The sequence below is a fragment of the Brevibacterium sp. HMSC24B04 genome (assembly GCF_001806835.1).
Taxonomy (GTDB): Bacteria; Actinomycetota; Actinomycetes; order Actinomycetales; family Brevibacteriaceae; genus Brevibacterium; species Brevibacterium ravenspurgense.
Map to the genome: position 1 here is coordinate 1 of NZ_KV786090.1, position 57,671 is coordinate 57,671.

The 57,671-nt window shown below is 62.6% G+C and carries 50 protein-coding genes and 1 tRNA gene (1 of these 51 running past the window's edge); 39 read left to right on the forward strand and 12 right to left on the reverse strand.

Going from position 1 to position 57,671, the window contains the following annotated elements:
- The 4 genes from HMPREF3092_RS11385 to HMPREF3092_RS05910 all read left to right on the forward strand — a co-directional run.
- Window positions 1-249 (forward strand): hypothetical protein (locus HMPREF3092_RS11385; protein ID WP_218079010.1); only part of this gene is annotated, 249 nt, incomplete at its 5' end.
- An 826-nt stretch (window positions 250-1,075) separates the two neighbouring features.
- Window positions 1,076-2,353, forward strand: a complete 1,278-nt coding sequence (locus HMPREF3092_RS05900) for a sensor histidine kinase (protein WP_141737974.1) — start codon at window positions 1,076-1,078, stop codon at window positions 2,351-2,353.
- A gap of 52 nt (window positions 2,354-2,405) precedes the next feature.
- A complete protein-coding gene (locus HMPREF3092_RS05905) occupies window positions 2,406-2,609 on the forward strand; it encodes a hypothetical protein (RefSeq protein WP_019175294.1) in 204 nt (67 codons plus the stop codon).
- A gap of 65 nt (window positions 2,610-2,674) precedes the next feature.
- Window positions 2,675-3,301, forward strand: coding sequence for a response regulator transcription factor (locus HMPREF3092_RS05910; RefSeq protein ID WP_162131031.1), 627 nt, complete (start codon window positions 2,675-2,677; stop codon window positions 3,299-3,301).
- 416 nt (window positions 3,302-3,717) lie between these two features.
- Here HMPREF3092_RS05910 and HMPREF3092_RS05915 read toward each other — a convergent pair.
- Window positions 3,718-3,791, reverse strand: a tRNA-Pro gene (locus tag HMPREF3092_RS05915).
- Between the two features lie 288 nt (window positions 3,792-4,079).
- Between HMPREF3092_RS05915 and gcvH the strand changes: the two genes are divergently transcribed.
- The 4 genes from gcvH (at window position 4,080) to HMPREF3092_RS05935 (ending at window position 6,907) form a co-directional block, all read left to right on the forward strand.
- Entirely contained in the window at window positions 4,080-4,484 is a 405-nt protein-coding gene (gcvH, locus tag HMPREF3092_RS05920; RefSeq protein ID WP_070424187.1) for a glycine cleavage system protein GcvH, read from the forward strand.
- Window positions 4,484-4,951, forward strand: coding sequence for an FHA domain-containing protein (locus tag HMPREF3092_RS05925; RefSeq protein WP_083274278.1), 468 nt, complete (start codon window positions 4,484-4,486; stop codon window positions 4,949-4,951). The genes gcvH and HMPREF3092_RS05925 overlap by 1 nt, the downstream gene beginning before the upstream one ends.
- Window positions 4,948-5,424 carry a bifunctional nuclease family protein gene (locus tag HMPREF3092_RS05930; protein ID WP_083274279.1) on the forward strand — a complete coding sequence of 159 codons (477 nt, stop codon included), beginning with the start codon at window positions 4,948-4,950 and terminating at the stop codon, window positions 5,422-5,424. Before HMPREF3092_RS05925 ends, HMPREF3092_RS05930 begins: the two co-directional genes overlap by 4 nt.
- A gap of 106 nt (window positions 5,425-5,530) precedes the next feature.
- A complete protein-coding gene (locus HMPREF3092_RS05935) occupies window positions 5,531-6,907 on the forward strand; it encodes a class II 3-deoxy-7-phosphoheptulonate synthase (protein ID WP_070424188.1) in 1,377 nt (458 codons plus the stop codon).
- Between the two features lie 108 nt (window positions 6,908-7,015).
- On the opposite strand, the gene pknB is transcribed toward HMPREF3092_RS05935, so the two are convergent.
- Both pknB and HMPREF3092_RS05945 read right to left on the reverse strand, forming a co-directional pair.
- Entirely contained in the window at window positions 7,016-8,965 is a 1,950-nt protein-coding gene (pknB, locus tag HMPREF3092_RS05940; RefSeq protein ID WP_070424189.1) for a Stk1 family PASTA domain-containing Ser/Thr kinase, read from the reverse strand.
- Window positions 8,949-9,917 (reverse strand): lytic transglycosylase, encoded by a 969-nt coding sequence (locus HMPREF3092_RS05945; protein ID WP_019175284.1) that lies wholly within the window; start codon window positions 9,915-9,917, stop codon window positions 8,949-8,951. The genes pknB and HMPREF3092_RS05945 overlap by 17 nt, the downstream gene beginning before the upstream one ends.
- 142 nt (window positions 9,918-10,059) lie before the next feature.
- On the opposite strand from HMPREF3092_RS05945, the gene HMPREF3092_RS05950 reads away from it, so the two are divergent.
- Window positions 10,060-10,413, forward strand: coding sequence for an Rv2175c family DNA-binding protein (locus tag HMPREF3092_RS05950; RefSeq protein WP_019175283.1), 354 nt, complete (start codon window positions 10,060-10,062; stop codon window positions 10,411-10,413).
- Window positions 10,414-10,435: 22 nt separating this feature from the next.
- Here HMPREF3092_RS05950 and HMPREF3092_RS05955 read toward each other — a convergent pair whose 3' ends face one another.
- Entirely contained in the window at window positions 10,436-11,521 is a 1,086-nt protein-coding gene (locus HMPREF3092_RS05955) for a polyprenyl synthetase family protein (RefSeq protein ID WP_019175282.1), read from the reverse strand.
- A gap of 97 nt (window positions 11,522-11,618) precedes the next feature.
- On the opposite strand from HMPREF3092_RS05955, the gene dinB reads away from it, so the two are divergent.
- Both dinB and HMPREF3092_RS05965 read left to right on the forward strand, forming a co-directional pair.
- Window positions 11,619-12,842 carry a DNA polymerase IV gene (dinB, locus tag HMPREF3092_RS05960; protein ID WP_070424190.1) on the forward strand — a complete coding sequence of 408 codons (1,224 nt, stop codon included), beginning with the start codon at window positions 11,619-11,621 and terminating at the stop codon, window positions 12,840-12,842.
- A gap of 94 nt (window positions 12,843-12,936) precedes the next feature.
- Complete coding sequence (locus HMPREF3092_RS05965; protein WP_070424191.1) at window positions 12,937-13,341, forward strand: DUF3040 domain-containing protein; 405 nt, start codon at window positions 12,937-12,939, stop codon at window positions 13,339-13,341.
- Window positions 13,342-13,406: 65 nt separating this feature from the next.
- On the opposite strand, the gene HMPREF3092_RS05970 is transcribed toward HMPREF3092_RS05965, so the two are convergent.
- Genes HMPREF3092_RS05970 through HMPREF3092_RS05980 form a run of 3 tightly spaced genes read right to left on the reverse strand, consistent with a single transcriptional unit; the run spans window position 13,407 to window position 17,769 of the window.
- Window positions 13,407-15,692 carry a transglutaminase TgpA family protein gene (locus HMPREF3092_RS05970; protein WP_141737975.1) on the reverse strand — a complete coding sequence of 762 codons (2,286 nt, stop codon included), beginning with the start codon at window positions 15,690-15,692 and terminating at the stop codon, window positions 13,407-13,409.
- The gene (locus HMPREF3092_RS05975) at window positions 15,692-16,819 is read right to left on the reverse strand and encodes a DUF58 domain-containing protein (RefSeq protein ID WP_061941303.1); all 1,128 of its coding nucleotides are present in this window, start codon (window positions 16,817-16,819) and stop codon (window positions 15,692-15,694) included. The genes HMPREF3092_RS05970 and HMPREF3092_RS05975 overlap by 1 nt, the downstream gene beginning before the upstream one ends.
- Window positions 16,816-17,769 carry an AAA family ATPase gene (locus tag HMPREF3092_RS05980; protein ID WP_061941301.1) on the reverse strand — a complete coding sequence of 318 codons (954 nt, stop codon included), beginning with the start codon at window positions 17,767-17,769 and terminating at the stop codon, window positions 16,816-16,818. Before HMPREF3092_RS05980 ends, HMPREF3092_RS05975 begins: the two co-directional genes overlap by 4 nt.
- 341 nt (window positions 17,770-18,110) lie before the next feature.
- On the opposite strand from HMPREF3092_RS05980, the gene mraZ reads away from it, so the two are divergent.
- The 22 genes from mraZ (at window position 18,111) to nrdR (ending at window position 43,059) form a co-directional block, all read left to right on the forward strand.
- On the forward strand, window positions 18,111-18,542 hold the full coding sequence (mraZ, locus tag HMPREF3092_RS05985; protein ID WP_019175277.1) for a division/cell wall cluster transcriptional repressor MraZ: 432 nt from the start codon (window positions 18,111-18,113) through the stop codon (window positions 18,540-18,542).
- A gap of 156 nt (window positions 18,543-18,698) precedes the next feature.
- Window positions 18,699-19,670, forward strand: a complete 972-nt coding sequence (rsmH, locus tag HMPREF3092_RS05990) for a 16S rRNA (cytosine(1402)-N(4))-methyltransferase RsmH (protein WP_061941299.1) — start codon at window positions 18,699-18,701, stop codon at window positions 19,668-19,670.
- Entirely contained in the window at window positions 19,667-20,215 is a 549-nt protein-coding gene (locus tag HMPREF3092_RS05995; protein ID WP_019175275.1) for a cell division protein FtsL, read from the forward strand. Before rsmH ends, HMPREF3092_RS05995 begins: the two co-directional genes overlap by 4 nt.
- An 8-nt stretch (window positions 20,216-20,223) precedes the next feature.
- Window positions 20,224-21,999 (forward strand): peptidoglycan D,D-transpeptidase FtsI family protein, encoded by a 1,776-nt coding sequence (locus HMPREF3092_RS06000; RefSeq protein ID WP_070424193.1) that lies wholly within the window; start codon window positions 20,224-20,226, stop codon window positions 21,997-21,999.
- Entirely contained in the window at window positions 21,996-23,489 is a 1,494-nt protein-coding gene (locus HMPREF3092_RS06005; protein WP_070424194.1) for a UDP-N-acetylmuramoyl-L-alanyl-D-glutamate--2,6-diaminopimelate ligase, read from the forward strand. The genes HMPREF3092_RS06000 and HMPREF3092_RS06005 overlap by 4 nt, the downstream gene beginning before the upstream one ends.
- A 13-nt stretch (window positions 23,490-23,502) precedes the next feature.
- On the forward strand, window positions 23,503-24,945 hold the full coding sequence (murF, locus tag HMPREF3092_RS06010; protein WP_019175272.1) for a UDP-N-acetylmuramoyl-tripeptide--D-alanyl-D-alanine ligase: 1,443 nt from the start codon (window positions 23,503-23,505) through the stop codon (window positions 24,943-24,945).
- Complete coding sequence (gene mraY / locus HMPREF3092_RS06015; protein WP_019175271.1) at window positions 24,942-26,030, forward strand: phospho-N-acetylmuramoyl-pentapeptide-transferase; 1,089 nt, start codon at window positions 24,942-24,944, stop codon at window positions 26,028-26,030. Before murF ends, mraY begins: the two co-directional genes overlap by 4 nt.
- A gap of 43 nt (window positions 26,031-26,073) precedes the next feature.
- Window positions 26,074-27,633 carry a UDP-N-acetylmuramoyl-L-alanine--D-glutamate ligase gene (murD, locus tag HMPREF3092_RS06020; RefSeq protein WP_070424211.1) on the forward strand — a complete coding sequence of 520 codons (1,560 nt, stop codon included), beginning with the start codon at window positions 26,074-26,076 and terminating at the stop codon, window positions 27,631-27,633.
- Window positions 27,630-28,883: an FtsW/RodA/SpoVE family cell cycle protein gene (locus HMPREF3092_RS06025; RefSeq protein WP_070424195.1), complete on the forward strand. Its 1,254-nt coding sequence runs from the start codon at window positions 27,630-27,632 to the stop codon at window positions 28,881-28,883. The genes murD and HMPREF3092_RS06025 overlap by 4 nt, the downstream gene beginning before the upstream one ends.
- Before the next feature lie 2 nt (window positions 28,884-28,885).
- Complete coding sequence (murG, locus tag HMPREF3092_RS06030) at window positions 28,886-30,043, forward strand: undecaprenyldiphospho-muramoylpentapeptide beta-N-acetylglucosaminyltransferase (protein ID WP_070424196.1); 1,158 nt, start codon at window positions 28,886-28,888, stop codon at window positions 30,041-30,043.
- A complete protein-coding gene (gene murC / locus HMPREF3092_RS06035) occupies window positions 30,044-31,435 on the forward strand; it encodes a UDP-N-acetylmuramate--L-alanine ligase (protein WP_070424197.1) in 1,392 nt (463 codons plus the stop codon).
- On the forward strand, window positions 31,432-32,196 hold the full coding sequence (locus tag HMPREF3092_RS06040; protein ID WP_070424198.1) for a cell division protein FtsQ/DivIB: 765 nt from the start codon (window positions 31,432-31,434) through the stop codon (window positions 32,194-32,196). The genes murC and HMPREF3092_RS06040 overlap by 4 nt, the downstream gene beginning before the upstream one ends.
- Before the next feature lie 102 nt (window positions 32,197-32,298).
- On the forward strand, window positions 32,299-33,447 hold the full coding sequence (gene ftsZ, locus HMPREF3092_RS06045) for a cell division protein FtsZ (protein ID WP_061941281.1): 1,149 nt from the start codon (window positions 32,299-32,301) through the stop codon (window positions 33,445-33,447).
- Window positions 33,448-33,499: 52 nt separating this feature from the next.
- Window positions 33,500-34,204: a peptidoglycan editing factor PgeF gene (gene pgeF, locus HMPREF3092_RS06050; protein ID WP_231863254.1), complete on the forward strand. Its 705-nt coding sequence runs from the start codon at window positions 33,500-33,502 to the stop codon at window positions 34,202-34,204.
- 75 nt (window positions 34,205-34,279) lie between these two features.
- Window positions 34,280-34,780 (forward strand): cell division protein SepF, encoded by a 501-nt coding sequence (locus HMPREF3092_RS06055; protein WP_019175263.1) that lies wholly within the window; start codon window positions 34,280-34,282, stop codon window positions 34,778-34,780.
- A gap of 79 nt (window positions 34,781-34,859) precedes the next feature.
- A complete protein-coding gene (locus tag HMPREF3092_RS06060; protein ID WP_019175262.1) occupies window positions 34,860-35,159 on the forward strand; it encodes a YggT family protein in 300 nt (99 codons plus the stop codon).
- Window positions 35,160-35,312: 153 nt separating this feature from the next.
- A complete protein-coding gene (locus tag HMPREF3092_RS06065; protein ID WP_019175261.1) occupies window positions 35,313-36,113 on the forward strand; it encodes a DivIVA domain-containing protein in 801 nt (266 codons plus the stop codon).
- 84 nt (window positions 36,114-36,197) lie between these two features.
- Window positions 36,198-36,701: a signal peptidase II gene (locus tag HMPREF3092_RS06070; RefSeq protein WP_070424199.1), complete on the forward strand. Its 504-nt coding sequence runs from the start codon at window positions 36,198-36,200 to the stop codon at window positions 36,699-36,701.
- A complete protein-coding gene (locus tag HMPREF3092_RS06075) occupies window positions 36,694-37,626 on the forward strand; it encodes an RluA family pseudouridine synthase (RefSeq protein ID WP_070424200.1) in 933 nt (310 codons plus the stop codon). The genes HMPREF3092_RS06070 and HMPREF3092_RS06075 overlap by 8 nt, the downstream gene beginning before the upstream one ends.
- A 59-nt stretch (window positions 37,627-37,685) precedes the next feature.
- Window positions 37,686-41,192: a DNA polymerase III subunit alpha gene (gene dnaE / locus HMPREF3092_RS06080; protein WP_070424212.1), complete on the forward strand. Its 3,507-nt coding sequence runs from the start codon at window positions 37,686-37,688 to the stop codon at window positions 41,190-41,192.
- An 80-nt stretch (window positions 41,193-41,272) separates the two neighbouring features.
- Entirely contained in the window at window positions 41,273-42,586 is a 1,314-nt protein-coding gene (gene hisD / locus HMPREF3092_RS06085) for a histidinol dehydrogenase (protein WP_083274282.1), read from the forward strand.
- Window positions 42,586-43,059: a transcriptional regulator NrdR gene (nrdR, locus tag HMPREF3092_RS06090; protein ID WP_061941272.1), complete on the forward strand. Its 474-nt coding sequence runs from the start codon at window positions 42,586-42,588 to the stop codon at window positions 43,057-43,059. Before hisD ends, nrdR begins: the two co-directional genes overlap by 1 nt.
- Before the next feature lie 143 nt (window positions 43,060-43,202).
- Here nrdR and HMPREF3092_RS06095 read toward each other — a convergent pair whose 3' ends face one another.
- From HMPREF3092_RS06095 to HMPREF3092_RS06105, 3 genes are all read right to left on the reverse strand, one after another.
- Entirely contained in the window at window positions 43,203-43,898 is a 696-nt protein-coding gene (locus HMPREF3092_RS06095; protein ID WP_070424201.1) for an 8-oxoguanine DNA glycosylase OGG fold protein, read from the reverse strand.
- A gap of 94 nt (window positions 43,899-43,992) precedes the next feature.
- Window positions 43,993-46,191, reverse strand: coding sequence for a HelD family protein (locus HMPREF3092_RS06100; RefSeq protein WP_083274283.1), 2,199 nt, complete (start codon window positions 46,189-46,191; stop codon window positions 43,993-43,995).
- Window positions 46,192-46,263: 72 nt separating this feature from the next.
- A complete protein-coding gene (locus HMPREF3092_RS06105; protein WP_070424203.1) occupies window positions 46,264-47,061 on the reverse strand; it encodes a spermidine synthase in 798 nt (265 codons plus the stop codon).
- A gap of 117 nt (window positions 47,062-47,178) precedes the next feature.
- On the opposite strand from HMPREF3092_RS06105, the gene HMPREF3092_RS06110 reads away from it, so the two are divergent.
- Together HMPREF3092_RS06110 and HMPREF3092_RS06115 are read left to right on the forward strand one after the other, a co-directional pair.
- Complete coding sequence (locus HMPREF3092_RS06110; RefSeq protein WP_070424204.1) at window positions 47,179-48,288, forward strand: DUF4192 family protein; 1,110 nt, start codon at window positions 47,179-47,181, stop codon at window positions 48,286-48,288.
- Window positions 48,289-48,453: 165 nt separating this feature from the next.
- Complete coding sequence (locus HMPREF3092_RS06115; protein WP_070424205.1) at window positions 48,454-50,196, forward strand: RNA polymerase sigma factor; 1,743 nt, start codon at window positions 48,454-48,456, stop codon at window positions 50,194-50,196.
- Window positions 50,197-50,317: 121 nt separating this feature from the next.
- Here HMPREF3092_RS06115 and HMPREF3092_RS06120 read toward each other — a convergent pair whose 3' ends face one another.
- Both HMPREF3092_RS06120 and HMPREF3092_RS06125 read right to left on the reverse strand, forming a co-directional pair.
- The gene (locus HMPREF3092_RS06120) at window positions 50,318-51,088 is read right to left on the reverse strand and encodes a VOC family protein (protein WP_141737976.1); all 771 of its coding nucleotides are present in this window, start codon (window positions 51,086-51,088) and stop codon (window positions 50,318-50,320) included.
- A gap of 31 nt (window positions 51,089-51,119) precedes the next feature.
- The gene (locus HMPREF3092_RS06125) at window positions 51,120-51,926 is read right to left on the reverse strand and encodes an N-acetylmuramoyl-L-alanine amidase (RefSeq protein ID WP_019175249.1); all 807 of its coding nucleotides are present in this window, start codon (window positions 51,924-51,926) and stop codon (window positions 51,120-51,122) included.
- Window positions 51,927-52,025: 99 nt separating this feature from the next.
- On the opposite strand from HMPREF3092_RS06125, the gene HMPREF3092_RS06130 reads away from it, so the two are divergent.
- From HMPREF3092_RS06130 to cydC, 4 genes are all read left to right on the forward strand, one after another.
- The gene (locus tag HMPREF3092_RS06130; protein WP_019175248.1) at window positions 52,026-54,137 is read left to right on the forward strand and encodes a DNA gyrase/topoisomerase IV subunit B; all 2,112 of its coding nucleotides are present in this window, start codon (window positions 52,026-52,028) and stop codon (window positions 54,135-54,137) included.
- 167 nt (window positions 54,138-54,304) lie between these two features.
- The gene (locus HMPREF3092_RS06135) at window positions 54,305-55,876 is read left to right on the forward strand and encodes a cytochrome ubiquinol oxidase subunit I (protein ID WP_026022774.1); all 1,572 of its coding nucleotides are present in this window, start codon (window positions 54,305-54,307) and stop codon (window positions 55,874-55,876) included.
- Between the two features lie 9 nt (window positions 55,877-55,885).
- Entirely contained in the window at window positions 55,886-56,923 is a 1,038-nt protein-coding gene (cydB, locus tag HMPREF3092_RS06140) for a cytochrome d ubiquinol oxidase subunit II (protein ID WP_070424207.1), read from the forward strand.
- Window positions 56,920-57,671, forward strand: the 5' end (the start) of a protein-coding gene (gene cydC / locus HMPREF3092_RS06145; RefSeq protein ID WP_256174390.1) for a thiol reductant ABC exporter subunit CydC. It continues 2,539 nt past the right edge of the window; only the first 752 of its 3,291 coding nucleotides appear in the window; its start codon is at window positions 56,920-56,922; its stop codon lies off the right edge, out of view. Before cydB ends, cydC begins: the two co-directional genes overlap by 4 nt.

Here is a 57,671-nt window from a genome sequence, read left to right on the forward strand (position 1 = left end):
ACCGGGTCAACGCACTCTAAAACCGGAAGAGCCGATTATGGGTGCCAGGTCGTCAAGAACCTCGTGCCGGGCAAGAACGTGACCGTAAGCAAGCAGAGCAAGGCTTTCACGTCCTCGACGGCAACCTTCAAATGCAAGGTCCGCATTGAACGTGGGGCCATCAAGGGGATGAATTGGTCGACCCGCGAGGGCTATCAGACTCTTAAGGCCAACGCCGGCGGCAAAGTAACCTTCAATGGGTGGAACTGAAAGGAATCGTGATCTAGATGAATCCTCTAGTACCAGACGCATACGACATACTCGGGGTTGTCCTGGTGATAGCTATCATCTTGGTCATCATCGGAACCGTAATTTGGATGGTTAGGCGAGCTCGACGTAAGGAACACACATCGGTGTGTGAATCAGAGCCGCGAGACGAAGCAGACGGTCAGAACTAGCGGTTTTCAGGTAGCTCCGCTCCTTGAGTCGGCGTGCAAGGGCCGGACGATAGACGTCACGTTTACCGTCCGGCCCTTGCACGCCGTTGCTCCACGTCTCTGGAATGTGATCATCAGACTTGATTCAGCCTTTATCCGGGCGAGGCGATTTCGGTATTGGAAGTTGACTGGGCGATCTCGGCGACTGGCGACGCAGCAGACACAGTCTGCGCACATGTGTCCTCACCCTCAGACGCCCCGAAGACGACTGGCGGCACAACCCTAGTCGGCCAGACTTGGTGGACACGGACACTTCGGGAATGAACAGTCCATCAGACTGCCCTGTTGCGGCCAGGCCGCGGTGCCTCGAGACAGGGCCCACCGTTGCCCCTGCGCAGACTGCCGTTGGGTATGGCTGTGGGACACCGTCGAGCCCCGGCGCCGGAAGCAGGCTCACGGCGGCGATCATTGGTCGTATCGAGCACCCCCGCGGCACCGTGCTCGAATTACGCAACCTCACGCACAACGTCCTCCCCTCCGGCCCCTGGTAGAGACCGGGCAGTACACACCTACTGCAGCCTCGAACGCGATGAGCCCAATAGCCGTTGCATCCGTCGTCGGGAACAGCGTCGTGGGTTGAGTCGCAGGTGTATCGAACTGTGACCTCCATGACGCTGGTCCGAGCCTCGTTCACCGCTACCGTAAAGACATCGATGATTCTCCCGGAGGAGAAAGAAGGACAATATTCGGTGGTGACGAGACAATTCGTCGTGAGACCCTCACGCGCGGCGACGCCGAAATGGATCAGTTTCATGATAGGTCCGAGGTTCGTGGACCTGCCCTTCCGAGTGCTATTGCTCCTTATCAGCGTTGCAGGACTCATGCCGGCGGCAATGGAATCGTCGAATCCTCAGTATGTTGCGTTCCAGGTACTCGGGGCGATCCTGATTGTCAGCGTCTGTTTCGTCCCGCTCACCGCTGGCTTGATGGGGTTAGTGCTATTCGTTGTCTTTGGGATCACCTTCCCCGAGTTCGTCAATCCATTTCCGACCGTTGCTGAAGCCGCGATTGCGCTTGTCCTGAGTCAGCTGCGGATCCGTTCGTTTTCCTTACTGACGCTGCTGCTATTCGGGATCGTGGTTGCCCATACGGCAGTGGGAATCTGGGAGGGGGATGGTGAGTCGCTCTTTACGATGGCTTTCGGGTGGCTACTTGCCGTGATCCTCGGACTTGCAGCAGCAGCATTCGAGCGGCGTATCCAGTCTGAGATCTTGATGAGAACAGCACAGGCACGCTCACACGAGAGAAACGTAGAAAGGATGCGGTTGGAATTCGCGCTCGATACGCACGACACTGTCTCTCACGGTCTGGCCGCGGAGGCAGCGATCATTCGGATGCTCGGTGTTGAGGCCCGTATGGAGGATCGCTCTGATTCGAGAGTCACGGAGTTGGCGCTGGTCAATGTATACACACAGCAGCAGCTTCGTGTGCTGCTGGCCCGACTCACCGGCGATCCTGATGGACGACGGACCATGAGGGCATTCGACGTTGAGATGCTCAAGGCTGCGGAGATGATCGGTTCAGCTACAGAGGCAGGCGGGTTCGATATTGGGATCCGCGTTGAAGCTCTGCCGAGTGACGTGCCTGCAGAGACGCTTGAGACGGCTCAGTTCATTCTCAAGGAGCTCGCTACGAACATGGTCAAACACTCCTCAGCAACGTCCTCATGCGCGATATCTGTCGAGCAGGTTGAGAGGCAGATGGAGATATGGATCGAGTTCGAAGCGTCCAATCCAGCTCTGCAAGCACCTACGCGTACGCCCCGAAGTCTCAGCGCGCGGGTGGAACGTGCAGGAGGGCGTTTGAGCACGTCTCATGACGAGGGGATGTTCGCGATTAAGGTCGCGATTCCCGTAGGGAACGGGGTCGCAATGTAGATACCTCGTATGAGGGATGTCCGAGGAGGTGGAATTGGCGTGCTCTTAGAGCATGAAACTCATCGTCGCCCTCTCGACCGCTGCTGCTCTTCAACTCTCCCTCCTGACCGCCCCAGTCGAACGCGCCCCCGCCACCGTGTCCATCCACTCGGTATCGGCAACTGATGAAATCGACGTCAGCACAACGCGAAATCCCTACAGGTGCGTTATCTGGCACGTCATCGACAAGAAGAAGTTTCAGAAGTACTGCAAATGAACCCTTCAAGCCGCCACATCCCGGTGCAAGCGCCGAGCGCTCACGGACGCCTTTCGGTGCTCATCGTGGACGACGACCAATGGACCACACGAGCGCTCTCCTACGCGCTTGTCACTGAGCCCGACATGAGTGTGCTCCCGCCAGTTCATAGCGGTGAAGAAGCCGTTGAAAGCTACCGGCAGCACCGTCCAGATGTGGTCCTCATGGACGTCAATATGCCCGACGGGATCAGCGGCGTGGATGCGACCCTTCGCATTCGTAAGCTCGACCCAGACGCGACTGTGATCATCCTCAGCACCGTCTCCCCGGGGCCAGGGCTCGCACGTGCTCTCGAAGCGGGTGCTGCCGCTGCGGTGAATAAGACTTGCTCCGAATCAACTCTGCGCGAAACGGTCCGCGCTGCTGCACGTGGAGACGACCCCAGCATGTTGAAGTTCCTCGCGCGAGACATCGTCATCGCCGGCGACGCCCTACCTGACGCCCCTGCAGTGAGCCCTCAAATTACTGAACGCGAGCATGAAGTGCTCACTCTGATCTGCGAGGGGCGCGGATACGAGGAGATAGCCGAGACCCAGGGCATCTCCGTTTGGACGGCGAAGACACAGGCGAAGCATCTGCGAGAAAAACTTCAGGCGGAGAATCTGGCTCAACTCATCGTCCGCGCCCTTCAGCACCGCTTCTACTCGACCTAAGAGGCATGGAGGCACCTCAGGGGCGGTCTCAACCAAGGGCATAGGGTGATCGCGAGAAGTGTCGGTCATGTTCGCAGGCTCACCCCGGTATCCGTGTCCTGTGACATCTGAGGGCAATCGATATCTCGGCATAGGTGAAGCCGGCCGGGCTCCATATACCTCGAATGAGGGGGGAGAGCGGTCTTGCGAGGCACCTATGCTCCTATCACCGGACATTTCGGTGCGAAACACACTTCAGAAGGAGCACTAATGCTTCGCAAAAGAAAGTGCCTGGCAGGGTTCTTGCTGGCTGGGTGCCCGGCTCTGGCCGGAGGCCCATTCCGGCCGGAGGAGCGGGAGGCGCCGGGGGTAGTCGCGAACGACTCCGGACATGACGAAGCCCAGGTCAGAAACAGTGTCTGACCTGGGTTTTTCCGTCGGGCTAGCGGGATTTGAACCCACGACCTCTTGACCCCCAGTCAAGCGCGCTACCAAGCTGCGCCATAGCCCGTGGCGTTGAGCCTTGTAAATAGTAGCGAGTTGTTTCATGGAAGGCAAAACGGGATGTGTGCTCATGGTTCGGTCGGCACGGTCAGTTGCGCACAGGGGATGAGGCGGACGTGCAGGAATCGCTGATCGGGCAATAATTACGGGCCGGTGTGTGAGACGCAGGACTCAAAGTTGATACGATGAACTTGCCGTATCATTTCAGCTTCGCAATATACGGCGTCTGCTGTTGCGCAGATGTTATCTTCGGAGCTGAAAGGTAGGTTTGAGTAAGCCTGAGCAAGGAGAAGACATGTCTGACGCTGCAGCACCGCAGAATCTCAAATACTCGCGGGACCACGAATGGGTCGACGCCACCGCTGATGCTGCCACCGTGCGCATCGGCATCACCGACTTTGCTCAGGACCAGCTCGGCGACGTTGTCTTCGTGGACCTGCCCGAAGTCGGCGACACCCTGGAGGCCGGAGAAGACTTCGGCGAGGTCGAATCGACCAAGAGCGTCTCTGACCTCAAGGCTCCCGTCTCCGGTGAAGTGCTGCGTGTCAACGACGCTCTGGAAGACGCGCCCGAGATCATCAACAGCGACCCCTACGGTGACGGCTGGATGCTGGAAGTCGCGCTTTCCGACCCTTCGGAAGTCGAAGCGCTCCTTGACGCCGACGCCTACAGCGCACACGTCGAAAGTGAAGGTGCTTGATGACTCAGCAGCCTCAGCCCGGCAACCCGGAAGGAACCGGCGAACAGCAGCCGGAAACCACGGCACACCAGACACAAGCGGCCCAGCCGGCGCCCATCAGCGGCATTCTTGACCCGCGCACCGGCGAAATCCGTCCCGTTCCCGACGTCGGCCACCTGCAGGAAACCGACGCGCTGCTCGTCGTTGTCTCCGGACCCGACGCCGGTGCGCAGATCCTGCTTGACACCGACGTTGTCACCGTCGGCCGCAGCCCCAACGCGGACATCTTCCTGGACGATGTGACGGTTTCGCGCAAGCACGCTGAATTCGTCCGCACTCCCTCGGGCTTCACCCTGCGCGACACGGGATCGCTCAACGGCACCTACGTGGGCCGTGAGCTCATTGACGAAGTGGAACTGCAGAACGGTGCCGACGTGCAGATCGGCAAGTTCCGCATGATCTTCCAGCAGCGCCCGAGGACTGCGTGACCGAAATTCAGCTCGAAGTCGTCGGCGTTCGCATCGAACTTCCGGCGAATCAGCCGATCCTGCTTCTGAAGGAAGCCTCCCAGGCGCGCTTCCTGCCCATCTGGATCGGATCTTCGGAGGCAAACGCCATCGGCATTGCACTGCGCGGGGTGACCCCGCCTCGGCCGCTGTCACACAACCTCATGGTCAACCTCATCGAGGAGTACGGCGACACCCTCGAGTCCGTGCGCATCACGGAAGCTGACTCCCACACCTACTATGCGGAACTTCGCACCAGCGGCGGGCACACGGTGTCAGCGCGCCCCTCGGACGCCGTTGCCATGGCACTCGTGGCAGGATGCCCCGTCTATACCACCGCGGAGCTGATGGGACAGGCCGGAATCGAAGGTCCGGAGCCTGACGAAGAAGAAGTCGCCCAGTTCCGCGAGTTCCTTGACCACGTGTCACCCGAAGACTTCGAAGGCGAATCCTGACCCGCCTATACTGAGGAATTCCGAATGCTCCGGAACTCTGCGGACCGGAGTGCAGATCGCCCATGCTGACAGCAGAGAGTGGATGATTGTGAAAAGCGTTAACCCGATGTTCGAGCTGGCCGGCGATGCCCGCGCCACCGAGGAAACCCTCAAAGGTCTCGACGCCTGGCGCGATCTCGACCCCAAACAGCAGCCGCAGTACACCGACCCGGCAGAGCTTGGGGGCGCGCTTGAAAAGCTGCGCGGGGTTCCGCCGCTGGTGTTCGCCGGCGAAGCCGACCAGCTGAAAGCCCAGATTGCGGCTGCCTCCCGCGGTGAAGCGTTCCTGCTTGCCGGCGGAGACTGCGCCGAATCTTTCGAAGACTCCACCGCCGACAGCATTCGCCGTCGCGTTCAGACGATCCTCCAGATGGCCGCTGTGCTCACCTACGGCGCTGCCGTTCCCGTCGTCAAAATGGGTCGCATGGCCGGCCAGTACGCCAAGCCGCGCTCATCCGATGTCGAAACCCGGGACGGCGTGACGCTGCCCAGCTACCGCGGGGACATCGTCAACTCCCACGAATTCACAGAAGAGGCTCGACGACCCGACCCGGTCCGTCTGCTCGACGCCTACCACGCATCAGCCTCGACCCTGAACCTCATGCGCGCCTTTACCAAGGGCGGTTTCGCGGACCTGCGCCAGGTGCACCAGTGGAACCGCGGATTCCTCGGGGCGAACGAAAACTACGTCCGCTACGAAAAAATGGCCGGCGACATCGACCGAGCACTGCGCTTCATGGACGCCTGCGGTGTCGACTTCGACGCTATGCGGACCGTCGAGTTCTACTCGGCCCACGAAGCTCTGCTCCTGGAATACGAGCAGGCACTCACGCGCATTGACTCGCGCACGGGTGACCCCTACGACGTTTCCGGCCACTTCCTGTGGATCGGCGAACGCACACGCGACATCGACGGTGCTCACGTCGACTTCCTGTCGCGCGTGAAGAACCCCATCGGCGTGAAGCTCGGCCCCAACGCAACGGCAGACGACGCTCTGCGCTTGGCCGAAAAGCTTGACCCGGAAGGCGAACCCGGGCGTCTGACCTTCATCACCCGGATGGGCGCGCAGACAATCGGCGAGGCACTTCCCAAGCTGCTTGCAGCCGTCAAGGACTACCTCCCGCAAGTCACCTGGATGTGCGACCCGATGCACGGCAACACCATTACGGCCTCCAACGGCTACAAGACCCGCCGCTTTGAGGACGTCATGGGCGAAGTCACCGGGTTCTTCCGCGCCCACCAGGAAGTCGGCACGGTGCCTGGCGGCATCCATGTTGAGCTCACAGGCAACGACGTCACGGAAGTCATGGGCGGCGGAGCCAACATCGATGAAGAGGGTCTGCAGCGCCGCTACGAAACTCTTGTGGACCCGCGCCTGAACCACGACCAGTCACTCGAAATGGCATTCCAGGTGGCCGAGTACCTCACGGAGGGAACGGACTGAAGCACCTGACATAGAAGAGCCGCCGGGAGAAGGTTCTCCCGGCGGTTTCGCTTATGCCGTACGATCCTGATGGAAGCTGGCTGAGCCGCGCAGAGCAGCAGGCCGCCGTCAGCCCTTTGGCTTGTCGTCCTTTTTCTTGTCGTCTTTCTTCTTTTCGTCCTTCGGCTTGTCGTCCTTCGGTGGCTCCTTGCCCTTGGAGACTTTGAGGATCACCAGGGTATCCGCAGTCCTCTTCTTGCCGGGGCCGGGGTACATGGCCACAACCTTGCCCTTGGGCGTGTATTCGCTGTAGACGTCATCGCGCGCAACCCGGAAGCCCATGCCCAGCAGACGCTTATACGAGGCTTCGTAGTCCTGCCCTCGCAAGTCCGGGATGGCGATCGTCTTGGGTCCGCTGGACACCGTTATGTCGACCGCGCTGCCCTTCTCGGCTTGGGCTTCGGCCTGGGTGCTTTGGGAGACGACGCGGCCCTTCTTGCCCTGCCCTTCGACGGTCGAGACCTTGCCCTTTTTCAGGCCGGCGTCTTCCAGAGCCTTTGTCGCTTCGTCCTCTGTTTTTCCGACGAGTGTGGGAACTGCGACCATTTCAGGACCATCCGAGGTGACAAGAGTGACCGATGATCCTTCCTGCAGCTGTTCACCCGCGGCGGGGCGCGTCTCAATGACGGTGCCCTTGGCGATGTCGGCGTGCTTGCGGGTCTCGGTGCTGACAGCGAAGCCGGCCTGCTCCAGAATCTGCCGAGCCTCAGCCTCGGCAGTGCCTGCCTCGATCTGGGGAACCGCAGCCATGACGACTTCCTGCTCGGTTTCGCCCCCGATCACACCGGAGGCTTTTGCAATGCCGAACGTGCCCGCCAGGCCAAGAGCAGCGACAGCCGCAACCAGCCCAACGAAGACAGGACGGCGGCGGCGTGAGTCGCGCGGCTCATCGTCAGATTCGAGTTCTCCCACGGCAGTCGGTTCGTCCTGTATGGGTGGAAGGTCGACCGGGGGAGTGCCGTCAGCCGAAACCGCGGCGGCGGTCAGCGTGCCGGGGATCTCGCTGGTCGAATCGACTTCGGCAGGCGTTTCGTCAGTGGAGAGCTTGGGAATCTCACCCGTGCCGGGGACCGGTTCGGGTGCTTCGAGACCGATCTGCTCGTCAATGTCGGCGGTTGCTGTGAGCGCCGGTTCGGTGGGATCCGCCGCATCCGATGTGCCGCCGAAGTCCAGCTGCTCATCCGTCATTGCCAACCGCGCCTCGCCAAGAGCCTGGCGCATTGCAGTGGCGCTTTCCGGGCGGTCGTCCGGCTTGGGGCTCGTCGCCCACAGGACAAGAGCATCCAGCTGGGGGCTGAGTCCGGGAACTGCCTTCGACGGTGCTGTCACACGGTCGTGCACGTGACGGTAGGCCACCTGAATCGGGACGTCGTCCGTGTACGGCTGGGATCCGGTGAGCATCTCGTAGAACATGATGCCCAGCGTGTAGAGGTCTGTGCGCTCATCAGCGCCGCTGCGCGTGACGAGTTCCGGTGCGACATAGCCGACAGTGCCGATGAGCGTTTTCGTCGTGGTTTCGCTCGTCACAGCGCGGGCGAGTCCGAAGTCAGCGAGCTTGATCTGCCCGTCGGTGCCCAGAAGCACGTTGTCGGGTTTGAGATCCCGGTGGATCATCCCGGCTTCGTGAACAGCTTCGAGTGCGGCGAGGATCGCGTCGACGACGCTGATGGCCTGGCGGGGTGTGAAACGGCCGCGGAACTTCAGTTCCTTGCGCAGAGTGACCGACTCGAGGTACTCCATGACCAGATACACGACGTCCCCATCGCGGGACTGATCGTTTACCGCGATGAGGTTGGGGTGGGACAGCCGGGCGGCGTTCATCGCCTCGCGCTCAAAGCGCTCAACAAACGAGGGGTCGCTCGCCAGGTGCGCGTGCATGACCTTGACCGCGATCTCACGGTCAAGCCGCAGGTCGGTTCCGTGGTACACCATGGCCATGCCGCCGCGGGCGACAACGGATTCGATGCGGTAGCGGCCGTCGAGGACGACGCCGATCAGCTGATCACGGATCTGTGCCATGCGGCACCTCCGAATTGTGGCTGTAGCGTTCGGTGAGGATGTCGACGGTGCGCACGAAAGAACGCGTGTCCGGCGCTATTCCCGTCTGCTCAATGCTGGCGGCACCCTGGTAGTAGGCGGCGACGGCGGCCGAGCGGTTGTCGGTTGTCGCCAAGAGCCTGCGCAGGATCGCAAGCCCTGCGACGATGTTGTTTTCAGGGTCGAGGATGTCCAGACGACGGCCGATAAGCGATGAGGCCCACTGGCCTGCCCGCGGTGTCAGCTGCATGATGCCGATGCCGTTGACCGGGGAGACAAGCCGGTGGTTCAGCCCGGATTCTTGGGTCGCAACGGCCAGTGCCAGTGGTCCGTCAACACCGATTTCACCGGCCAGGCGAAGGATCGTTTTGCGCACCCAGGCGCGTGACGGTGCGGGACGGCCCATGAGCTGAGCCTTGTTCAGCCGGGCCGCCATCAGCACGTCCTCCGGGTATTCCCGTCCATCGACGGAGTGGGGAATGTTCGGCAGTTTCTCCGGCAGGGCGGGTTTGACGCGGGCGCTCGTGGCACCGGAACCGGATAGTGCGAGCACCTCTCCGACGGTGATGAGAACGGAAGTTCCCATTGCGTTGGCGCGCTGCAGTGCCGCGGTCGAGGTGCCGTGTTGGCGGGCGATGGATTCGAGGGTGTCGCCGGGTTTGACGGTGTGGCCGGCAGGCGGCGGTGGGACGTTCTTTTCGGGCAGGGAGAGGATCTGGCCGGCTGTCAGGGAGGTGCGTCCGCGCAGTTCGTTCAGTTCGATGAGAGCGGGAGCCGAAACGCCGTGCTTTTTGGCCACACTGATGACGGTGTCGCCTGTGCGCACACGATAGGTGCGGCCGCCGTGGGTGACGGGTACGGCCTCAGTGATGGTTCCCGAGGTGAAACCCGGCGCGGGCGCACCTGTAGGGTCGCGCCTGGTGTCTCGCTGCATGGGACGCTTTCTGTGGGGAAGTTGGTATGCCCCCAGGTTAGGTGCACCGGTTGGCGGGCACAGCCAGGCCCGGCGGCGTGTCGGATCATCCGACCGTTCGGCCGTCACGCCTCAGACAGTGGTCGTGCCGTAGGCTTGAAGTGTGAAAAAAGCTGAAGAGATCGTTGACGAATGGGTGACCGCAGCAGAAGCTGCTGAGCTTCTCGACGTGCCGGTGACAAAAGTCCACCGCAAGATCGAGGACCGTATTCTTCTGGGCCTGAAATCCGGAACTCCGCCCACCATGCGGATTCCGGCGCTCTTCATAAAAGACGGCCAGCCCGTGCCTGCTCTGCGCGGAACTCTTGTTCTGCTGTCCGACGCCGGATTCTCGGACGACGAGGCGATCGCCTGGCTGTACGAAGAAGACGACACCCTGCCCGGGCGGGCCATTGACTTCCTGCGCCGCGGCGAAAAATCTGAGATCCGCCGGCGCGCTCAGGCGCTGGCCATCTGAGTCGGCCCGGGATTCCGGACCCTCAGCTTGAGCGAACGGTGAGGGACTGCGCGTAGCCGCGCAGCACCTTGTGTCCTTCGGCGTCCAGACCGAGTTCACTGAGCCTGTCGAGTGCCGCCTCGGAATCGGCAACTTCCCGCGCAATGAGCTGCTCCATGCGCTCAAGCGCACCGGAAGAGCGGATCAGGTCGGTCATGCGCGCGATGTCCTCAGCGGTTTTGCGCTCAGCCGCCAGGGTGCTGACAAACCAATCGCGCTCACCCTCCGGCAGAGCCTCGAGGGTGTAGCCCACCAACACGGTCTTCTTGCCCTGACGCAGGTCATCGCCCGCGGGCTTGCCGGTGACCTCCGGGTCGCCGAAAACGCCGAGTTCGTCATCGCGCAGCTGAAAGGCCCGACCCAGGGGCAGGGCGAAAGCACGCAGCGCGTCAATGACCGCCTCATCGGCTCCGGCAATCGATGCGCCGACGGCAAAGGGCTGTTCGACGGAATACTTTGCGGTTTTGTAGGTGAGGACTTCCCAGGCGCGGTCCGTGACGTCGGCGGCCGGAACGGGGGCGTCCTGTACGTAGATGTCGAGGAACTGTCCGAACATGACATCCCGGCGCAGGTCGTTGCGCGCCTCCAGTGCAGCCGGTGACGTCGCATCCGGCAGGCCGGTCATCGACCAGAACTCTTCTGACAGGGCCAAGCAGAGGTCGCCGGCGACAATTGCCGTGGCGATTCCGAAGTGTTCGCTGTCGCCGGCAAAGCCGTCGTTCCTGTGCAGGGCTTCGAACTGCCGGTGCACCGACGGAGCACCCCGGCGGGTGTCGGATGCATCAATCACGTCGTCGTGAATGAGAGCTGCGGCGTGCAGAAGTTCGACAGCCGCGGCGGCATTTGCGATGCCGGGGTAGGTCTCAGCGCTGCCGCCGGCAATCTCAAAGCCCCACCAGGCGGCCAGAGCGCGGATGCGCTTGCCGGAGGCCGTGAAGTCCAGAATCGGCCGCATCAGGTGTTCAGCGGTCGGCGACAGCGCTGTGAAGCGGCTGGCGGTGCTGTTCAGGCCCTCGCGCAGAGCGGCATCGACCTGGCGGCGGACATCAGACGGTTCTGTAAGGCTCATGCCCTAAGCCTAAACGGGCCGCGGCCTGGGTTGGACGCGGGATGAAACGGGCCTCTCCCCGGGTTTCTGTCCGTGTACGATGCGCAGAGGGGGACGCATGAGCAGAAAGCAGCTGGACCGCACGGGCGGTGATCTGACGGGCCTGGGTGATGACGACACCGGCTGCACAATTCTCCACCTGGACATGGACGCGTTCTTCGTGTCCGTTGAACGCCTCCTCGACCCTTCGCTCATCGACCGTCCCGTCATAGTCGGCGGTCGCAGCGGGAGGGGAGTGGTGGCCTCAGCCAGCTATGAGGCCCGGGCCTACGGAGTGCACTCGGCCATGCCGATCGGCCGTGCCCTGGCGCTGTGCCCGAACGCGGTTGTCGTGCCACCGACGAAGGGCGTCTACTCCGAGTATTCAGACCGTGTTTTTGCTGTTGTCAGCGACGTCACCCCGGACTTCAGCCGTGTCAGCGTCGATGAGGGCTACATCGATGTGTCCGGTGCGGTGCGCAGGCTCGGCAGTCCCGCGCGCATCGCCCTGCACCTGCGGCAGACGATTGCCGAAAGGATGGGTCTGCCGTCCTCCATTGGGCTGTCCAAAGCGATGGTCGTTGCCAAGATCGCGTCAGCCAGGGCCAAACCCAACGGCCAGCTGGTGGTGCCGGTGGGGAAAGAAGCTCAGTTCATGGAGTCGATGCCCGTCACAGCGCTGCCGGGGGTTGGCCGAGCCACGCACGAAACCCTGTCGCGCTACGGCATCCGCACAATCGGCGATCTGGCCCGCCAAACACCGGCCTGGGCAGCGAAGACCCTCGGCTCGGCCGGTCCAGCACTTGTCGGCTACGCGCAGGGGCGTGACAGCCGGACTGTGCACGACAGGGCAAAAGACCATTCGATCAGTGCGGAGAGCACATTCGACGACGACATCTACCAGCTGGAACGGCTGCGCACCGAGCTTCTCCGTCTGGCTGACAAAGTGACCGCCCGAGTGCGGGCCGAGGGGCTCGCCGCCGGCACTGTCACTCTGAAGTTCCGGTCACCCGACTTCACCACCATCACCCGGTCGGTCACCCTGCCGGCTCCGACAGATGTCACGGGCGAGGTGTACGAGGCTCTCCTCGGGCCTCTCGAGGTGGCCGCCGCTAAGCGTACGGGCGCCAGACTTCTGGGTGTGGCGGCATCGAACCTCCAGCCCGTCGGGGTTGTCGGCAGGCAGGAGACTCTGGAAAGCAGCGGCAGGTCAACACGCGAATCGGACATCGCGGTCGACGAAATCCGCAAGAAGTTCGGCAAGGGAGCTATCTCTCCCGCCTCACTCCTGCGCCCGGAGTAGGGACTTTTTCTCCCGCCCATGGAGTTCAAAGACTCATGTGGCACTATCATTAGTCGTATCGACTTCAGAAAGTTTTGGGCAGGAAGTTCACACCATGGCTCTTTCAGATCACGAACAGCAGCTTCTCGACCAGCTTGAACAGCAGCTGCGGAGCGAAGACCCCAGCTTCGCCCAGAACATTTCGCGCCCTGCGGAGGACGCTCCCGGCCTGCGCCTTTCGCCGCGCCGCTTGGTTTTGGGCATCGTCATTCTCGTTGTGGGCCTGGCAGTCGCAATGGCCTCGCTTTTCTTCTTCAACATGCCCCTGGCGGCTGTCGGCGGCGTGGTCGGCTTCGCAGCCATGGTCTTCGGCGGCTACTACGCCGTGACCCCGGATGAAAACGCCGTGGCTTCTTCGTCCAGCACAGGATCAGCGCCCCGCAAATCAGGTGCGCCCAAGCGCCGCTCGTCCTTCATGGAGCGTATGGAAGATCGCTGGGACAAACGCCAAGAACGCTGAAACGAACATAAACGCGTAAACGGCGGTGGAGTTTTCCACCGCCGCTTACACGTTTATTGCCTTCTTCATCGGCGTCGGTCGAACACACTTGCCGGCAGCAGCGTCTTCAGCACTCGCTGCGGACCGGACAGACGGCCGAACAGCTCGTCGTGAACATCCGCGACCAGGCCGCGGCTGTCGTCCGCACTCAGCTGAACATCCGCGTTGCCGTAGCGCTGAGCGTCCGACGCCCGTGCAGCACTCGCCAGTTCAGCCGCGCTATCAGGCGCGTACTCAGCCAGCGCGGCGGCAGCAGCCGGCGCCGTCATTGACGAGCGCAAGCCGAGCCCCGCATCGGCGGCGGTCGCTGTGATTTCGTCCCACAGGCCTGCCGCACCCGCCCGCAGGCGGCGACGGCGCTGAACGGCACGAACAATCATCGGCAGAAGCAGCAGCGCAATGATGATCGCTGCGGCCAGAAGCAGCCAGACCCACGCCGGGATTGGGGCAGCGGCCTCAGCGGACCCTTCCGCTGTGTCATCGGATTCGTCGTCCTCTTCGCTGCCGGCGTCTTCGGTTTCTTCCGGAGTCGGTTCGGGGCTTGCAGAAGTCGGGTCTTCCGTCGGCTCATCGTCAGGTTCTTCTGACTGTCCGCCAGCAGTCGTCCAGGCGGGAATATCGCCGACCGGACCGCCGGGGGTCGGTTCGAAGCGCACCCAGCCGATGCCGTCGAAGTACAGCTCCGGCCACGCGTGAGCCTCGGCCAGAGTCACCTGATATTCGCCGTCGCCGATCTCAGAGCCTGCGGTGAAGCCCACGCCGATTCGCGTGGGAATGCCCAGGGAGCGGGTCATCGACGCCATTGCAGCTGAGAACTGCACGCAGTAGCCCTTCTTCTGCTTCATGAAGTCCGCCAGCGCCGAACTCGATGCCGTAGTCGGCGCTTCGAGTGAATAGGTGAAATCTCCGCCGCGGAAATACGCCTGAATGGCAGCGGCCTTCGCCCACTGCGAATCCGCGTCCTCCGTGAGTTCGCGTGCCGTGTCGGTGATGACCGCTGGGACATCGTCAGGCAGCTGGGTGTACTTCTGGTCAGCTGAACGTCCCGCATTCTCTCCGGCGTTGTCGAGCTCTTTCGCCGTCGGCTGCAGGGACAGGTAGTCGACCGAATAGTTCAGCCCGCGCGAAGTCACTCCGCTGCCCACAATCGTGAGCGTCTCCGGGTCGTACAGCCACTGCGGACCCGCATCATGAGTCTGCGTGGGAGCAAACGGAGCCGGCAGATACGCCTGATCAAGTGCGCCGATCGAAAACTCAGTGCTCTGCTGAACACCCGCGGGAGCCTGCGAGCGCGCATTGGACAGACCGCCGTCAGCGGTGCGCGACCGGCTGAGGGGGAACTCCGCGGGTTTCCACACTTCGCCGTCGAACTCGCTGACCGAGGTCAGGCGGATGGGCTCTCCGGCACCCGGATCGGTCGTCGTGTAGGTGAAGACGGGGTCAGTGGAGGGGTTCTGCAGGTCGTTGCGGATGGTGAGGAACGGGTTGATGATCGTGAGATCCTCAGCGCGCTCACTGGAGTAGTGGGGTGTTGCCGTGATTGCCGGCAGGACGGTCGGGAGGCCCATGCCCAGCAGGAGCGCCAAAGCGCCCGCCAGCAGCGCGGTTCCGGGGAACCTGCGCAGGCCGTTCTTCGCCCGACCGACCACGGTGCCGCGCTGGCGCAGGGCTTCTGCGCCGGGCCGGCTTGCGGCCGTGTGCTTCTCATGGCCGGCAGTCGAGCCCACTCCGGTGTGCGCTGTGAGAACAGCGCTGGCGTACTCGGTGAGCAGCACGATGATGAAGGCCGCACTGATGGCTGCCATGTGGACCGGCTGCGTGTGCACCGAGGCGAAGTACACGGGGAAAGCCCACACCGTCAGCAGCAGGAAGGCGGGGACCTTTGATATGCGCAGGTCTGACACCAGGCCGTCGATGATGAGCGCTAGGAACCCGAAGCCCAGAGTGAAGATGGTGATGAGGCCGCCGGTGGCCTCCAGCGGAATCTGCTTGGTCGCGACATCCTCAAAGCCGGCGCTGACAGACGACACGAGAGCCGAAATCGACGACGGGCCCGGTATGAAGCCCGCGATGAGCGAATCGGGCACGCAGATGAAGAGCACTGCAAAGCTCGCCGCGAGGAACTGCACGAGAACCGCGAGTCCGGATTCGGCCACCTTGCGGACCATGCGCGCCAGCCATCCCACAAGCAGGGTGATGCCGATGATCGAAACGACCGGCACAAGCAGTTCGAGCCCGGAGAACATGGCGGTCGTGGCATATGCGGCCAGCGACAGCGCGGCAAACAGGAGGAGAGAGCGGATCATCTGCATCAGCGACCCCTCCCTGCTGTCAGCGTCCACCGTTTGGGGACAGCGGGCTCGGTTCCAGCGGCGGGGATCTCAAGCGAGTCGGCGGCCCACACGTGGGCGCGGGCCGGAACGTTCACGCTCAGGCTGCCTCGGTCGGCACACACGATGACTGTTTCGACGTTCTGCGGCAGATGCACGCCCGCGGGCACGCTGCGGCCATCAGCCTGGGAAATCGCCAGTTCTGCGTGCGGAAGATCGAGCGAACGGGCCTCGACCCGGACGTCGTCTTCCCCGCACAGCAGGCGGATGTCATAGCCGGCGGCGAAGTAGGCGCGCACGGCAGCCGCCGCGGCGGCTGCAAGCGTTTCAAACTGCGGGCTGGGCTCCGAGGCTTCGCCTTCCGCAGGTGCGGGCAGCCCGCCGTCGAGGACGACAATCGCGGTGGCGTGTTCCTCTTCTGCTTCCTGGCGGACCGCCAGTTCGCCCAGCCGGGCCGTGGTCTTCCAGTGAATATGGCGCAGATCGTCGCCGGGAGCGTATTCGCGTGTGAAGTAGTCACGTGTTCCGCGACCGCGTGACACGCGGTCACTCGAGATGCGCGACAGGTGAGCCGACAGGGACTGCGGATAGCCGACAGGCACCTCGGCGGGTGCTGCCGCAACATCCAGTGAACCGGGAACCGACCGCATTGAGGAGGCCAGACCAAACGGCCCGGCGACAGCGGCCGACAGCTTCTCAATCCCGGTCATCCCACGGTGAGTGGGCACGAAAACAGCCTGCACGTCCGCGTACCCTCGCGCGGGCAGGGAGCCCAAGTGCGCATCCTGATCAGGTCCGAAGCCCGGCTTCGCGTGCAGAGTGAGATCAAAGGGAAGCAGGGGAGTGGGCAGACGGTTCGCCGCGCGCACCGTGACGACCAGTTCATCGCCCACCTTGGTGATGGCGGTTCCGTCCAGGGCCGGCGCATCAGCCACCAGCTTGGCACTCAGCTGCGAACTGGTGAGCAGTGCTGCCAGCAGACTGAACACGACAAGCCCGATGAACACGATGCCCACGGGAAGCAGCCCCGGAAAGCCGAAGCGGTAGGCGGCGATGATGAGCGCCGCCCCGAGGATGACGAAAACCCAGCCGGAGGTGTTGATCCTCATGCCGAAACAGGCACCCTCCTGATGATGTCGGCGATCAGCTGCTCGGCAACATCGGGAGCGTCGGTGTCCTGGGCGATGATGCGGTGAGAAAGGACCGGCACGGCCATTGTCTGCACGTCGTGCGGTGTGACATAGCCGCGGCCCTCGAGCACCGCGTTGGCCTGTGCTGCGCGCAGCAGAGCCACCGAACCACGCGGAGAAACACCCATGCGGATCGAGGCATCGCTGCGGGTTTCGGTGACCAGGCCCACGATGTAGGTGCGCAGCTCATCGGTCGCGGGGAGAGCCGCAACTGCCTGGCGCAGTGCCGTGAGCTCTTCTGTTGTGGTCACGGCTCCAAGCTGGTCGAGTGGATCGGGGCCCACGTGTGAGCCGAGCATCGAGACTTCGTCCGCCAGCGAGGGGTAGCCCACCGAGGTGCGCATGAGAAAACGGTCGCGTTGAGCTTCCGGCAGGGCGTAGGTGCCTTCCATTTCAATGGGGTTCTGGGTTGCCACGACCATGAACGGGTCGGGCATGAGGTACGTGGTCCCGTCGATTGTCGCCTGGGATTCGGCCATGGCCTCCAGCAGCGCTGACTGGGTTTTGGGGGAGGCGCGGTTGATTTCATCGGCGATGACGATGTTGGAGAAGATCGGGCCGGCGCGGAACTCGAACTGGCGGGTCTCCTGGTTGAACAGGTTGACGCCCAGAACATCCGAGGGCAGCAGGTCAGGGGTGAACTGGATGCGGCGCACGCTGCCGCCGACCGAGCGGCTGAGAGCTTTGGCCAGCAGGGTTTTGCCGACGCCGGGAACGTCTTCCAGCAGCAGGTGGCCGCCCGCGAACAGCGATGTGATGGCCAGGCGAACAGTGTCGGCCTTGCCGTCCAGGACTGAGCTGACCGCGGTTGTCAGCCGCGAGGCGATTTCTCCGTAGTGCTGAATGTCTTCGGGCGCTGGTGTCGTCATGCGCTCCATTCTGCCCCACAGCCGAAGGCCGCTCCACTTTTCACCCCACTTCCCTCCACCGGGTCACTCCACTTTCCTCCCCACGCGCCCCCACTTTCCTCCCTGCGGCCCTCCATGGGGGTGTTTTGGCGTGTTTTTCGCGGGTTTTCTTCTCCCGAGGTGCCTGTTGGGTGGTCCTTTTCGCGCCTTTTGGTCTGGTCACCCCACTTTCCACCACCTCTGTGACCAGGGGAAATGCAGATTCTAGGCGGGTATTTCTTCCCGGGGGAGGACATGGTGGGGGAAAGTGGAGTATAGTGGGGCTCATCGGAGTCGAGTGGCTTCGAAAGGGGTGAGACGACATGTTCTTGGGCACGCACTTTCAGCGGCTCGATGACAAGGGTCGTCTTCTCCTGCCCGCAAAGTTTCGTGAGGAACTGGCCGGGGGTCTGGTCATCACCCGGGGTCAAGAGCGCTGTCTCACCCTGTTCTCGACCCGGGAGTTCGAAACCGTCCACGAGCAGCTTCGCGCCGCTCCCATGACGAGCAAGGACGCCAGGGACTACCTCCGCGTGTTTCTCTCCGGAGCTTCGGCCGAGCAGCCGGACAAGCAGGGGCGGTTCACCATTCCGCAGATCCTGCGCCGGTACGCATCGCTTGACCGCGATGTCGCAGTGATCGGCATGGGAAACCGTGCTGAGATCTGGGATTCGGCTCTGTGGGAGGAATACCTCGCAGACACCGAGCAGGGATTCGCCGACCGCACCGACGAGGTGATTCCCGGAGTCTTCTGATTGTTGGTCCGAAGACTCCGTCCGACCGAAGACAAGGTTTTGGAATACTTCCCCGATTCCAAAGCCGAGGGGTCCTGACACACTTCCCCGGTGCCAGGGCACGGCCGGACGGGGTCTTAGGTCCAACAGCCGCGAAGAACACCAAGGAGGAGGACAGTGAGCGACTACCCGCACGTACCCGTCCTCCTGGACAGGTGCGTTCAGCTGCTGACAGTCGGCATTGACGCTGCCCGCGCTGCGGGGGAGACCCCCGTTGTTGCGGACATGACGCTCGGCATGGGCGGACACTCGGAAGGTGTTCTCGAATCCAGCGATGACGTGCGCGTTCTGGGCATCGACAGAGACCCCGAGGCAATAGCCATTGCCAGCAAGAGGCTCGAACGATTCGGTGAGCGCTTCACGGCGGTGCACGCGCGCGATGACGAACTCGGCGCGATTCTCGAGCAGCGCGGTGAGCGCCTGGCCGGCGTTCTCTTCGACTTGGGCGTGAGCTCGCTGCAGCTGGACGATGACGATCGCGGCTTCAGCTATTCGCGCGCTACCGCACTCGACATGCGGATGAACGCAGAAGACACCCTGACCGCGGCAGATGTTCTCAACACCTATTCACAGGCGGAGCTGGCCCGCATCATCTCTGAATACGGCGAAGAGCGCTGGGCGGCCAAAATCGCATCCGTCATCGTCGAAGACCGCCAGGAAAGGCCGTGGGAAACCACCGACCAGCTGGCCGAGATGCTCCAGCGGGTCATCCCCGAACCCAAAGGCCAGCGCAAACGCTCCCACCCGGCTAAGCGCACCTTCCAGGCCCTGCGCATCGAAGTCAATGCGGAACTCGACATTCTCCGCTCCGCACTTCCACAGGCCCTGGATGGGCTGCACGTGGGCGGAACCGCCGTCGTCGAGTCCTACCAGTCGCTCGAAGACACCATCGTCAAAAAGATCTTCCGGGCAGGAACCGTCAGCTCCGCGCCGCCGGAACTGCCCGTCGTGCCCGAACACCTGCAGCCCTGGCTGAACGACCTCACAAGGGGAGCAGAAAAGGCCGATGCCGAAGAGATCAGCATCAACCCCCGTGCCGCGAGTGTGCGCTTGCGGGCAGTGCAGAAAACCAAGGAGAAGCCGCAATGAGCCACGCAGTCACAACGGCCGCTCCCCAGAGCAGCCCGCGCAGACAAACAGAGCAGAACAAGCCGAAGCTCCGCCTCGTCGTACCGGAAATCGCCGAGGCCCGATCGTCTTTTCCTCTCATCTGCATCGCCACGGTCGTTGTGGGGCTTGCACTCATCCTGGTGACCAACATCTTCATCAACCACAGCACGTACCGGGTGCAGGAGCTCACCGTCGAACGCGACCAGCTGACGGATGACCGTGACCGACTCGCCGAAGACCTTTCCTACCGGATGAGCCCGCAGAACGTTGAAGACACAGCGAAAGCTCAGGGTATGAAGCCCGCGGAATCCGTTAAGTTCATTCGCGAAGATGGCACAATAGTCGATGCGCCAAAAGGCGAGGGCAAAGCTCCCGAAGCCCAAGTTCCGGGCCCCCGCAAAGACGCCCGCGACGACATCAAGCCGAATCTGAAATCTGACGAAAAGCTGCCGGTTGTAGGCGGCAGCAGTGGGACGCTCACCCCGCCGAAACTCCAAGAGCCAAAAGAACCAGCCGACAAGTAAGGAAGAGTATGAATCCGCGTTCTTCTCGGCCTGGCAAGGCCAAGCGGCAGCGCGGTTTCACGATCCGCACGCGGCTCATTGCCTTCTTGTCAGTGATCGTGCTGGTCGGCATTCTCGGCAGACTCGTGTGGATCCAAGGGCTTGACGCTTCTCAGATTGCCTCGCGGGCTCTGGCCGGCCGCCTGGTCACCCAACCTCTGCCGGCGGACCGCGGCGTCATCCTCGGCGCCGACGGGACAGTGCTTGCCGACAACGCGGACCGGTACCAGATCGTCGTCGACCAGGTGAACGTCGCAGCGTATAAGGACGAAGACGACAACCCGCTCGGCGCCTGGGGCGCAGCAAAGGCTATGGCTCCTGTCCTGGGCACGGAAGCCGGGCTGATCTTCCCGAAGCTCAGCGGCGACAAAAGGTGGAACCCCGTAGCCACCGGCATCACAAGCGAAGTGTGGCGCGAAATCCAGGAACTCGAAATCCCCGGCATCACAGCCGAAAAGTACACTGTGCGCTCCTACCCCTCCGGCGCTGTCGCCGGCAACCTCATCGGGTGGGTCGGCTCCGACGGCGTTCCGCTTGCCGGGCTCGAACTGCAGCACCAAAAACAGCTGCAGGGCAAAGACGGCAGCAGGCAGTTCGAAAAGGGTCTGAAGGGCGACATCATTCCCCTGGGCGAAAACGACACCACGCCGCCGGTCAACGGCACGGGCCTGGAGCTGACCATCGACCCGCAGATCCAGATGTTCGCCCAGCGGTCCATTGCAAAGGCTGTGAAAGAGCACAACGCCCAGTGGGGCACCGTCGTCATTGAGGAGATCGGCACCGGCCGGCTTCTTGCCGTTGCGCAGGCACCCACAGTCGATCCCAACAACCCCGGCGGCGTGGGCGGTCCCGACCGGGGCGCACGCGCTTTCACCGACCCCGTAGAGCCCGGCTCAACCGGAAAGGCCATCACGGCTGTAGCGCTCATAGAAGAAGGCCTGGTCACACCTGAAAGCAAATTCACGGTGCCGGACAAATGGAAAGCGCCCAACGGCGAAGAGTTCCGTGATTCCAGTCCGCACGAGGACGAGAAGCTGACGTTCTCCGGGATCATCGAAAAGTCATCCAATACCGGAACGCTCATGGCGGGCGAGAAGCTCAGCCTGCAGCAGCGCTACGACTATCTGAAGAAGTTCGGTCTGGGTGAATCCAGCGGCATCGACTTTCCCGGAGCGGCGAAGGGCATCGTGCATCCCTATGACAAGTGGGACGGCCGCACCGAGTACACCGTCATGTTCGGCCAGGGGCTGTCCGCGACCACGCTGCAGAGCGCTTCCGTGTTTGCGACCCTGGGCAACGGAGGAGTTCGCGTACCCCAGCAGCTCGTCAAGGGCACAGTGAGCGACTCCGGCAGGGTCTCAGAAATTCCGCCGAAAGAGGGCACTCGCGTCGTCAGCGAAGAGACAGCGGATTCTGTGGGAACCATGCTCGAAGCCGCTGTCGCCGAGGGTACAGGAACGTCTGCACAGATCAAGGGCTACAGGGTCGCGGGCAAAACCGGAACCGCGCAGATCGCCGCCGGCAAAGACCGGGAGAGCGGCCACGCCGCGAACTTCTCCGGATTCGCACCGGCAGAAAACCCCAAGGTCGCTGTGAGTGTGACCCTGCAGCGACCCACCAAGGGGTACTACGGTGGTACATCCGCTGCACCGGTGTTCTCCGAGGTCACCGGATACGCGCTGCGGCAGATGGGTGTCGCCCCATCAACTGAAGAACCGAAACTGATTCCGAAAGAATGGAAATGATGAAGCTGAGCGAACTCCCCGGCGGAGCAGCTGTTCACGGTGACGGGAACACCACCGTGAACAGTGTGAGTCTGGACTCCCGAACCGTCGAACTCGGCGGTCTCTACGCAGCCCTGCCGGGTGCGAACGCCCACGGAGCCCAGTTCGCCCAGCAGGCACTCGACCGCGGTGCCGCGGCAATCCTCACGGACCCAGCCGGCCGTGACCTCCTACCGGCGTCAGCCGGTGACATCCCGGTGCTGACCCACCCGGCACCTCGTGCGATTCTCGGTGACATCGCGGCCGCGATCTACGGAACAGACCCGCAGACGCCCGCCCTATTCGGCATCACCGGAACCAACGGCAAAACCACGAGCACCTTCATCCTCGACGGTCTGCTGCGCAGCATCGGCAGAACAACAGGGCTGATCGGAACTGTCGCGACCGTCATCGCCGGCCAGGAACAGCCCAGCGTGCGAACCACCCCGGAAGCCCCCGACCTGCACCGTCTGTTCAAAAACATGCGCGACCAGGGCGCTGACGCCTGCTCCATGGAGGTGTCCTCCCACGCGCTTAGCCAACACCGGGTCGACGGTGCACACTTCACGGTGGCCGGCTTCACCAACCTGTCCCAGGACCACCTGGACTTCCACGGGACCATGGAGGAGTACTACCGGGCAAAAGCGCTCCTGTTCACGCCGCAGTTCGCATCCCGCGGCGTCATCGTGCTGGCTGACGACTGGGCACGTCAGTTGGTGAATGACTCACAGATTCCCGTCGTCACCGTCTCCGCTCGTCCCGAAGACAACGCGGACTACAGGATCGAAGACATCGACGGTCTTTCCTTCACCCTCCGCGGGTCTTCCGTGAGCCTTCGGGCGAAGAGCCCGCTGCCGGGCGATTTCAACATCAGCAACACCGCGCTGGCAATGGCCATGCTGCTCGAATCCGGTGTGTCCGCTGACGAACTCGCAACGGCAGCCGAAGGCTTCAGCGTCAACGTGCCGGGCCGGATGGAAGTCATCTCAGAACAGGCTCCGCGCGCCATCGTCGACTACTCCCACACACCCGACGCAATAGAAAAGGCGCTGGCGGGGCTTTCGGGCCAGCCGCTGGTAGTGGTGTGCGGTGCCGGTGGAGAACGCGACCACAGCAAACGCCCCCTCATGGGGCGGGCCGCGGCAGAAAACGCCGACGTCGTCATCATCACCGACGACAACCCGCGCAGCGAAGACCCCGCGACGATCCGCGCTGAAGTGATTGCCGGCGCCCGCGCAGCAGTGGCTGACGGCACCAGCCGGGCAGCCGCTGACGCGATCGTCGAGTACGCCAGCAGGCGCGAGGCAATTGAGGCCGGTGTTGCGGCAGCGGGTGAGAGCGGCACCGTGCTGGTGGCGGGCAAGGGACACGAGCCCGGCCAGGACTACGGCGATACCAAGCTGCCGTTTGACGATCGTGAGATAACACGCACCGCCGTTTCACAGCGCGGTTCTTCCGCCGCCACCCGGTAAGGTCTGAAGGTATATGAAGGAATTCACTGCTGAAGAAATCGCCGCCGCGACCGGCGGCGAACTCTACGGAATCACACCGGACACGGTTCTGTGCGCCGGTGTCGTCACCGACTCCCGCGAAGTGGCGCCGGGCGACATCTACGTTGCGCGCACCGGCGAAAACCACGACGGCCTCGAATTCGCCGCGGCGGCCGTACAGGCCGGTGCGGCCCTCGTCATCGCCGAGGCCGTCCCATCCGTCGACGGCGAACACCTGCCGTCCTGTGTTGTCGACGATGCAACGGCCGCTCTCGGTCAGCTGGCCAAAGCGAACGTCGAAGCCCTTCGCAGCTCAGGCGAACTCACAGTCGTCGCAATCACCGGTTCTGCCGGAAAGACCACCGTCAAAGACCTCGCGGCAGCACTGCTGTCAACAGCCGGCGAGACCGTGTGGCCGCCGAATTCCTACAACAACGAAGTCGGTGTGCCGCTCACGGCGCTGCGCGCTGACGCTGACACCCGCTTCCTCGTGCTTGAAATGGGTGCGCGCAACATCGGCAACCTCGCCTACCTGACCTCGCTCGTGCGTCCCGACATCGGCGTTGAGCTCGGAGTCGGCTCGGCCCACGCCGGGGTCTTCGGCTCGATTGAGAACACGGCACGGGCAAAAGCGGAGCTTATTGAAGCGCTCGTGCCCGGCGGAACCGCGGTGCTCAACGGCAATGACCCGCGCGTGCGCTCCATGCAGTCAGTTCTCGCCGAAGGTGTTGACACCCTGTTCTTCGGTTCGAACCCTGACGAAGGCGTGTGGGCGTCCAACGTCGACATCCAGCCATCCGGTCGCACGGCGTTCGATCTGCACCTGCCTGACCACGACGAACCACTCCACATCGAACTTGCGCTGCTGGGCGAACACCACGTGACCAACGCTTTGGCCGCTTCGGCCATTGCACACCTGTGCGGGGTTGCGCCGAAGGACATCGCCACCATCCTGGCTACGTCCGGTGCGGCCAGCCGCTGGCGCATGGAGCTCATCGACTCGCCCGACGGCGTGACCGTGCTCAACGATGCCTACAACGCCAACCCCGATTCAATGCGCGCCGCCCTGAAGACGCTTGCCGCCATGGGCGCCGGTGATGCCGATCATCCGCCGCGCAGGACCTTCGCGGTGCTTGGCGAAATGCTCGAGCTCGGTGACGAATCCGCGGCGGCTCACTACGAGATCGGCCACCTGGTGGTCCGTCTCAACATCACCCGCACCATCGCCGTCGGACAGGGCGCCCTGCCCATCTACCAGGCTGCCAACCTCGAAGGATCCTGGGGCAGCGAGGCGGCCTGGGTGCCCACGGTCACGGAAGCGCGAGAACTTCTGGCTTCCGAAGTCGAACCCGGTGACATTGTTCTGTTCAAGTCCTCCCGCGACGCCGGTCTGCGATACCTGGGAGACGAATTCGCAGGAGTTTCTGTAGCCCAATGATCGCAGTCGTCCTCGCCCCGTGCTTTGCCCTGCTGCTGACGCTGCTGGGCACGCCGCAGTACATCAAGATCCTCGTCAAGAAGAACTACGGTCAGTTCGTTCGCGACGACGGTCCTGCGTCCCACGCAACCAAGCGGGGCACTCCCACAATGGGCGGTGTCGTCATCATCCTGGCGACCCTCGTGGCCTACTTCCTGGCGCACCTGCTGACCGGCTCCACGCCGACAGTGTCGGGTCTGCTGGTCCTGTGGCTCATGACGGGGCTGGGCGTTGTCGGCTTCTTGGACGACTTCATCAAAATCTCCAAGAAGCGCTCCCTTGGTCTGCGCCCGGTGCCCAAGATGATCGGGCAGGCCTTCGTCGGAGTGACCTTTGCCGTTGCCGCGCTGTTCTTCCCGAATGCCTACGGGCAGACTCCCGCAACCACCGCGATCTCGATTTTCCGCGACACCCGCTTCGACCTCGCGTTCGCCGGCTTCGGGGTGGGCCTGGTTCTGTTCATCATCTGGGCGAACCTCATCGTCACCGCAGTTTCGAACGCGGTCAACCTCACCGATGGTCTCGACGGTCTGGCTGCGGGCGCCTCTGCGATTGTGTTTGCCGCCTATGTCCTCATGACCTCGTGGCAGTCCACACAGAACTGTGACCTCATGTCCTCAGCCCGCGCTGGCTGCTATGAGGTTCGCGACCCGCGCGACCTCGCTATTGTCGCCGCAGCCATCGCGGCCGCCTGCGTGGGCTTCCTGTGGTGGAACGCATCACCCGCGAAGATCTTCATGGGCGACACCGGCTCGCTGGCGATCGGCGGTGCTTTCGGCGGTCTGGCGATCCTGTCGCGCACGGAAATCCTGCTTGTCATTCTGGGTGGTCTGTTCGTCATCATCACCCTGTCGGTGATTCTGCAGGTGGGCTCGTTCAAGCTGACGGGCAAACGCATTTTCCGCATGGCCCCGCTGCAGCACCACTTTGAGCTCAAAGGCTGGGCCGAAGTGACGATCGTCATCCGCTTCTGGATTGTTGCGCTGGTGTTCGCGGTCATCGGCGTCGCGCTGTTCTACGGGGAGTGGGTGTCGCACATTGGCTGATGACGCGCTCACGCCCTCCGGTGATCCCGCCGGTGAACAGCTGATGCTCATTCCCGCCATCAGCCCACCGGGTGCCGAACCTGTCGACTATCCGAACAAAGAGCGGATCCCGGCGGCTATCCACGGCCCGGAGTCGTCGCTTGCCGGCATCGTCGTGTGCGTGACCGGGTTGGGCGTTTCCGGCTACCCCATGGCGGTGCACCTGGCTGAGCGGGGTGCCGAAGTCATCGTCGTCGACGCTGATGACCAGCGTGACGAATCGGAACACGAAACAATCCTGCGGGTCTTCGACGTCGATATCCGCCGCGGACCCGAACATGTCGAGAAGCTGCCGCGCACCAGCTCGGGCCGTCTGCCCGACCTCGTGTGCACCTCGCCGGGCTGGCGTCCCGACCAGCCCCTGTTGGTTGAGGCTGCCGAACACGACATTCCGGTCATCGGCGAGGTGGAGCTCGCCTGGCGGGTGCGGGGAGCCAACAGCGCCCCGTGGCTTGTCGTCACCGGAACCAACGGCAAGACGACCACCACCTCGATGCTTGATTCAATGCTGAGGGCACAGGGGCTGCAGTCGCGGGCCTGCGGCAATATCGGTGCCCCGCTGCTGGAAGCTGTGCTCGATCCGGGTGCTGAGGTTCTGGCGATCGAACTGTCGAGCTTCCAGCTGCACTGGCAGTTCTCCATGGCCGCCCATTCGGCTGCCGTTCTCAACCTGGCCGATGACCACCTCGACTGGCACGGCGGCTGGGACGGCTATGTGGCCGACAAGGCGAGGGTCTACTCCAATGTCCAGCTGGCGTGCGTCTACAGCTGCGAGGATCCCGCAACGCGTGAACTCGTCGAGGAAGCCGAAGTGATCGAAGGAGCCCGCGCGGTGGGCTTCCGTCTGGACACACCCCGTGTGGGCGAGCTCGGCGTTGTCGGAGAGATCCTCGCCGATCGGGCCTTTGCTCAGCGCCGCCAGACATCTGCACAGGAACTCGGCTCGCTGGACGACGTCGCGCAGGCCTCCGGAACACCCGGTGCAAAACCAGCTGACCACCAGGTTCTCAATGCTTTGGCGGCCGCCGCGTTGGCTCGCAGCATCGGCGTTGAACCCGCGGCCGTCCGTGATGGGCTGCGCAATCATCAAGTGGGCGATCACCGCAGCGCGATCGTGGCAGAAGCTGACGGTGTGACCTGGGTGGACGACTCAAAAGCCACCAACCCCCATGCCGCTGCCGCCGCTTTGGCCGCACACGAATCAATCGTGTGGATCGCCGGAGGACTGGCCAAGGGGGCAGACTTCACCGACCTGGTCCAGACATTTGCCGACCGGATTCGCACCGCCGTCGTCATCGGCACTGATTCATCCGAGCTGATTTCTGCTCTTGAAGCCGCGGACGTCGATTACACGGTCGTGCCGCCGTCAGGGCCCGACATCATGGAGGACAGCCGAACTCGCGGAGCAGATGTCATGCGGCGGGCGGTGGCAGCCGCCAGCCAGTACGCCGAAGACGGTGACACGGTGCTCTTGGCGCCGGCGTCGGCCAGCATGGACCAGTTCCTCAACTACGCAACGCGAGGCGATCTGTTTGCCGACGCTGTGCGAGGTGCTCTGTCGTGACCGGATCCGCCCCCACCCGGCGGAGGGGCTTCCGAACACAGATCACCGAGCTTTCCGACCGGTGGCAGCGCCTGCTTGCGCAGAAGACGACAACGTTCTACCTGATTCTCATTCCCGTCACGGCACTGACCGGCTTCGGCCTGCTCATGGTGCTCTCGGCATCGTCAGTCACCTCCGGTGATGCCAGCGTGTCGTCGGCTTTTTCGGTTTTCCTGCGCCAGGCGATCTACGCGGCATTCGGCCTGACCCTCATGGGCGTTGTGTCGTTCACGCCCGTGAAAGCGAGCTTCAGACTGGCCTATCCCGTTCTGATCGGAGCCATGATCCTGCAGGTTCTGCCGCTCACGCCGTTGGGCGTTGAGATCAACGGCAACCGCAACTGGATCCGGGTGGGACCTGTGCAGATCCAGCCGGCGGAGTTCGTCAAGATTGCCCTGGCGCTCTTCACTGCCCGCTACATGGCATTGATGGTTCGCAGGCCGTTCACCTTTAAGAACATGGTGGGCTTTCTGCTTTTCGCCGGCGGCACGGTGGGCCTGGTCATTGCGGGGCAGGACCTGGGAACGGTCATGGTCCTGTTCCTGATCCTGGGCACGGCACTGGTGATCGGCGGTCTTCCCAAACGCTGGATTTTCGGCTTGGCCACAGCCGCGGCCGGGATTGTCGCCTTCTTCGTTTTGACTAGTGAGAACCGCATGACCCGCGTGATGGCCATGCTTTCTGGCCGTGGCGGTGATTCCGGGGATCCGCTGGGTGCGCACTGGCAGTCAGACCACGGTCTGTACGCACTGGCCTCCGGAGGCTGGCTGGGTGTCGGTCTTGGTGCCAGCCGCGAAAAATGGTCGTGGCTGCCAGAAGCCCACAACGACTTCATCTTCGCAATCATCGGCGAAGAGCTCGGTCTGCTGGGCGCAGCCGCAGTGATTGCGCTGTTTGCCGTCCTTGGCTTCGGGATCTACCGGCTCATGGTGCAGTCCACAAGTGTTTTTGTGCAGACGGCATCCGCGGCTGTCTTCGCTTGGCTGATCGGCCAGGCCGCGGTCAACATCGCGGTTGTTGCGGGCATCGCCCCGGTGATCGGCGTGCCGCTTCCCTTTGTGTCCTACGGTGGGTCGTCGATGCTCGCGGCACTCATCGCCGCTGGTCTTCTGCTGTCCTTTGCCCGTTCAGAGGAGGGGGTCGCCGATGCTCTGCGTGAGCGGCGGTCCCGGTTCTGGGGCTCGCTGTCGTTCCTTAAGAGGAGGAGCTGAATTTGGTCAACGTTCTCTTTGCCGGCGGCGGCACAACGGGGCACGTAGCTCCGATGCTGTCGATTGCCGAAGACCTGCGGTTCCAGGACCCTGACTCTGACATTCTCATGCTGGGGACAGACGAAGGACTGGAGAAGCGACTGGTTCCGCACGCGGGCTACCGCCTGCAGACAATCCCGAAGGTGCCCTTCCCACGGGGACTGAGCCCAAAGATGCTCACCTTTCCGTTCCAGTTCACCTCCAGCATCCGCCAGGTGCGCCGTCTGCTGAAGAAGCAGAAGACAGATGTTGTCGTCGGCGTGGGCGGTTACGTGTGCCCGCCGGCGTACCTGGCTGCCAAATCACTGGGCATCCCGATTGTTCTGCACGAAGCGAACGCGGTTCCCGGCATGGCCAACAAGCTCGGTGCCCGGTACGCCGAGGCATCGAACATCGGCTTCACCTTCGCTTCGACCCCCATGGCCGGCGAGCAGGTGGGCATGCCCATGCGCATTGAAATCGCCCAGGTTGATCGCAGCGACAGGCAGCAGCGTGCGCAGGCGGCCGAACGGCTCGGCATCAACCCGGATATGACGACCCTCGTTGTCACGGGAGGGTCCTCTGGCGCGCAGAAGATCAACGAGGCTTTCGTCCAGACCGCGGCAGAGTTCACCGGAGTCCAGGTTCTGCACATCACGGGTGCTGGCAAAGCCGATGAACTGCGCGAAGCAGCGAAGGACAGCCCTGACTACCACGTCGTTGAATACGTTGACGGTATGGAAAACGCCTATGCTGCCGCGGACCTCATCGTGTGTCGTTCGGGTGCGGGAACAGTAGCCGAAGTGACAGTCGCAGAAGTGCCGGCCGTTTATGTGCCGCTGGCAATCGGCAACGGAGAGCAGAAGCGCAACGCCGCTGACTCTGTGGCTGCCGGCGCGTCAATTCTGATCGACAATGCCGACTTCACTGCCGACAGCGTGCGTAACACCGTCTTGCCGCTGCTGCGAAACCCCGAACAGCTGGAAAAGATGAGTGCAGCCGCCCGCGGTCTGGAGTTCCCCGTCAACGCCGACCGGGCGATGACGAAGAAGATCTTCGCCGCCGCAGGCATTGCGCACCCCGGCCGCGAGTACCCACCCGCCCGCCAAACGCGCCGTGAGCGCGGCACAAAGGAGAGCTGAATGAAACCCGCCCTCAGCGAGCCCATCCACTTCATCGGCATCGGCGGAGCAGGGATGTCCGGCATCGCGCGCGTCATGCTGATGCGCGGATGTTCCGTCACTGGCTCTGATGCCAAAGACTCCTCCGTCGTCACGGCTCTGCGCGCACAGGGAGCCCAGATCAACATCGGGCACAGTGCAGAAGCCGTCGACGGTGCGGGAACTGTCGTCGTGTCGTCCGCAATCCGTGAAAGCAACCCCGAGCTTGCCGCCGCCCGCAGCAAGGGGATCCCCATCATTCACCGTTCCGAGGCGCTTGCTTCGCTCATGGATGGGTACCGCACGGTCGCGATTGCCGGAACCCACGGGAAAACAACCACCACGTCGATGGCGACGGTGGCGCTGCAGGCCTGCGGGGCCGACCCGTCATTCGTCATCGGGGGAGTGCTGACGGCGGCGGGCACGAACGCGCACAGCGGAACCGGCGACGTCTTTGTTGCGGAAGCCGATGAGTCAGACGGTTCGTTCCTTCTGTACAGTCCCGAAATTGCCGTCGTGACCAATGTTGAGGCTGACCACCTCGACCACTACGGCAGCTGGGAGAAGGTCCGCGAGGCTTTTGCGCAGTTCGCTCACCGGGTCGAAGAGAACGGGGGAGTGCTCATTGCGTGTGCCGACGATGCCGGCAGCCGCGAAGTGGCCGACTTGGCACGCAGCCGAGGAGTCAGCGTCATCACCTACGGCACCTCGGAAGACGCTGACGTGCGGATCGTCGACGCCCACCACACCCACCAGTCTCAGAGCTTCGCACTGGAGACCGCAGACGGTCGATCCGGCCCGTACGAATTGAGCCTGCCGGGGCTGTACAACCTGCGCAACGCAGTTGCCGCACTGACGATCGTGGCTGAACTCGGCCTCGACGTCGATGCTGCAGCCGAAGGCTTAGGCCGCTTCGGCGGCACCAAACGGCGCTTTGAGCTCAAAGGAACGCAGCGGGGCGTGCGGGTTTTTGACGACTACGCCCACCATCCCACGGAGTTGCACAACCTGCTGACCGCGGCCAAGCAGGTAGTTGACCCAGAGCGCAGCGTCCGCGTTGTGTTCCAGCCGCACCTGTACAGCCGCACTCAGAACTTCCGCCGCGAGTTCGGTGAGGCGCTGGGTCTGGCTGACGACGTCATCGTCATGGATGTCTATCCGGCTCGCGAAGACCCGATCCCGGGTGTGACAGGGGCTATTGTCGCCGCCGAGGTGCCGCTGTCGGCTGACAAGGTCACTTTTGTTCCGTCCTTTGCCGAGGTGGCAGACCTGGTTGCGGGGCGCTGCCGGCCCGGTGACGTGGTCATCACCGCGGGGGCGGGGGACGTGACGATCGTCGGACCGGAAATCCTGGATTCGCTGCGCAGCCGATGAACACCGCGAGCCTCGACGAGCGACGCAGAGAACACCGTTCTCTGCGGGTGCGGCGGATCCTGTACGGGGTCGTCGCTGCTGTTGCTGTGCTCGCTCTGGGCGCGGTCGTATGGTTTTCCCCGCTGCTTGCGCTCACGGACGTCAAAGCTGAGGGCGCGCAGCTCGTCGACGGCGATGAAGTGGCCGCCTTCATGCTTCAAAAGCACGAAGGGACACCGCTGCCGCAGCTGCGATCCCAGCGGCTGAAAGATGAGCTTGCGGAAGAGTTTCCGCTGGCGCGCAGCTTTGACATCAGTCCTGCCGGACCTCGTTCACTCCGGGTGAAAGTGCACGACAGACAGCCGGCGTTCACGGTTAAACGCGGAGAAGCCTGGGAGATCTACGACCGCGAAGCAGTCGTGTTGGGCAAGCCCGATGACAAACCGAAAGACGTTCCCATGTTCGTCGGAACTGCTGACCGGGAGGGGATCGAAATCGCGTCCACGGTTGTCAGCAGCCTGGGGGAGAACCTCAAGCAGACCGAGGCCGTCGCCGTGAAGAGCTCCACGCGGACGGCTGTGATCATGCGGCCCAAAGAGGACTATACGGTCGCAGTCATACTCGGCGAGCCGACGGATATCAAAGCGAAACTCACGACGGCGCGCACAATCATGGAAGACGAACCACCGGTCATTGACGTGCAGAGCACAGCAGTCCCCGCGACAAAAGAGGACGCGCCGGCGTGGGCTCGTCTGCCGCGGGAAGCAGACTCCCAAGACTGACCGTCTAAGACACACCGCGCGGGTGGTTGCACACGCATAGCGGCTTTAATACCGTTCTGACGAAGACCATTATCGGCATCGACCGCTGAAAGAGGAATCGACTTGGCTGAATACCCCAATTCCGGAGCTGAGATCAAAGTTGCCGGCACCGGCGGTGGTGGTGTCAACGCTGTCCAGCGCATGATCGACGCCGGTCTGCGCGGAGTTGAGTTCATCGCAATCAACACCGATGCCCAGGCCCTTGTTCTGTCCGAAGCAGACACCAAAATCGAAATCGGCCGCGAACTCACCCGCGGCCTCGGCGCAGGCGCTGATCCTGAGATCGGCAAGCGCGCCGCAGAAGACTCCGAAGACGCCATCAAGGAAGCGCTCGAAGGCGCCGACATGGTCTTCGTCACCGCCGGCGAAGGCGGTGGCACGGGCACCGGTGCGGCTCCCGTTGTTGCGCGCATCGCACGCAGCCTGGGGGCTCTGACGATCGGCGTTGTCACACGTCCCTTCACATTCGAGGGCCGCCGCCGTTCGGAACAGGCCGAGGCCGGCATTGCCGCACTGCGTGAAGAAGTCGACACGCTCATCGTCATCCCGAACGACCGCCTCCTGTCGATTTCCGACAAGAACGTCACGATCGTCGAAGCGTTCAACGCCGCAGACGAAGTCCTGCGCTCCGGTGTGCAAGGCATCACGGACCTCATTTCCACTCCCGGCTACATCAACCTCGACTTCGCTGACGTCAAGTCGGTTATGCAGGACGCCGGCACGGCGCTCATGGGCATTGGCTCGGCAGTCGGCGAAGACCGCGCGATCCAGGCTTCGGAAGCTGCCATCTCCTCGCCGCTTCTGGAGGCCAGCATCGACGGTGCGCACGGCGTGCTCATGCTCGTCCAGGGTGGCGAAGACCTCGGCCTGTTCGAGGTCAACGAAGCTGCCCGCCTCGTGCAGGAAGCCGCTCACCCCGAAGCAAACATCATCTTCGGCAATGTCATCGACTCGGCCCTGGGTGACGAAGTCCGCGTGACCGTCATCGCCGCTGGCTTCGACCCGACCCCTAAGGGCGACCGCGAAGGCCAGCAGGCCGCGCCGGCTGTGCCTTCCGCACAGACCGCCGCCACGGCGCAGGCAGCTCGCGAAGAGAGCCCTGCTCCGGAGGTCACTGAAGCTGAACCGAAGAACGACATCCCGCAGGAACTGCCGGATGAGCGCGATGACTTCGGCGGCGATTCGCTCGACATTCCCTCTTTCCTGAAGTAACGCAGTGCTGCAGGCCAGGCACGTTCTCAGCGGTTCAGCGGGGAAAGCCCACGTGGCTTTCACCGACCGCTGGGGCGGCTACAGCTCTGGCCGCTTCAGTTCGCTCAATCTGGGCCGTTCGGTTGGCGACGACGACACCCTCGTCGACGCCAACCGTTCCGCGTTGGCTGCGGCACTGTCGCTTTCGGCCGACAAGATCAGCTTCGTCAGCCAGGTGCACGGAACTGACGTCCACCACGTGCAGACGGAAGGCGACGTCGCTGAAGGGCCGCAGGCCGATGCGCAGATCACGTCTTTGGCGGGAATCGGGTTGGCCGTACTGACCGCTGACTGCGTTCCTGTGGCACTCGCTGCACCGGACACTGGACACATCGGAGTTGTGCACGCGGGACGCCGCGGCATGCTGGACGGCGTTGCGGTGCGCGCTGTCGAAGAAATGCGCGAGGCGGGTGCCCGGAACATCTTCGCCTACATCGGCCCGTCCATCTGCCCTCGCTGTTATGAGGTTCCTGATCGGATGCGCGCCGAGGCTATGGAAGTCTGCCCGGTTGCCGGAGCAGTTTCCGCTGCGGGAACAGCCGCGATCGACGTAGCGGGCGGAGTTGCTCATCAGCTGGTGCAGTCGGGTGTTGAGATCGCGGAGTTTTCGCGCACCTGCACATATGAAGCTTCTGAGCTGTACTCCTACCGGCGCGAACAGACCACCGGCCGGATGGCTGTTGTCGCATGGTTTGAATCACGCCGCGACACGCCTTAGATGATCGATCTATTTGTACTCGCTCTGCGATAGTTTCGTGGAGAGAGTTTCCCCCGGACGGCACCAGGAGGTCCCGTGTCTACTCTGAAGAAGATCGGCAACTACTTCGGCTTCGGCGAAGAAGAGTACGACGACGCCTACGCGCACGAAGAAGTGCGCGCTGAACAGCCCGAGCAGGCTGAACCGGCGTCCGAGCCAACCTCGATCGTCCCGAATGAACCTGCTCCCGAACCCGCGCAGGTCACTCCCATCCGCGCATCCGTGCGCCCGGTAGAAACGGCGGCACCCTCAACTATGTCTCGCATTCAGACGATTCACCCCCGTTCGTACAACGACGCCAAGATCATCGGCACCACCTTCCGTGAAGGCGTGCCGGTCATCATGAACCTGTCCGCTATGGACGAAGCGAACTCCAAGCGGCTCGTGGACTTCTCTGCCGGCCTGATCTTCGGCCTGCGCGGTTCCATCGAAAAGGTCACGAACTCGGTGTTCCTCCTGACACCCGAGAACATCGAAGTGACCGCAGAAGCTGACGGTGAAGAAGATTCGCAGGCGAGCTTCTTCAACCAGAGCTGAGAGAACCGACCGGGTACTCCGGGTACTCTAGGGGCGGCGGGGCAACACCCGCCGCCTTCTTCATTGGAAAGGGCACAGAGTGGGTTATCCATTCATCATCGTGGGCATGTTGCTCAACCTGTACGTCTACGTGCTCATCGCGCGCGTGATTTTTGATCTGATTCAGGTTTTCAGCCGTGACTGGCGGCCGCAGGGCTTCATGCTGGCAGTCGCTGAAATCATTTACACACTGACGGATCCGCCGGTGAAAGCGGTTCGCAAGGTGATTCCCCCGCTGCGCTTGGGAGGCATTGCCCTTGACCTGGGTTTCATCATCGTCTTCATCGCGGTGCAGGTTCTCGCCGGGATGCTCATTCGCTTCGGCTACACAATGCTGTAGCAGTGGCTTTCACATAGCGAAGTTCTGCAAAAAATCACAATTCAGCCGGCCTGAGCAGGCATTCGAAAAGACAAAACGCCTCGCTGTGGTCTAAAGTGTTGTTTAATATCGTTCATCGATGTAGCAACTGTAATCTCGATAAAAGGTGGGCTCATGGCGCTTACGCCTGAAGACGTAGTTAACAAGCGGTTCCAGCACGTTAAGTTCCGTGAAGGTTACGACCAGGACGAAGTCGACGACTTCCTTGACGAGGTCGTAGTTGAACTGCGCCGTCTTTACACCGAAAACGACGATCTTCGCCAGAAGCTCTCGGCTGCCGAAGCCAAGGTTGAAGAACTGCAGTCGAAGAAGGCTCCCGCCTCTGCTCCGGCTGAAGCTCCCAAGGCTGAAAAGAAGGCTGAGGCTGCTCCTGCAACTGCTCCGCAGGCTCCCGCCAAGACCGAAACCTCTGCTCCGGTCGAAGCTGACAAGGCAAAGGAAGAAGCAGCCGCTAAGGAAGCCCCTGAAGCCAAGGAAGCTCCCAAGGCTCCTGCCGCCCCGGCCGCTTCCGCCGGTGTTGCCGGCGCCGCCGTCGGTGCGTCTGCTGCTGCTCCCGCCGCACAGGGCGGCGACCAGGACGCTCACGGCCTGATCGCTCTGGCCCAGCGTGTCCACGACGAACACGTTGCCGAAGGTGAGCGCACCCGCGACAAGCTGATCGGCGAAGCCGAAAAGAAGTCCGCTGACATTCTGTCGGCCGCCGAAAAGAAGCGCGACGAAACGCTGAGCCAGCTGGAGAACCAGAAGGCTTCGCTCGAACGCGAAATCGACGGTCTGCAGAACTTCGAACGCCAGTACCGCACCCGCCTCAAGAGCTACCTGTCGGACCAGCTCCGCGACCTCGAAAGCTCGGGCACCCTCGCACCGGAAACCCTTTCCGGCAGCAAGGTGGGCGGAAACTCGAACTCACTCTGATCTCTCACATGACAGAGGCGGCCATCTTCTGATGGCCGCCTCTGCTTGTATCCGATTCCTTTGCCGAAGCTTCCAAGGAGAACCGTGAACCGACGCTCAGCACGCCTGCTGTTGGCAGGCATCGCAGCTCTGGCTTTTGCGCTTGACCAGGCGACCAAAGCCATCGCGGTCATTGCACTTGTAGGTCAGCCGCGCATTGCAGTCCTCGGTGACTTCGCTGGCTTCGTTTTCCTGCGCAATCCAGGCGCAGCCTTCGGCCTCGGTGCTTCGAACACGTGGATTTTCAGCGCGATTGCCGTTGCCGTGTTCTTTGCAATCGTGATTGCGGCCCGCCGTTTGCGCTCACCGCTGTGGGCGGTTGGACTCGGGCTTCTGCTGGGCGGCCTGCTGGGCAACCTGTTTGACCGCCTGTTCCGACCGCCCGGGTTCTTCCACGGCGCGGTTGTCGATTTCATTGACCTGCATTTCTTCGTGTGCAATGTTGCCGACATCGCGATCACCGGGGCGGCGGCAATTCTCATGCTGGCTGCACTCAAGGGCACCCCGCTGGACGAAGCGCAGGCTCAACCGCAGGAGAACCATGACTGAGCGCTCTTTTCTCATTCCCGAAGGTCTTGACGGTGAACGCATCGACGCTGCACTGTCGAGGCTTTTGGGTCTGTCACGGTCGAAAGCCGCCCAGATTGCGGCTGAGGGCGGAGTGCACATTGACGGCGCTCTCGCCCAGAAGTCTTCGCGTGTGACCGGCGGAGCTCGTGTCGATGTCATCATGCCAGAACCGGAAAAGCCGCTGAGCATCGTGGCTGATCCCGTGCCCGGCATGAAGATCCTCTACGAAGACCCCGCCATCATCGTCGTAGACAAACCGATCGGCGTCGCTGCCCATGCCGCAGCCGGTTGGTCAGGGCCGACGGTCATCGGCGGTCTTGCGGCAGCCGGGCACAAGATCGCCACGAGCGGAGCCGCGGAACGCCAGGGCATCGTGCACCGCCTTGACGTTGGCACCTCGGGAGTCATGGTCGTCGCAAAAGGCGAACACGCCTACTCTGTCCTCAAACGGGCCTTCAAACAGAGGGAAGTCGACAAGACCTACCACGCGCTCGTCCAGGGGCTGCCAGACCCCGTAATCGGAACAATTGAAGCCTCCATCGGACGCCATCCGCGCCGTGACGGCCTGTACGCGGTCCGGTCTGAAGGCAAACACGCCATCACCCACTACACGCTTCTGGAAGCTTTCAGGTCGGCCAGTCTGCTCGAAATCGATCTGGAAACCGGGCGCACCCACCAGATTCGCGTGCACATGTCCGCTACGAAACACCCGTGCTGTGGTGACCTCCCGTACGGAGCCGACCCGGTCTTGGCCCAACAACTGGGGCTTGAGCGGCAATGGCTGCACGCCGTGCGACTGGGGTTCGTGCATCCCGAATCGGGGGAGTACGTAGAATTCGAATCCCAGTACCCGGCTGATCTGCAGAACGCGCTCGACCACCTGCGCGCTGCCGCCGGCGAGTAAGGAGAGCAGAATCCGTGGCTGACAGCTTTTCGCACCTGCACGTTCACACCGAATACTCGATGCTCGACGGGGCGGCACGCCTCGGAGATCTCATGCAGGCTGTCAAAGCCAGCGGTATGGATTCGATTGCGATCACCGATCACGGCTACCTGTTCGGTGCGTTCGACTTCTACTCGCAGGCTGTCGCCAACGGAATCAAGCCGATCATCGGCTTGGAAGCCTATGTGACACCGGGAACCTCACGGCACGACAAGACTCGCGTCAAATGGCGGACTGACGAAGCCCAGCGCGGCGACGACGTATCCGGCGGCGGTGCGTACACCCACATGACCATGTGGGCACGCGACAACCGGGGAATGTCGAACCTGTTCAAAGCCGCCTCCATGGCTTCTCTTGACTCGGTTTTCGGCAAATGGCCGCGCCTGGACCGGGAACTGCTGTCGAAGCACTCCGAGGGCATCATCGCAACAACCGGATGCCCTTCCGGAGAAGTGCAGACGCGCCTGCGCCTCGGTCAGTTCGATGAGGCACTTGCCGCCGCAGCGGAGTTCCAAGACATCTTCGGCAAAGAGAACTTCTTCTGCGAAATCATGGACCACGGGCTCAGCATTGAAAAGCGCGTGTCCAAAGACCTCCTCGAGATCGCCAAGCGCCTCGACCTGCCGCTCGTGGCAACCAACGACCTCCACTACACCCACGAATCTGACGCAAAAGCCCACGAAGCGCTCCTGGCCATCCAATCCGGTTCGAAGCTCATCGAACCGACCTACGATCAGGGCGGTTCGCGCTTTGCGTTCTCCGGCACCGGCTACTACCTGAAATCCGCGGCCGAAATGCGGGCCCTGTTCAAAGAAATGCCGGAGGCCTGCGACAACACCCTGCGCATTGCCGAAATGTGTGATGTGTCTTTTGACACGAATGCGAACTTCATGCCGAAGTTCCCCACACCCGATGGCGAAGACGAAGAGTCCTGGCTGTACAAGGAAGTCGACAAGGGTCTGCACTACAGGTTCCCCGACGGCATTCCCGACGATGTGCGCAAGCAGGCGGACTATGAGCTCGGAATCATCTCGAATATGGGATTCCCCGGCTACTTCCTCGTGGTTGCCGACTTCATCAACTGGGCGAAGGACAACGGCATTCGCGTAGGCCCCGGCCGAGGCTCCGGTGCGGGCTCCATGGTCGCCTACGCCCTGCGCATCACCGACCTCAATCCGCTTGAACACGGACTGATCTTCGAACGGTTCCTCAACCCCGACCGCGTGTCGATGCCCGACTTCGACGTCGACTTCGACGACCGTCGACGCGGCGAGGTCATCGAATACGTAACCCGCAAATACGGCTCCGAATACGTTTCGATGATCGTCACCTTCGGCACCATCAAAACCAAGCAGGCGCTGAAAGACTCCGCGCGCGTGCTCGGCAAACCGTTCTCGCTGGGGGAACGGCTGACAAAGGAGCTTCCGCCGGCGGTCATGGCCAAGGACATTCCCCTGGCCGATATCGAAAACCCCAAGGCGCCTCGCTATGGGGAAGCCGGGGACTTCCGTACGTTCATCGAAAACGATCCGGAAGCACGCGAAGTCTTCGACACAGCACTTGGCCTGGAGGGCCTGAAACGGCAGTGGGGCGTGCACGCCGCCGGCGTCATCATGTCCTCAGCGCCGATCATCGATGTCATCCCGATCATGCGCCGTATTCAGGACGGCCAGGTCATCACGCAGTTCGACTATCCGACAGCTGAGGGCCTCGGACTGATCAAGATGGACTTCTTGGGGCTGCGGAACCTGACGATCATTTCGGACGCGATTGAGAACATCAAGGTCAACCGCGACTTCGACCTCGATCTGGAAACCCTCGAACTGGATGACCGGGCGACCTACGAACTTCTGGCCCGCGGGGACACCCTCGGTGTGTTCCAGCTGGACGGCGGGGGACTGCAAGGTCTGCTGCGGCTGATGAAGCCGGACAACTTCGAAGACATTTCGGCAACCCTGGCCCTGTACCGCCCAGGCCCCATGGGCGCGGATTCACACACCAACTACGCCAAGCGCAAAAACGGTCTCCAGCCGATCACCCCAATCCACCCGGAACTTGCCGAACCCCTGGCAGAGATCCTCGACACGACCTACGGCCTGATCATCTACCAGGAGCAGGTCATGGCGATCGCGCAGAAGGTCGCCGGATATTCGCTCGGTCAGGCAGATATTCTGCGCCGCGCTATGGGCAAGAAGAAAAAGGCCGAACTGGATGCCCAGCAGGAGGGCTTCTTCGGCGGCATGAAGGAACGCGGCTACTCGAAAGAAGCTGCGCAGGCGCTGTGGGACATCTTGCTGCCGTTCTCGGACTACGCGTTCAACAAGGCGCACTCCGCCGCCTACGGTGTGGTGTCCTACTGGACCGCCTACCTCAAGGCGCACTATCCGGCCGAGTACATGGCGGCGCTGCTGACCTCGGTTGCTGACAACAAGGACAAGCTTGCCCTTTACCTCAACGAGTGCCGGAAGATGCACATTACGGTGCTGCCGCCGGACGTCAACGAATCGCAGCTGAACTTCACCCCGGTCGGCGACGACATTCGCTTCGGCATGGGGGCCGTGCGCAATGTGGGCGACAACGTGGTTGATGGAATCGTCAACGCCCGCGCTGAAAAGGACGACTTCACCTCGTTCTCGGATTTCCTGGACAAAGTGCCCTCCCACGTGTGCAATAAGCGCACGGTGGAATCGCTCATCAAATCGGGCGCTTTTGACTCTCTCGGTGAAACCAGGCGCGCTCTGGTCGAGATCCACGAGGAAGCTGTGGACTCGGTCATCGGCGTCAAACGGCAGGAGGCTGTCGGCCAGTTCGACCTGTTTGCCGGTTTGGGTGAAGGCGAGGGAGCTGAATTCTCGGTCCCCGTGCCGGACCGGCCCGAATGGGGCAAGAAGGAAAAACTCGCCTTTGAGCGCGAAATGATCGGCCTGTACGTGTCGGATCACCCGCTCAACGGACTCGACGGTGTGTTGGCGAGCGAAGCCGATACGTCGATTGTGCAGCTGCTGGATCCTGAAAGCCACGTGCGCGACGGTTCGAGTGTGACGGTGTGCGGCATCATCACGCAGGTGCAGCGCAAAGTGTCGAAGAACTCCGGCAAGCCCTATGCCATCGTCACGGTCGAGGACTTGGAAGCGAGCCTGGAGATCATGTTCTTCGGCGACGTCTACGAACCCGTTGCCTCGCTGTTGGCCATCGACCTGGTGGTGACGATCACCGGCCGGGTCCGCCAGTCGGATGACCGGCCGACGTCGCTCATGGCCCAGTCAATGACGATTCCGGATGTCACTGACCCCGAGGACCGCCCCCTCGTGCTCACCGTTCCGCACTCGCTGCTGAGCGAACAGTTGGTCACCCAGCTCGGTGACATCCTGCGGTCCAACCGCGGAGCCACAGAGGTGCGCCTGGCCATCAAGGAACCTGGACGCACCACCCTTATGCGTTTGGACAGTTCCTGCAGTGTGACCAGCGGCCCGAGCCTCTTCGGTGACCTCAAGGCCCTTTTGGGCCCGCGCTGTCTGCAGGGCTGACAGCCGCTGGCTGTTCTCTGGCTGGACTCACGAGGCGGGTGCAGCACAATCTGCTCCGCTGGGATCCGTAGACTAACGGTGTGACTGAACTTCTTCGCCGCATCGATCTGCGCAACACGGACATGGACCGCCGCACCCTTCGCACCGCGGTGCCGCGAGCCCACGCGGGCTTTTCCCACGCCGCGGGTGCGGCAGCCGGGGTGCTTGCCGACGTGCGTGAACGCGGGCGCGAAGCAGTTGTTGACCTCACCCACCGCTTTGACGGTGTGCGGTTGGAGCGCGTGCGTGTTCCCGAGGCCGAACTGAAAAAGGCCTATGACGATCTTCCCGCGGATGTCGAAGCAGCTCTGCGTGAAGCCCGTGCTCGGCTGGAGCGTGTGTCCGCTGGACAGCTGCCGGCGGATGACACCCAGACTTTCGCCCATGGCGGCACCGTCACCAGCAGATGGCAGCCGGTCGAGCGGGTGGGCCTGTATGTTCCCGGGGGACTGGCCGCGTACCCGTCTACTGTGCTGATGAACGCTGTGCCGGCTTTGACGGCCGGCGTGAAGTCGATGGCGATTGCTTCGCCTCCGGGCCCTGACGGTCTGCCCAACCGCACGGTCATGGCGGCCGCCCACCTGCTCGGAGTGACCGAAGTGTGGGCGATGGGCGGAGCCCAGGCGATCGGAGCTTTCGCGTACGGATTCTCTGATGGGGAAGACCTTGAGCCAGTGGATCTCATCACCGGTCCGGGCAACGCCTTTGTCGCTGCGGCAAAGGCCGAAGTGCGCGATGTTGTGGGCATTGACGCTGTTGCCGGTCCCACTGAGATCATCGTTGTAGCCTTGAGCGGTTCACGCCCCGACTTTGTTGCGGCTGACCTTCTGAGCCAAGCGGAGCACGACCCCCTTGCCGCTTCGGTTCTGGTGACCGACAGCGAAGACTTCGCTGACGCCGTCGATGCGGCTCTTGCCGAACAGACGGCGAAAACCCCACACCGTGAGCGTGTCGAACAGGCTCTGCGGGGCGAACAGTCCGGCACGATCCTGGTGTCCTCTGAGGACGACGCGATTGCCGTGGCAAACGCCTACGCGGGCGAACACGTTGAAGTTCACGGCGACGGTGCAGAGGAAGCTGCGCGTGGGATCGTCAACGGAGGTTCGGTTTTCATCGGCGATTATTCTCCCGTGGCTCTGGGGGACTACTGCTCCGGCTCTAACCACGTGCTTCCCACCGTCGGTTCGGCAGCATTTGCCTCCGCGCTGGGCACCGTGTCCTTTATGAAGGGCAGCCAGGTGATCAGCTACTCGAAGGAGGCGCTGGAGGCCGTTGCCGGTCACATCAGCGCGTTCAGCAGAGTGGAAGACCTGCCCGCGCACGGTGCAGCCGTGCAGATTCGGATGGAGGGCTGATGCACTGTCCTTTCTGTCGCAATGCTGATTCGCGCGTTGTGGATTCGCGGACTGCGGAAGACGGCGCCTCGATCCGCAGGCGCCGGCAGTGCACCGCGTGCGGCCGCCGTTTCACCACAATGGAGGCCACCAGCCTGTCTGTCATCAAACGTTCCGGTGTGACCGAGGAATTTTCCCGTTCCAAGGTGATTTCCGGTGTGCGCAAAGCCTGCCAGGGCCGTCCGGTCGAAGAAGACGACCTCGCCAAGCTCGCCCAGACGGTCGAAGAGGCAATCCGTGCTCGTGGTGTTGCTGAAATCGATGCGGACGAAGTGGGCCTGACAATCCTGAGCCCGCTGCGCGAGCTCGACCAGGTGGCCTACCTGCGCTTTGCCAGTGTGTACCAGGGCTTTGAAAGCCTCGAAGACTTCGAAGAGGCCATTGAATCACTGCGCGCCGAACGCGACGGACGGGCTGCAGAGAAAGAATTCTGACAGTGACTTGCGTCCCGCACAGTGCATGTGTATAAAATGAGGGCACACACTTAAGTGTGGTCGCAACAGGCGGCATCGGAGGGGAAGCCGGTGCCGCCTGTTTTTATTTCCCTTCAACCCTCAGGCGGCGCCCTGACCAGCGATTACAGTAGAGCTGCCGGTGCGCGGTCAGCGCCGGATGCCGGAGACCCCAACAGCTTTAGCCCCATGTGCGTCCATCGCCTTTCAACCGCAGATTCTGGCCAATCGGCAAGGGCTGCTGTCATAGCCAGAACGTCAAGATAGTCCTGATACAGCCGTGATGAAATCGTGGCACCCGAAGAACCCAGGGCGCGCAGTATGCGGCCGTCGAGAATCATGGGCTTGTCGGCTGTTTCCAAAGACCATTCCGGCTGTGAGAAATAGGCGAGCTTGGTGAAAGTGGACGGTCCGATGAACGGTACGGCGCCGTTCCACAGGGAAAATGTTTCCGCGGCGGTAAGCCCGCGCCCGCGGTCGACGAGATCGGCAAGAACCTGACCGAAGCCATCGACTGCCGGTGCGCGGCACGCTCGATAGACGCTGCGGGCCTGTGTGCCGCTGCCGTAGGCGGCCGCTGCGGCGAAGAACTCCACGGCATCCTCAGCGGTGCTCACGTCGCGGCCCAGCGCAAACAGCTGACCGCGCGAAATGCGCGCTCTGCTGTTCCAGCCGTCGGAGTGCAGAACTTCCGGCAGCGGGCAGTCCTCCGGCCACCACTGGGCGAAATGCTGCGGACGGAATTCAATTTCATCGGTTGATTCGCTGCCGTGGGGAGTGCCCAGTTCGCGGCAGAGTTCCAGGGGTGATGGAAATGACATGATGGCCTCTTTTCTGCTGCTCGTGCCGACACTCTTACACGAGGCACTGACACACCGAGACCACGCCGCCTGCGGCGGTTTCCGCGGACTGTTCTTACAGCCAGGCGGTGACGAGCGAATCCCTGCTCTCAAACACGCCAAGACGCGCTGTTGCGCGGGTGAGCGCAACATAGAGATCGCCCACGGCAGCCGAATCCCCGGCGGGTGCGAAGTCAGCCGGCTCGACGAGGGCGACAGCATCGAATTCCAGGCCTTTTGCCTGATGGGGCTGCAGCAGGGCAATGGGGAAGTCGATGCCGGACGTGCCGATGCCGTACTCAACGCCAGCCTCCTCCAACGCCTGTGCAGCTTCCCGCAGCTGTGGCGAGGTGCCGATCACCGCGGCCCGACCGCCTCCCAACTCTCGGAGCTGTCCGGCCGCCCAGACAGCGGCAGCCGGCGGCACCGCGTCAGAGGAAAGCCGGGACACCGCGGGAGCCGTGTCACCATCGCGAACCGGTGTGGGCACCTCGAGGTTGGGGAAGTGCGTGCGCAGCAGCGCGTTCGCAGGCTCCAAGATCGAAGCGGGAGTTCGGTAGGAGACCGTCAGCTCGGTCAGCGACAGGCGGGAACCCACGTGCGGCGAGAGCACACTCTCCCACGTGCGCGCGGCATCCGTCAGACTGGCTTGAGCGAGGTCGCCGACAATCGTGGCGGACTTGCTCGGCACCCGCCTGAACAGCAGGCGCAGCTGCATGGGGCTGAGCTCCTGAGCTTCGTCGACAACCAGATGTCCGTAGGTCCACTCGCGATCCTCCGCGGCGCGCTCCGCCAGCGGACGATGATCGCCGCCATCGGAAAAACGCTGGGCCAGCAGCTCAGCAGACACGAAATCTGACGTGCCCATCATGTCGTTGACAGCCTGCGCGTACTCCGTTTCTGCGTTCGCTCGCGGGCGCACCTCAGCCGAGCCCAGCAGCTCCTCGAGTTCGTCGAGCAGCGGAATGTCCTCAACCGTGATCGGCTCGTCCTTGCTGCGGCGCAGGCGCGCCATCTCCTCGTAGGACAGCAGGCCATCGCAGGCGGCAACGAGTTTCGCCGGCTTCGTGTACAGGTCACTCAGCACACGACCAGCGCTGACAGGCAACCAGCACAGGTTGATGGCTCGGCGCACATCCGTCGACATGCGCAGGTCGGCCATGTGGTGGCCACGCGGATCATCCATGCCGGCCAGGGGTGAGTTCTGCAGCAGCTGTTCGACGAGTTCGTCGAGGATCTGCTGGACAAAGCCTTCGCGCGCCGCGTTGTGGGGCTTGCCCGAGCGCTGCGCGTTCTTGATCGCCTTGCGCACGGCCTTGCGTTTGAGAGTGACCCGCTGTGCACCGACGGCGAGCTCTTGGTCGCCATCGGGCACCCGCTGGTAGCCGCGCACAGCGCGCTTGATGACGTCGACCATCCGCAGGCTGCCTTTGACCGCGGCGGTTTTCGGTCCGTCGTGCAGACTGGCCTCGTAGCCGGGCAGCAGCTGGCCGGGGGTCAGAAGAACAGCGCCGGTTTCGCCGAGGCTGGGCAGCACCTGTTCGATGTACTTGAGGAAAACCGGCGTGGGGCCGACGATGAGCACACCCGAACCGGCGATTTTGGTGCGCTGCCTGTACAGGAGGTATGCGGCGCGGTGCAGGGCCACCGCGGTCTTCCCGGTGCCGGGTCCACCCTGGACGACAACCGTTTGGTCGGCGGGGCGGCGGATGATTTCGTCCTGTTCTGCCTGAATTGTCGCGACGATATCGCCCATGCGTCCCGTGCGGTGGCTTTCGAGTGCTGCCATGAGCGCGCCTTCGCCGTGCAGGTCGTCGCGTTCGGCGGCGGTCAGCGCATCGAGGTCCAGGACGTCGTCTTCCAGGCCGATGACGGTGCGCCCTCGTGTGGCGATGTGCCTTCTGCGGATGACGCCGGTGGGGTTGGCTGCGGTGGCCCGGTAGAACGGTTCGGACGCGGGTGCTCGCCAGTCCATGAGCAGCTGAGTCTGGTCGGAATCTGAAATGCCGATGCGCCCGATGTAGGTGGTCTTGTCATCAGCCATGTCGAGCCTGCCGAAGCACAGGCCGGTTTCAGCTTCGCGCAGGCGCAGCAGCTGGTCTTCGTACATGGTGGCGAAGGCATCGCGCTCTGAGCGGTTTTGGTGGTTGCCGCCGACTTTGGATGCCCGAACGGCGCTGAGTTTGCTGTGCGTTTCTTCGCGCAGGCTGTCCAAGCGCTCATAGACGCGGGAAACGTATGTCTGTTCCCGCTGGATTTCGCTGTTTTCCGGCACCGTTCTCCCTCCGATCGGCATTCAATTATGCCGTGGCCGCGCCCGCGCGCACGCACTGGGGTGGGCCGGGATTCAACGGCCGGTGAAAGCTGTCAGCTGTGTGCCCTCGAGGACGCGGGCAACTGCGGGCCCACCGCGCAGGGCGCGGGCCACGATGCCGGGTTCGGGTGGGGTGTGGGCGGCGATTCCGACCGCGTTGCCGTAGCGGCGACCGCGCATGTTGCCCGGGTCGATTGCCAGGGCGACGTAGGGAAAAGACTGCTGCAGTAAGCGCAGTTCGCCTTTCAGCCGCTCATGAGGTGGAGCTGCCGCGATGTTGAGCAGGAACGTGCCGCTGGGGGCCAGTACGTTCGCGCACTGGTCGAAGAACTCGCGTGTTGCCAAGGGCGCCGGAGTTTCGCTTCCGGCGAAGGCGTCGCGGACAAGCACGTCGAGGCTGCCGGTCCGGAAGGTGTGGATTTCACGTGCGCCGTCACCCGCGCGCAGCGCCAGCCGGGGCTTCTTCGGCAGGTCGAACCACTCCCGGACTTTGTCCAGCAGGGCGGCATCGATGTCGATGGCTGTCTGCTTAGAACCGGGACAGTGCGCGTCAATCCAGCGGGGCAGACTGCAGCCTCCGGCCCCGATATGAACTGCTCTCAGGGGTGTTCCGCGCCCATCGGCGTCATCGTGGCGCACCCGGACGATCCTCGACATCCAATCGAGGTACTCGAAATCCAGCCGCAGGGGATCGGACAGGGTGACGCACGACGACGGGACCCCGTTGACCCACAGGACGTATGAGTCGGGTTCGCCGGCAACGGCCTCAAGCACAGCTGTGCCCGTGTCGATGTCTACTTCGAGCTCAGCGGATCGTCGTTGTCTGCCCATGCCGTCAGTCTAGGGAGGCTCGCACTCAGGTTCGCCAGCCTGTGCACAACTTGGCCTCTGTCCACAGCCTCCCGCCACCTGTTTTCACTGCGGAGGTGAGTGGAAAACACTTCTGGCATGAAGAAGATCACCATCAGAACACCGGAAGACATTATTGAAACCGCAGTGGACATGCTCGGCTATAGACCGGAGGATTCGCTGGTCCTCCTGGGCATCATGGATCCCAACACAGAAGGACCCGGCCTGGGCGTGCTCCGCATCGACTACAGCACAGCCGCCGCACTGGGCTTCGCCGATGGATCCGCAGGAGACGTTGTGGACCTCGTGCACGGTCTTGGCAGCGTGAAAACCGTGCTGCCAGTCGTTTTCTGTGATGACCTCTACGACATTCTCGGATTGGGCGGGCCGATAGAGGCGCAGTCGTGGAAAGTGCACCGCGACGGCATCTACGCGGTCTGCGATCTGCTGGTCGACTCTGGCTATGACGTGGGGCGGCCCGTGTGGTCCGCGGGTGAACTGTGCGGTGATTTTGCCGCTCCGCGTGATGTGCGCCAGTGCAACACGGAAAACAGCCGCCCGGCTGGCATCGCGGAAGCGGCTGCACTGCCAACCCCAGAGCTCGAAATCGTACGGGCCAAAGAGTTCTTCGGGACACCAGCGGTACCTTTCCCTGTTTTGGCCGACGCTTTGGCAATGGTGGAGAGCCTGCACGCGGAAGGTGCCGCGCCAGAGGTGTGTGCTCAGGCGTTCTCGCCGCAGGCACTCAACGCGGCTGAGGCCATGCTGACCAGTCCGCGCAGGCGGGACCTGGTCATGCTCCTCATGGTTTTTCAGAATCCCGGACTGCGGCCGGCCGAACTGCCAGCAGAGTGCGACGAACATACGGAAGACTGGCTGTTGGAAGAGTTTGTTCATCCCGAGTACATGAACGAGTGCGTGGGCTACAGCGAGGCGCTGCCCGATATGCGCCGGCTGCAGCTGGGGTGTGAAGTCATGAAGATGATTGCGGCCTATGCCTCGAGTGAGGCTCTGCCTGATGCGCTCGCGGTTCTCGCATGGCTGGAATGGGTTAGGGGACGTTTGTCGTTCTCGGACTACTACGCTGCAGCGGCTCTTCACCTGGATTCAGAGCACTCGCTGGCACGGCTGCAGGCGGCCGCGGCCGAACAGGCGGTGCTGCCCGGCTGGCTGCGACACGAGCGGTTTGACGAGGTCGATTGGGTCTGAGCGGAATACCGTGAGAAGATAAAGTGTTGACCCGGTAGGTCTCAGCATTCGGCGCAGCCAGCTTAAGCCCAGCTTGAGCACGGCAGGCCGCGTGTGAAGACTTGACTTGGGTCTTACTAGTGCCATGAAGACTCAAGGCACCGCAGACGCAGTGAAAGGTGAACCGTGCCGACCGCATCCAAGGACTCCACGAAGACCAGCGCAGACGACTCGGCTGCCAAGAAGACGACGGCGAAGAAGCCCGCGTCCAAGACCACCGCCAAGAAGAGTACCGCGACGACAGCGAAGTCGAAGGCGGCCGGAACAAAGGCGACTGCAGCTAAGAAGACCACGGCTGCCAAGAAGGCGACGGCGACGAAATCCACTGCAGCTAAGAAATCGACCACGGCTGCCAAATCTACGGCCGCCAAGTCGAGCACTGCCAAGACGACGGCTGCGAAGAAGTCCACGGCTGCAAAGTCGAGCACCGCCAAGTCGAGCACTGCCAAGTCCACGGCTGCGAAGAAGACCACGGCTGCTAAGAAAACAACAGCCGCGAAGTCCACCGCGGCTAAGTCGACGGCTGCGAAGTCGACCACGGCCGCCAAGTCGACTGCCGCGAAGAAGACCACTGCCGCGAAGTCCACTGCGGCTAAGTCGACGGCTGCGAAGAAGACGACCGCCGCGGCGAAGAAGACCACCGCTGCTAAGAAGACCGCGGCTGAAGAAACACCGGAAGTCGAAGAAACCACAACGACAACAGCGGCGAAGAAGACCGCTGCCAAGAAGCCGGCTGAAAAGCCCGCGGCGAAGAAGTCGACTCGCAAGAAGAAGGACGACGAACTCGTCGAAGACGTCGAAACCCCGGAAGAACCGGAAGAGACCGACGACGCCGAAGCAACCGAAACCCGCAACGCCGAAGAAGAAAAGAAAGACGAAGAAGTCAAAGAAGCCGGCGGCTTCGTCGTTTCTGACGCTGATGATGACGACCAGCCCACGGTGCAGGTTGTCAGCGCGGGCGCGACAGCAGACCCGGTCAAGGACTACCTCAAGCAGATCGGCCGCGTGGCACTGCTCAACGCGGCAGAAGAAGTTGACCTCGCCAAGCGGATCGAAGCCGGAATGTACGCCGAGCACCTGCTGAACAACGGCGAAGTCAAAGAAGCTCGCGACCAGCGCGACTACAAGTGGATCATCCACGACGGCCGCATCGCGAAGAACCACCTGCTGGAGGCCAACCTTCGTCTGGTTGTCTCGCTGGCCAAGCGCTACACCGGCCGCGGCATGCTGTTCCTCGACCTCATCCAGGAAGGCAACCTCGGTCTGATTCGTGCGGTCGAAAAGTTCGACTACACGAAGGGCTTCAAATTCTCCACCTACGCCACGTGGTGGATCCGCCAGGCAATCACCCGTGCCATGGCCGACCAGGCTCGCACCATCCGCATTCCCGTGCACATGGTGGAAGTCATCAATAAGCTGGCCCGCGTGCAGCGTCAGATGCTGCAGGACCTGGGTCGCGAACCCACCCCGGAAGAGCTCGCCAAGGAACTCGACATGACGCCCGAACGCGTTGTCGAAGTGCAGAAGTACGGCCGTGAGCCCATTTCGCTGCACACCCCGCTGGGCGAAGACGGCGATTCCGAATTCGGTGACCTCATCGAAGACTCCGAAGCCGTTGTGCCCGCTGACTCCGTGAGCTTCACTCTGCTGCAGGAACAGCTCCACTCGGTGCTTGACACCCTGTCGGAACGCGAAGCCGGTGTGGTCTCGATGCGGTTCGGACTCAACGACGGCCAGCCGAAGACCCTTGACGAAATCGGCAAGGTGTACGGCGTGACCCGCGAACGCATCCGTCAGATCGAATCGAAGACCATGGCGAAGCTGCGCCACCCCTCGCGCTCCCAGGTGCTGCGCGACTACCTCGACTGATACGCGGCACATCCGCATACACAATCAGGCCCGGCCCCGTTCGACGGGGCCGGGGCTGATCTCGTATCTGCGGTATTCCAGTCAGAAGGACCTGCAGTCGCAGAGTGCGGAAGCGGAGAGCTTACAGCCAGTTGGGTTCGATGACGCCGAAAGCTGCATTGTGAGGGTCGATGAACTTTGCGACGCGTCCGCGCGGAGTGTTGGTCGGCTTGACCAGCAGGGCGCCGCCGAGTTCGGGCACCTTCTGGGCAAAGGCATCGACGTCTTCAACCATGTAGAACGCTTCCCAGTGCGAGGGGATCTGCGTGCCGGAAAGGTCAACGACAGCGGCCGTCAGATCAACATCACCCGGCATGGTGAACAGCTGGGCTTCTTCGCGGATGGTCGACGATCCGGTGCTCTTGGTCCAGCCGAACACCTCAGAGTAGAAGTCCGCCTTTTCAGGGGAGTGAGTGTGCAGCTCGAAGTAGACGGCCGCACCGAGTTCGCCCACTGTTCCCAGTCCGCGGGAATCGTCAAAGGTCAGCGCGCCGAATGCCGTGCCGCCGGAGTCCGAGACAAGCGCAACCGATGCTTCGCCATCGAATTCGGGAACGACCGTCATTGCCTGCCCGCCGCTGGCGTCAACAGCGGTGAGGAAGGTGTCGAGCGATTCAGCGCGGAAGTAGACAGACCAGAAGCCAGGCTGGCCTTCCGGCGCCTGCGGCGGCTGTGGGCTGATGCCTGCGGCAGCGCGTCCGCCGAGCAGCGCCTGCGAACCAAGGCCAAGGGGGCCTGCGCCGCTGAACTCCCAGCCGAAGAGTTCGCTGTAGAACTTAGTGGAAACATCCGACTGCGGGGAGCTGAGCTCCAACCAGACGGGTTGAGCAGATTGAGCAGTGTAGTCAGTCACCCGGCCATTGTCGCAGGTAAAGCTGTCGTGGTCAGCCGCGGCCCTTGAAGTAGTCTTCGATGCCGGCAGCCAGCCCCTCGGCGTAGCGCTTGCGGCCGGAATCCGTCTTCATGGTCTTTGCTTCTTCCGGGTTGCGCATTTCGCCCATCTCCATGAGCACGGCTGGCACCGTGGCGTGATTGAGACCGCCGAGGTCTGTGCGCTCGATGATGGTCTTCTTGCCGTAGCTGGGGTTGGCGCGGAAGTCCGCATCTTTGAGGCCTTTCACAAGGCTGGTGGCGAGCTTCTTGGATTCAGCGTGTTCGCGGTCCGGTGCGATGATGGCGCCGAAGCCGAACGGCTTGGTGCTTTCGGAGCCGTTGGCGTGGATGCTGACAAGGATGTCCGCCTCGGCTGCGAACTTCCCGCGCTCATCAACGCAGGGGCCGATGCCGGTGTCGTCTTTGCGCGACATGATGACGCTCGCACCTTTGTCTTCGAGCAATGTGCGCAGGTGGTCAGCGACTTTCCAATTGAATTCGTGTTCGGCAAAGCCATCTGATGTGGCTGTTCCGGTTGTGTTGCACGCTTTTGTTCCGCCGCGGCCGTCATCGACCTGCCGGGAGATCTTTGAGGCGTTCTTCATGTTGCCGCCGTTGTGGCCGGGGTCGACTGCGATCGTGAGTCCCGCCAGCGGCTGGGAGTCCTCGTCTTCTGTCGGGGTGCTCGAGGGCGCATCACTCGCTGCGGTTGGGGCCGCCGGTGCTGACGAGGTGCCGGGCCCGGGGGTGCCGCCAGCGCACCCGGTCAGGAGGAGGGCACAGAGTGCGGCAGCAAGGGCGGGGGAGCGCAGAATCATACGAACATTGAAGCACATCCGGTATGACAGGGCGGCGGGCAAATCCACGGGCTTTCGCCTGCTGAGCCCTACAATGGCAGGGCATCAGAGGGAAAGGACGTGGAAGTGGCGGCCAAAGCAGAGTACGGCGCACAGCAGCTCCAGGTACTGGAAGGGCTCGACGCGGTTCGCAAACGGCCCGGTATGTACATCGGCTCCACTGATTCGCGTGGTCTCATGCACTGCCTGTGGGAGATCATCGACAATTCCGTCGATGAAGCCCTGGCCGGCTACGGAGAAGAGATCACTGTGACTCTCTATCCTGACGGCTCCGTTGCGGTGGACGACTGTGCGCGCGGCATTCCCGTTGACATCGAACCTAAGACAGGTCTGAGCGGTGTAGAACTGGTCATGACGAAGCTGCACGCCGGCGGTAAGTTCGGTGGCGGTTCCTATGCTGCGGTCGGTGGTCTGCACGGTGTTGGCGGTGCTGTTGTCAATGCGCTGTCAGCGCGTATGGACGTCGAAGTCACCCGTGCTTCCAAGGTTCACCGTCTGTCGTTCCGCCGGGGTCGGCCCGGACGTTTCGCCGATGACGGCGCCCCCAGCCCTGAAAGTCCGTTCACTGAGAACAAGCCGGGTGAAAAGCTCGAGATCATCGGCAAGGCCAAGCGGGGTGTCACCGGAACGCGGGTGCGCTACTGGGCTGACCCGCAGATCTTCCTGAAAGACGCCGACTTCGAGTACGACAAGCTCGTTGACCGTGCCCGGCAGACCGCGTTCCTCGTTCCCGGTCTGAAGATCACAATCGTCGATGAACGCGGCATTGCGCGCGACGAAGCGGGCGAGGTCATTGAACGTCGCGAAGAAGAGTTCCGCTATGACGGTGGAATCTCCGCGTTTGCCGATCATCTGGCGCTTGACCCGGCTGTCACCGATGTGTGGCGCTTCAGCGGCAAGGGCGATTTCACGGAAACTGTTCCAGTCCTCGATAAGACCGGCCACATGGTGTCAACCGATGTCGACAGGGAAGTCGACGTTGACATCGCCCTGCGCTGGGGGACTGGCTTCGACACTCGGATCAAGAGCTTCGTCAACATCATCGCCACCCCTAAGGGCGGCACCCACCAGGCGGGCTTCGAAGCAGGTCTCGTGAAGACTGTCCGCAAAGCAGTTGAAGCCAATGCCCGCAAACTCAAAGTCGGCAAGGACAAACTGGACAAAGAAGATGTCCTGGCCGGACTGACGGCTGTCGTCACCGTCAAGCTTGCCGAACCGCAGTTCGAAGGACAGACAAAAGAGGTTCTTGGAACTCCCGCGGTCCGTCAGATTGTCAGCAAGGTCGTCGAGGACGGCCTGACTGAACGTCTTGAGGCAAGCAAACGCCAGGAAAAGGCTCAGGCCAACGCGCTTTTGGAAAAAGTCGTCGCGGAAATGAAATCGCGTATCTCCGCGCGCACGCATCGCGATAACCAGCGACGCAAAAACGCCCTCGAATCCTCGGCTCTGCCCGCCAAGCTCTACGACTGCCGCATCAGCGACGGTGACAGCACCGAGCTGTTCATCGTCGAAGGCGATTCGGCGATGGGAACAGCAAAGGCCGCCAGGAACTCGGAACACCAGGCGCTGTTCCCCATTCGCGGCAAGATTCTCAACGTGCAGAAGGCAAGCGTGTCGGACATGTTGGCGAATGCCGAGTGTGCGGCGCTGACCCAGGTGATCGGCGCCGGTTCCGGTCGCAGCTTCGACCTGGAGGCTGCTCGCTACGGCAAGGTCATCATCATGACCGACGCGGATGTTGACGGCGCCCACATTCGCACACTGCTGCTGACGCTGCTCTTCCGCTACATGCGTCCACTGGTCCAAGCTGGCCGCGTGTTTGCCGCTGTGCCGCCGCTGCACCGCATTGAGGTCATCAACCGCGGTAAGGCCAATGATGTCATCTACACCTATTCGGAAGCTGAGCTTCACCGTGAGCTGAAGAAGCTCGATCGGCGCGGCAAAGCCTACAAGCCGCCGCAGCGCTACAAGGGGCTCGGCGAAATGGATGCCGACCAGCTTGCCGAAACGACGATGGATCCCGCGCACCGGCTTCTTCGCCGCGTCACGATGGACGATGCCGGCGCTGCCGAGACCACGTTCAACCTGCTCATGGGATCTGAGGTTGCTCCGCGCCGCGAATTCATCGTGTCCGGTGCCGACGTCATGGATTCCGAGAAGATCGACGCCTGATCAGCAGGGCCTTCAACAGCCCATTCTGAATTCTGAGACACTCGTGACCACGCACGCTCAGCGTGCTCACAGAAAGTGCCATGCCGGTAGTCTAGAACCGGCATAATAATGACCGGTTCGTCGTGCGCGTGCACATCTGGCGGACCAAGCCGAACAAGGAGGCGATTGTGGATCCGGTGCTCATCGGCAGGTGGCAATTCGGCATCACCACGGTCTATCACTTCTGGATGGTTCCGCTGACCCTCGGTTTGGGTCTGCTGGTTGCAATCTTCCAGACGATGTACACCCGTACAGGTGACGAAAAGTGGCTGCGCGGAACGAAGTTCTGGGGCAAGCTCTTCCTCGTCAACTTCATCATGGGCGTTGCCACCGGCATCGTCCAGGAATTCCAATTCGGTATGGCGTGGTCGGAATACTCGAAGTTCGTCGGCGACGTCTTCGGTGCTCCTCTGGCTATGGAAGCGCTCATCGCGTTCTTCCTCGAATCGACATTCCTCGGCCTGTGGATCTTCGGCTGGGGTCGACTGTCCAAGCGCGCACACCTGACTGTCCTGTGGTGCGCTGTTATCGGTGCGTGGATCTCGGCGTACTTCATCATCGTCGCCAACTCGTGGATGCAGCACCCGGTTGGCGTTGAAATGGTCGACGGCCGTCCCGTCATGACCAACATCTGGGCAGTTCTCACGAACAACACGGCAATCGCCGCCTACACCCACACGCTTGCAGGTTCGCTCGCCTGCGGTGCCGCCTTCATGCTCGGCATTGCCTGGTACCACCTTTACCGCCGTCGCAGGGACGGCATCGACACGGTCGATGAGAAGGGCCGCGTCGTCGTGGGCGAAAACCTCGCTGTGCCCGGCCGCGACAAAAAAGACCACGAAGTGTGGTTCAAGTCGCTGCGTATCGGCGGTTGGGCCGCAGTCATCGCTTTCGTCGCGGTTGCCATCACCGGTGACATTCAGGCCAAGCTCATGTACGAACAGCAGCCCATGAAGATGGCCTCAGCGGAAGCCGCCTGCTCCGACGGCACCTCGTTCTCGGTGCTGACGATCGGCATTCCCGACTCCAACCACTGTGACGACACGAAGACTCTCATCGAGGTTCCCGGTCTGCTGTCCTTCCTCGTCCACTCGAACTTCACAGAAGAAGTCCCCGGCGTGAAGACGCTTCTGCCGGAATACGAAGAGAAGTTCGGCGGCGTCATCCCGGATGACCCCATGTACCGCGACTACGCGGGACAGAAGATCGACTACCAGCCGCTGATGATCGTCACCTACTGGGGCTTCCGCTTCATGATCGGCTTCGGTGCTCTGGCTGCGATCTTCGCCGGCTACGCGCTGTTCGCCACCCGCAAGGGAACCGTGCCGAAGTCGAAGTTCCTCGCACGCCTGTCGCTGTGGGGCATCGCGGCACCGTTCGTTGCCAACTCGGCCGGATGGGTGTTCACCGAAATGGGCCGCCAGCCGTTCGTCGTGGCCCCCAATATGGGAGCTGACGGCGTCGACGGGGTCATGCTCTACACGGCCGCGGCGATCTCTCCGTCCGTGTCTGCCGGCGCCATGCTGTTCAGCCTGGTCGCCCTGACTCTGCTGTACGGCGGTCTGATGGTCGTCGAGCTCATTCTCATCATCAAGTACGCCCGCGGCGGTGTCGCGGCTGCTATGCCCGAACTCGACACTTCGGGAAGCAAGCCGAGCGCCGAGCACGAAGACGACGACGTCCTGTCGTTCGCCTACTAAGGAGACGCTGTGGAAGCCCTTTCAACTCTGTGGTTCATCCTCATCGCTGTCCTGTGGACGGGGTACCTCATCCTCGACGGCTTCGACCTGGGCGCGGCCATGATGATGAAGACCTTCGCGAAAAGCGAAAAGGAACAGCGCGTTCTGCTCAATTCGTTCGGACCCGTATGGGACGGCAACCAGGTGTGGCTGCTGACAGCCGGGGGTGCGACGTTCGCCGCATTCCCGCTGTGGTACGCCTCGCTGTTCTCTGCCCTGTACGTGCCGCTGACGCTGGCGCTGCTCGCACTCATCCTGCGCGCCGTGTCGATTGAATACCGCGGCAAGGTCAATTCGCAGCGCTGGCGCGACGCCTGGACCTGGTGCCTGTCGCTCGGCTCGGCCGTCGCCGCCTTCTGCGTCGGTGCAATGCTGGCGCTGACCACCACCGGCATGCCGATCAACGACAACGGCGACAACGTGGGTGGTGCGTTTGCGTGGGTCAACATCTACGCGATCGTGGGCGGCCTGGCCATCCTCGGCTTCGCCTACCTGCAGGGCCTGCTGTTCACGGCTCTGAAGTCGCACGGCGAAATGCGCGTACGCGCACGTGCACAGGCAAAGAAGCTCCTGCCGCTTCTGCTGCTGTTCGCCGCTGTATGGGTGCTGATCGTCCAGTTCAAGTTCGGCAACATCGCCGGTGCCGTCATCATCGCCGTTGCGGTGCTGGCAGCAGTTGTGACGTGGATGAGCATCGGTGAGAACACCGAGCTGCGCGCCTTCCTGTTCAACGGCGTGTTCCTCGCGGCAGGTGTTGCGAGCCTGTTCGTCAACATCTACCCGCGCGTGCTGCCGTCGACGATCGATGACTCCCTGTCGCTGACAGTCACCTCTGCTTCTTCGTCGGACTACACACTCGGCGTGATGCTCGTCGTCACGGTGATCTTCCTGCCGATCGTTCTGGGCTACACCGTGTACTCGTACCGCGTGTTCGCTCGTCGTATTCACGAAAAGCACCTGCCTCCGGCGCACAGCGTTCCGGTGGCAATTGCCAGCTACCACGCGTGAGTTCACCGTGGGCTCCAGCGTCCGCCGTCCCCTCGGGACGGCGGGCGCTTGGCGTTCTTGTGGGGGTGGCCGCAGCCAAGGCGCTGGGGTTGGTGCTCATTGCCGAGGCTGCCGCTCGGGGTGTCACCGGCGTGATGGCCGGCGACGATGTTTCGCTGGCTGTTTTCCTGGGTGTGCTCGGGGCTTTTGTACGCGGGGCCACGGCGTGGGCCCAGCGGGCTGCAGGAGCGCGCGCCGCGGTCGGTGTTAAAACGGCTCTGCGCCGGAAGCTCATCGGTCGGTCTGTCGGTTCCGGCGGGCGGGATCTTGACATTGACGACGGTGCGCTGGTTCTGACCGCCACGCGTTCGCTGGATGATCTTGACGACTATTTCACGGGTGTTCTGCCCGCTTTGACGGCATCGGCTGTCATCCCTCTTGCGGTTATCGTCCGCATTGTCTTCGCGGACTGGGTTTCAGCGGCGCTTCTTGTCATCACGCTGCCCTTGGTGCCCGTGTTCATGATCCTCATCGGCCGCTATACCGAGGAGCGCGTGGGGCAGGCGCTGAAGTCCCTTGATCGCCTGTCGGACAACCTGGTGGAACTTGCGCGCGGCCTTCCGGTTCTTGTGGGGCTGGGACGTGTGCGTGCGCAGACGGAAGCTCTTGTGCGCATCAGCGACAGCTACCGGCGCACCACGATGCAGACGCTCAAGGTCGCGTTTCTGTCTGCTCTGGCTCTCGAGCTCATCTCCACTCTGTCGGTTGC

Excerpts from the sequence above, each read along its gene's own strand:
- HMPREF3092_RS05925 (WP_083274278.1), top strand. The coding sequence starts at position 4,484 with ATGACTCAGCAGCCTCAGCCCGGCAACCCGGAAGGAACCGGCGAACAG.
- dinB (WP_070424190.1), top strand. The coding sequence starts at position 11,619 with ATGAGCAGAAAGCAGCTGGACCGCACGGGCGGTGATCTGACGGGCCTG.
- HMPREF3092_RS06110 (WP_070424204.1), top strand. The coding sequence starts at position 47,179 with ATGAAGAAGATCACCATCAGAACACCGGAAGACATTATTGAAACCGCA.
- HMPREF3092_RS06075 (WP_070424200.1), top strand. The coding sequence starts at position 36,694 with ATGACTGAGCGCTCTTTTCTCATTCCCGAAGGTCTTGACGGTGAACGC.
- mraY (WP_019175271.1), top strand. The coding sequence starts at position 24,942 with ATGATCGCAGTCGTCCTCGCCCCGTGCTTTGCCCTGCTGCTGACGCTG.
- HMPREF3092_RS05935 (WP_070424188.1), top strand. The coding sequence starts at position 5,531 with ATGTTCGAGCTGGCCGGCGATGCCCGCGCCACCGAGGAAACCCTCAAA.
- HMPREF3092_RS05980 (WP_061941301.1), bottom strand. The coding sequence starts at position 17,769 with ATGACGACACCAGCGCCCGAAGACATTCAGCACTACGGAGAAATCGCC.
- HMPREF3092_RS05945 (WP_019175284.1), bottom strand. The coding sequence starts at position 9,917 with ATGCAGCGAGACACCAGGCGCGACCCTACAGGTGCGCCCGCGCCGGGT.
- murF (WP_019175272.1), top strand. The coding sequence starts at position 23,503 with ATGAAGGAATTCACTGCTGAAGAAATCGCCGCCGCGACCGGCGGCGAA.
- HMPREF3092_RS06005 (WP_070424194.1), top strand. The coding sequence starts at position 21,996 with ATGATGAAGCTGAGCGAACTCCCCGGCGGAGCAGCTGTTCACGGTGAC.
- HMPREF3092_RS05970 (WP_141737975.1), bottom strand. The coding sequence starts at position 15,692 with ATGCAGATGATCCGCTCTCTCCTCCTGTTTGCCGCGCTGTCGCTGGCC.
- HMPREF3092_RS05995 (WP_019175275.1), top strand. The coding sequence starts at position 19,667 with ATGAGCCACGCAGTCACAACGGCCGCTCCCCAGAGCAGCCCGCGCAGA.
- murD (WP_070424211.1), top strand. The coding sequence starts at position 26,074 with ATGCTCATTCCCGCCATCAGCCCACCGGGTGCCGAACCTGTCGACTAT.
- HMPREF3092_RS05955 (WP_019175282.1), bottom strand. The coding sequence starts at position 11,521 with ATGAGCCTTACAGAACCGTCTGATGTCCGCCGCCAGGTCGATGCCGCT.
- HMPREF3092_RS06040 (WP_070424198.1), top strand. The coding sequence starts at position 31,432 with ATGAACACCGCGAGCCTCGACGAGCGACGCAGAGAACACCGTTCTCTG.
- pknB (WP_070424189.1), bottom strand. The coding sequence starts at position 8,965 with ATGGCACAGATCCGTGATCAGCTGATCGGCGTCGTCCTCGACGGCCGC.
- nrdR (WP_061941272.1), top strand. The coding sequence starts at position 42,586 with ATGCACTGTCCTTTCTGTCGCAATGCTGATTCGCGCGTTGTGGATTCG.
- murC (WP_070424197.1), top strand. The coding sequence starts at position 30,044 with ATGAAACCCGCCCTCAGCGAGCCCATCCACTTCATCGGCATCGGCGGA.
- HMPREF3092_RS06000 (WP_070424193.1), top strand. The coding sequence starts at position 20,224 with ATGAATCCGCGTTCTTCTCGGCCTGGCAAGGCCAAGCGGCAGCGCGGT.
- mraZ (WP_019175277.1), top strand. The coding sequence starts at position 18,111 with ATGTTCTTGGGCACGCACTTTCAGCGGCTCGATGACAAGGGTCGTCTT.
- HMPREF3092_RS05905 (WP_019175294.1), top strand. The coding sequence starts at position 2,406 with ATGAAACTCATCGTCGCCCTCTCGACCGCTGCTGCTCTTCAACTCTCC.
- dnaE (WP_070424212.1), top strand. The coding sequence starts at position 37,686 with ATGCTCGACGGGGCGGCACGCCTCGGAGATCTCATGCAGGCTGTCAAA.
- HMPREF3092_RS06065 (WP_019175261.1), top strand. The coding sequence starts at position 35,313 with ATGGCGCTTACGCCTGAAGACGTAGTTAACAAGCGGTTCCAGCACGTT.
- gcvH (WP_070424187.1), top strand. The coding sequence starts at position 4,080 with ATGTCTGACGCTGCAGCACCGCAGAATCTCAAATACTCGCGGGACCAC.
- HMPREF3092_RS05975 (WP_061941303.1), bottom strand. The coding sequence starts at position 16,819 with ATGAGGATCAACACCTCCGGCTGGGTTTTCGTCATCCTCGGGGCGGCG.
- HMPREF3092_RS05965 (WP_070424191.1), top strand. The coding sequence starts at position 12,937 with ATGGCTCTTTCAGATCACGAACAGCAGCTTCTCGACCAGCTTGAACAG.
- HMPREF3092_RS06125 (WP_019175249.1), bottom strand. The coding sequence starts at position 51,926 with ATGATTCTGCGCTCCCCCGCCCTTGCTGCCGCACTCTGTGCCCTCCTC.
- HMPREF3092_RS06095 (WP_070424201.1), bottom strand. The coding sequence starts at position 43,898 with ATGTCATTTCCATCACCCCTGGAACTCTGCCGCGAACTGGGCACTCCC.
- HMPREF3092_RS06105 (WP_070424203.1), bottom strand. The coding sequence starts at position 47,061 with ATGGGCAGACAACGACGATCCGCTGAGCTCGAAGTAGACATCGACACG.